This window comes from Microbacterium sp. UBA1097 (assembly GCF_002313585.1).
GTDB lineage: Bacteria > Actinomycetota > Actinomycetes > Actinomycetales > Microbacteriaceae > Microbacterium.
The window spans coordinates 57,672-114,129 of the sequence record NZ_DCBW01000046.1 but is presented as its reverse complement, the minus strand read 5'-3'; the positions used below and the strand labels follow the sequence as shown (position 1 = coordinate 114,129).

Annotated in this window: 53 protein-coding genes and 1 tRNA gene (1 of these 54 running past the window's edge); 15 read left to right on the top strand and 39 right to left on the bottom strand. The window is 67.4% G+C overall.

Annotated features, from left to right (window positions below):
• Positions 1-79: 79 nt before the first annotated feature.
• The 3 genes from B4F19_RS11370 to B4F19_RS11360 all read right to left on the bottom strand — a co-directional run bounded on the left by B4F19_RS11370 (position 80) and on the right by B4F19_RS11360 (position 2,228).
• Complete coding sequence (locus B4F19_RS11370; protein ID WP_228177840.1) at positions 80-373, bottom strand: GNAT family N-acetyltransferase; 294 nt, start codon at positions 371-373, stop codon at positions 80-82.
• 65 nt (positions 374-438) lie between these two features.
• Positions 439-1,866, bottom strand: a complete 1,428-nt coding sequence (locus B4F19_RS11365; protein ID WP_228177839.1) for a GH1 family beta-glucosidase — start codon at positions 1,864-1,866, stop codon at positions 439-441.
• Between the two features lie 17 nt (positions 1,867-1,883).
• Positions 1,884-2,228: a hypothetical protein gene (locus B4F19_RS11360; protein ID WP_349675954.1), complete on the bottom strand. Its 345-nt coding sequence runs from the start codon at positions 2,226-2,228 to the stop codon at positions 1,884-1,886.
• A 364-nt stretch (positions 2,229-2,592) separates the two neighbouring features.
• On the opposite strand from B4F19_RS11360, the gene B4F19_RS11355 reads away from it, so the two are divergent.
• Both B4F19_RS11355 and B4F19_RS11350 read left to right on the top strand, forming a co-directional pair.
• A complete protein-coding gene (locus B4F19_RS11355; protein ID WP_292735022.1) occupies positions 2,593-3,282 on the top strand; it encodes a winged helix-turn-helix domain-containing protein in 690 nt (229 codons plus the stop codon).
• Between the two features lie 272 nt (positions 3,283-3,554).
• Entirely contained in the window at positions 3,555-4,580 is a 1,026-nt protein-coding gene (locus B4F19_RS11350; RefSeq protein ID WP_292735019.1) for a DNA-3-methyladenine glycosylase family protein, read from the top strand.
• Between the two features lie 11 nt (positions 4,581-4,591).
• On the opposite strand, the gene B4F19_RS11345 is transcribed toward B4F19_RS11350, so the two are convergent.
• The 3 genes from B4F19_RS11345 to B4F19_RS11335 all read right to left on the bottom strand — a co-directional run bounded on the left by B4F19_RS11345 (position 4,592) and on the right by B4F19_RS11335 (position 6,763).
• A complete protein-coding gene (locus tag B4F19_RS11345; protein WP_292735017.1) occupies positions 4,592-4,912 on the bottom strand; it encodes a sugar ABC transporter ATPase in 321 nt (106 codons plus the stop codon).
• 121 nt (positions 4,913-5,033) lie between these two features.
• The gene (locus B4F19_RS11340) at positions 5,034-5,867 is read right to left on the bottom strand and encodes an aldo/keto reductase (protein ID WP_228179530.1); all 834 of its coding nucleotides are present in this window, start codon (positions 5,865-5,867) and stop codon (positions 5,034-5,036) included.
• A 38-nt stretch (positions 5,868-5,905) separates the two neighbouring features.
• Positions 5,906-6,763 (bottom strand): Cof-type HAD-IIB family hydrolase, encoded by an 858-nt coding sequence (locus B4F19_RS11335; protein WP_228179529.1) that lies wholly within the window; start codon positions 6,761-6,763, stop codon positions 5,906-5,908.
• Positions 6,764-6,825: 62 nt separating this feature from the next.
• On the opposite strand from B4F19_RS11335, the gene B4F19_RS11330 reads away from it, so the two are divergent.
• Positions 6,826-7,191 (top strand): DUF2834 domain-containing protein, encoded by a 366-nt coding sequence (locus B4F19_RS11330; protein WP_228179528.1) that lies wholly within the window; start codon positions 6,826-6,828, stop codon positions 7,189-7,191.
• Here the strand turns inward: B4F19_RS11330 and B4F19_RS11325 are convergent.
• Positions 7,160-7,984 (bottom strand): formate/nitrite transporter family protein, encoded by an 825-nt coding sequence (locus tag B4F19_RS11325; RefSeq protein ID WP_228179527.1) that lies wholly within the window; start codon positions 7,982-7,984, stop codon positions 7,160-7,162. The two genes, B4F19_RS11330 and B4F19_RS11325, sit on opposite strands and share 32 nt — an antisense overlap.
• 65 nt (positions 7,985-8,049) lie before the next feature.
• Positions 8,050-9,021 carry an NAD(P)-dependent alcohol dehydrogenase gene (locus B4F19_RS11320; protein ID WP_228179526.1) on the bottom strand — a complete coding sequence of 324 codons (972 nt, stop codon included), beginning with the start codon at positions 9,019-9,021 and terminating at the stop codon, positions 8,050-8,052.
• A 101-nt stretch (positions 9,022-9,122) separates the two neighbouring features.
• Here B4F19_RS11320 and B4F19_RS11315 point away from each other — a divergent pair, with 101 nt between their 5' ends.
• Positions 9,123-9,788, top strand: a complete 666-nt coding sequence (locus B4F19_RS11315) for a TetR/AcrR family transcriptional regulator (protein ID WP_228179525.1) — start codon at positions 9,123-9,125, stop codon at positions 9,786-9,788.
• Here the strand turns inward: B4F19_RS11315 and B4F19_RS11310 are convergent.
• The 7 genes from B4F19_RS11310 to B4F19_RS11280 form a co-directional block, all read right to left on the bottom strand.
• Entirely contained in the window at positions 9,782-10,828 is a 1,047-nt protein-coding gene (locus tag B4F19_RS11310) for an isopenicillin N synthase family dioxygenase (protein ID WP_228179524.1), read from the bottom strand. The two genes, B4F19_RS11315 and B4F19_RS11310, sit on opposite strands and share 7 nt — an antisense overlap.
• 142 nt (positions 10,829-10,970) lie before the next feature.
• Complete coding sequence (locus tag B4F19_RS11305) at positions 10,971-11,828, bottom strand: MurR/RpiR family transcriptional regulator (RefSeq protein ID WP_228179523.1); 858 nt, start codon at positions 11,826-11,828, stop codon at positions 10,971-10,973.
• A complete protein-coding gene (phnE, locus tag B4F19_RS11300; RefSeq protein WP_228179522.1) occupies positions 11,809-12,681 on the bottom strand; it encodes a phosphonate ABC transporter, permease protein PhnE in 873 nt (290 codons plus the stop codon). Before phnE (B4F19_RS11300) ends, B4F19_RS11305 begins: the two co-directional genes overlap by 20 nt.
• Positions 12,678-13,487 (bottom strand): phosphonate ABC transporter, permease protein PhnE, encoded by an 810-nt coding sequence (phnE, locus tag B4F19_RS11295; protein WP_228179521.1) that lies wholly within the window; start codon positions 13,485-13,487, stop codon positions 12,678-12,680. The genes phnE (B4F19_RS11300) and phnE (B4F19_RS11295) overlap by 4 nt, the downstream gene beginning before the upstream one ends.
• Entirely contained in the window at positions 13,484-14,332 is an 849-nt protein-coding gene (gene phnC / locus B4F19_RS11290) for a phosphonate ABC transporter ATP-binding protein (RefSeq protein WP_228179520.1), read from the bottom strand. Before phnC ends, phnE (B4F19_RS11295) begins: the two co-directional genes overlap by 4 nt.
• A 33-nt stretch (positions 14,333-14,365) precedes the next feature.
• On the bottom strand, positions 14,366-15,379 hold the full coding sequence (gene phnD, locus B4F19_RS11285) for a phosphate/phosphite/phosphonate ABC transporter substrate-binding protein (protein WP_228179519.1): 1,014 nt from the start codon (positions 15,377-15,379) through the stop codon (positions 14,366-14,368).
• A gap of 1 nt (position 15,380) precedes the next feature.
• Complete coding sequence (locus tag B4F19_RS11280) at positions 15,381-16,082, bottom strand: HAD family hydrolase (protein ID WP_228179518.1); 702 nt, start codon at positions 16,080-16,082, stop codon at positions 15,381-15,383.
• A 139-nt stretch (positions 16,083-16,221) separates the two neighbouring features.
• On the opposite strand from B4F19_RS11280, the gene B4F19_RS11275 reads away from it, so the two are divergent.
• Positions 16,222-16,881: an amino acid deaminase gene (locus tag B4F19_RS11275; RefSeq protein ID WP_228179517.1), complete on the top strand. Its 660-nt coding sequence runs from the start codon at positions 16,222-16,224 to the stop codon at positions 16,879-16,881.
• Here the strand turns inward: B4F19_RS11275 and B4F19_RS11270 are convergent.
• Positions 16,868-18,586, bottom strand: a complete 1,719-nt coding sequence (locus B4F19_RS11270) for a long-chain-fatty-acid--CoA ligase (RefSeq protein WP_228179516.1) — start codon at positions 18,584-18,586, stop codon at positions 16,868-16,870. The genes B4F19_RS11275 and B4F19_RS11270 overlap by 14 nt on opposite strands.
• A gap of 121 nt (positions 18,587-18,707) precedes the next feature.
• On the opposite strand from B4F19_RS11270, the gene B4F19_RS11265 reads away from it, so the two are divergent.
• A complete protein-coding gene (locus B4F19_RS11265) occupies positions 18,708-19,007 on the top strand; it encodes a YrhK family protein (protein WP_228179515.1) in 300 nt (99 codons plus the stop codon).
• Between the two features lie 209 nt (positions 19,008-19,216).
• Here B4F19_RS11265 and B4F19_RS11260 read toward each other — a convergent pair whose 3' ends face one another.
• The 3 genes from B4F19_RS11260 to B4F19_RS11250 form a co-directional block, all read right to left on the bottom strand.
• Positions 19,217-20,089 (bottom strand): hypothetical protein, encoded by an 873-nt coding sequence (locus B4F19_RS11260; protein WP_228178455.1) that lies wholly within the window; start codon positions 20,087-20,089, stop codon positions 19,217-19,219.
• Positions 20,090-20,506: 417 nt separating this feature from the next.
• Positions 20,507-21,718, bottom strand: coding sequence for an MFS transporter (locus B4F19_RS11255; RefSeq protein ID WP_292735005.1), 1,212 nt, complete (start codon positions 21,716-21,718; stop codon positions 20,507-20,509).
• 130 nt (positions 21,719-21,848) lie between these two features.
• On the bottom strand, positions 21,849-23,687 hold the full coding sequence (locus tag B4F19_RS11250) for a DUF2207 domain-containing protein (protein ID WP_292735002.1): 1,839 nt from the start codon (positions 23,685-23,687) through the stop codon (positions 21,849-21,851).
• A 43-nt stretch (positions 23,688-23,730) separates the two neighbouring features.
• Here B4F19_RS11250 and B4F19_RS11245 point away from each other — a divergent pair, with 43 nt between their 5' ends.
• On the top strand, positions 23,731-24,174 hold the full coding sequence (locus B4F19_RS11245) for a MarR family winged helix-turn-helix transcriptional regulator (protein ID WP_228178452.1): 444 nt from the start codon (positions 23,731-23,733) through the stop codon (positions 24,172-24,174).
• Positions 24,175-24,286: 112 nt separating this feature from the next.
• Here the strand turns inward: B4F19_RS11245 and B4F19_RS11240 are convergent, their stop codons facing one another.
• The 9 genes from B4F19_RS11240 to B4F19_RS11195 all read right to left on the bottom strand — a co-directional run bounded on the left by B4F19_RS11240 (position 24,287) and on the right by B4F19_RS11195 (position 36,071).
• Positions 24,287-25,318: a DUF2804 domain-containing protein gene (locus B4F19_RS11240; protein WP_292735000.1), complete on the bottom strand. Its 1,032-nt coding sequence runs from the start codon at positions 25,316-25,318 to the stop codon at positions 24,287-24,289.
• 98 nt (positions 25,319-25,416) lie between these two features.
• On the bottom strand, positions 25,417-25,878 hold the full coding sequence (locus B4F19_RS11235) for an Hsp20/alpha crystallin family protein (protein WP_228178450.1): 462 nt from the start codon (positions 25,876-25,878) through the stop codon (positions 25,417-25,419).
• Positions 25,879-26,082: 204 nt separating this feature from the next.
• Entirely contained in the window at positions 26,083-27,258 is a 1,176-nt protein-coding gene (locus B4F19_RS11230; protein WP_292734996.1) for an acyl-CoA dehydrogenase family protein, read from the bottom strand.
• On the bottom strand, positions 27,242-28,435 hold the full coding sequence (locus B4F19_RS11225) for a CaiB/BaiF CoA transferase family protein (protein ID WP_292734994.1): 1,194 nt from the start codon (positions 28,433-28,435) through the stop codon (positions 27,242-27,244). Before B4F19_RS11225 ends, B4F19_RS11230 begins: the two co-directional genes overlap by 17 nt.
• Before the next feature lie 59 nt (positions 28,436-28,494).
• On the bottom strand, positions 28,495-30,951 hold the full coding sequence (locus B4F19_RS11215; protein WP_349675953.1) for a glycoside hydrolase family 3 N-terminal domain-containing protein: 2,457 nt from the start codon (positions 30,949-30,951) through the stop codon (positions 28,495-28,497).
• A gap of 2 nt (positions 30,952-30,953) precedes the next feature.
• Complete coding sequence (locus tag B4F19_RS11210; protein ID WP_292734991.1) at positions 30,954-31,790, bottom strand: ABC transporter ATP-binding protein; 837 nt, start codon at positions 31,788-31,790, stop codon at positions 30,954-30,956.
• Complete coding sequence (locus tag B4F19_RS11205; protein WP_292734988.1) at positions 31,787-33,544, bottom strand: dipeptide/oligopeptide/nickel ABC transporter permease/ATP-binding protein; 1,758 nt, start codon at positions 33,542-33,544, stop codon at positions 31,787-31,789. The genes B4F19_RS11210 and B4F19_RS11205 overlap by 4 nt, the downstream gene beginning before the upstream one ends.
• Positions 33,541-34,479, bottom strand: a complete 939-nt coding sequence (locus B4F19_RS11200) for an ABC transporter permease (RefSeq protein ID WP_292734985.1) — start codon at positions 34,477-34,479, stop codon at positions 33,541-33,543. The genes B4F19_RS11205 and B4F19_RS11200 overlap by 4 nt, the downstream gene beginning before the upstream one ends.
• Positions 34,480-34,529: 50 nt before the next feature.
• Complete coding sequence (locus B4F19_RS11195; RefSeq protein WP_292734982.1) at positions 34,530-36,071, bottom strand: ABC transporter substrate-binding protein; 1,542 nt, start codon at positions 36,069-36,071, stop codon at positions 34,530-34,532.
• A 211-nt stretch (positions 36,072-36,282) separates the two neighbouring features.
• Here B4F19_RS11195 and B4F19_RS11190 point away from each other — a divergent pair, with 211 nt between their 5' ends.
• Both B4F19_RS11190 and B4F19_RS11185 read left to right on the top strand, forming a co-directional pair.
• Entirely contained in the window at positions 36,283-38,079 is a 1,797-nt protein-coding gene (locus B4F19_RS11190; protein WP_292734979.1) for a sulfatase, read from the top strand.
• Positions 38,080-38,098: 19 nt separating this feature from the next.
• Positions 38,099-39,091 (top strand): formylglycine-generating enzyme family protein, encoded by a 993-nt coding sequence (locus tag B4F19_RS11185; RefSeq protein WP_292734976.1) that lies wholly within the window; start codon positions 38,099-38,101, stop codon positions 39,089-39,091.
• A gap of 45 nt (positions 39,092-39,136) precedes the next feature.
• Here the strand turns inward: B4F19_RS11185 and B4F19_RS11180 are convergent, their stop codons facing one another.
• Positions 39,137-39,979: a PaaX family transcriptional regulator C-terminal domain-containing protein gene (locus B4F19_RS11180; RefSeq protein WP_292734973.1), complete on the bottom strand. Its 843-nt coding sequence runs from the start codon at positions 39,977-39,979 to the stop codon at positions 39,137-39,139.
• Positions 39,980-40,097: 118 nt separating this feature from the next.
• Here B4F19_RS11180 and B4F19_RS11175 point away from each other — a divergent pair, with 118 nt between their 5' ends.
• From B4F19_RS11175 to B4F19_RS11160, 4 genes are read left to right on the top strand one after another with little or no spacing between them, the layout of a single operon-like run.
• A complete protein-coding gene (locus tag B4F19_RS11175; protein ID WP_292734970.1) occupies positions 40,098-41,612 on the top strand; it encodes an FAD-dependent monooxygenase in 1,515 nt (504 codons plus the stop codon).
• Positions 41,609-43,264 carry a (2,3-dihydroxybenzoyl)adenylate synthase gene (locus tag B4F19_RS11170; protein ID WP_292734967.1) on the top strand — a complete coding sequence of 552 codons (1,656 nt, stop codon included), beginning with the start codon at positions 41,609-41,611 and terminating at the stop codon, positions 43,262-43,264. The genes B4F19_RS11175 and B4F19_RS11170 overlap by 4 nt, the downstream gene beginning before the upstream one ends.
• A 39-nt stretch (positions 43,265-43,303) precedes the next feature.
• Positions 43,304-43,900, top strand: coding sequence for a flavin reductase family protein (locus B4F19_RS11165; RefSeq protein ID WP_292734963.1), 597 nt, complete (start codon positions 43,304-43,306; stop codon positions 43,898-43,900).
• Positions 43,901-43,917: 17 nt separating this feature from the next.
• Positions 43,918-46,020, top strand: coding sequence for an acetate--CoA ligase family protein (locus B4F19_RS11160; RefSeq protein WP_292734960.1), 2,103 nt, complete (start codon positions 43,918-43,920; stop codon positions 46,018-46,020).
• Positions 46,021-46,027: 7 nt separating this feature from the next.
• Here the strand turns inward: B4F19_RS11160 and B4F19_RS11155 are convergent, their stop codons facing one another.
• From B4F19_RS11155 to B4F19_RS11145, 3 genes are read right to left on the bottom strand one after another with little or no spacing between them, the layout of a single operon-like run.
• Positions 46,028-46,813, bottom strand: coding sequence for a maleylpyruvate isomerase family mycothiol-dependent enzyme (locus B4F19_RS11155; protein ID WP_292734957.1), 786 nt, complete (start codon positions 46,811-46,813; stop codon positions 46,028-46,030).
• Positions 46,810-47,637, bottom strand: coding sequence for a fumarylacetoacetate hydrolase family protein (locus B4F19_RS11150; protein ID WP_292734954.1), 828 nt, complete (start codon positions 47,635-47,637; stop codon positions 46,810-46,812). Before B4F19_RS11150 ends, B4F19_RS11155 begins: the two co-directional genes overlap by 4 nt.
• A complete protein-coding gene (locus tag B4F19_RS11145; RefSeq protein ID WP_292734951.1) occupies positions 47,634-48,746 on the bottom strand; it encodes a cupin domain-containing protein in 1,113 nt (370 codons plus the stop codon). The genes B4F19_RS11150 and B4F19_RS11145 overlap by 4 nt, the downstream gene beginning before the upstream one ends.
• Before the next feature lie 101 nt (positions 48,747-48,847).
• On the opposite strand from B4F19_RS11145, the gene B4F19_RS11140 reads away from it, so the two are divergent.
• Positions 48,848-49,603 (top strand): IclR family transcriptional regulator, encoded by a 756-nt coding sequence (locus B4F19_RS11140; protein ID WP_292734948.1) that lies wholly within the window; start codon positions 48,848-48,850, stop codon positions 49,601-49,603.
• Positions 49,604-49,673: 70 nt separating this feature from the next.
• Positions 49,674-50,483 (top strand): alpha/beta fold hydrolase, encoded by an 810-nt coding sequence (locus B4F19_RS11135; protein ID WP_292734945.1) that lies wholly within the window; start codon positions 49,674-49,676, stop codon positions 50,481-50,483.
• A 168-nt stretch (positions 50,484-50,651) separates the two neighbouring features.
• On the opposite strand, the gene B4F19_RS11130 is transcribed toward B4F19_RS11135, so the two are convergent.
• From B4F19_RS11130 to B4F19_RS11100, 7 genes are all read right to left on the bottom strand, one after another.
• Positions 50,652-50,724: transfer RNA gene (locus tag B4F19_RS11130), tRNA-Arg, on the bottom strand.
• A gap of 88 nt (positions 50,725-50,812) precedes the next feature.
• Entirely contained in the window at positions 50,813-51,433 is a 621-nt protein-coding gene (locus tag B4F19_RS11125) for an asparagine synthase (protein ID WP_292734941.1), read from the bottom strand.
• A 66-nt stretch (positions 51,434-51,499) separates the two neighbouring features.
• On the bottom strand, positions 51,500-51,877 hold the full coding sequence (locus tag B4F19_RS11120; RefSeq protein ID WP_292734938.1) for a DUF5684 domain-containing protein: 378 nt from the start codon (positions 51,875-51,877) through the stop codon (positions 51,500-51,502).
• 44 nt (positions 51,878-51,921) lie between these two features.
• Positions 51,922-52,884, bottom strand: coding sequence for an aldose 1-epimerase family protein (locus B4F19_RS11115; protein ID WP_292734936.1), 963 nt, complete (start codon positions 52,882-52,884; stop codon positions 51,922-51,924).
• 53 nt (positions 52,885-52,937) lie between these two features.
• On the bottom strand, positions 52,938-54,440 hold the full coding sequence (gene araA / locus B4F19_RS11110; protein WP_292734933.1) for an L-arabinose isomerase: 1,503 nt from the start codon (positions 54,438-54,440) through the stop codon (positions 52,938-52,940).
• A 33-nt stretch (positions 54,441-54,473) separates the two neighbouring features.
• A complete protein-coding gene (locus B4F19_RS11105) occupies positions 54,474-56,084 on the bottom strand; it encodes a xylulokinase (protein WP_292734930.1) in 1,611 nt (536 codons plus the stop codon).
• Positions 56,081-56,458, bottom strand: the 3' portion of a protein-coding gene (locus tag B4F19_RS11100; protein WP_292734927.1) for an L-ribulose-5-phosphate 4-epimerase. Its footprint extends 345 nt past the window's final position; the window shows 378 of its 723 coding nt (coding positions 346-723); the start codon falls outside the window, past its right edge; the stop codon is at positions 56,081-56,083. The genes B4F19_RS11105 and B4F19_RS11100 overlap by 4 nt, the downstream gene beginning before the upstream one ends.

Here is a 56,458-nt window from a genome sequence, read left to right as displayed (position 1 = left end):
GGCGCATATGGTCGCCGCCTCTCGGCGAGACGACCGTATGCGCCAACAATCTGCGCCAGCATCCCGCTGACGCGGGTGCTCAGGCGCGAGCTTTGAGGATGCCGGCGTGCTCGGGATGCCGGTCGAACCATTCAGCGACGTACCAGCAGACCGGGATGATCTCGCGGTCGCCGCGCTCCTCTAGTTCCGCGACGGCGCGCGCGACGATCTCGGCCGCGTAGCCCTTGCCGCGAAACGGCGGCGGCGTGAAGGCCCGGGTCATCGCGACGGATCGACCGTCGTCGTTGTAGTCGAGCGCGCTGACCAGGTCATCCCCCACGTGCAGGGTGTACCGGGAGGCATCCTTCTGGTCGGTGAACCGCGTCTCGCTCATTCCTCCAGGGTACGCTCGCGCGCGAAAGACGGCTCCGGCGTTGCGGCGGATGTCGCGCCTGAGGGTTACGCGGGAATCCGGTGGGTTGCGACCAGCTGCTGGTACCACCTGCCACTGTCTTTGACGGTGCGTTCGAGCGTGTTGAAATCGACGCGAACGATACCGAAGCGTTTGGCGTACCCGTACCCCCATTCGAAATTATCGAGCAGGGACCAGACGAAGTAGCCGCGCAGGTCGACACCGCGAGCCATGGCACGGTGGGCCGCCGTGAAGTGCCGGCGCAGATAGTCCAGCCGCTCCGGGTCCGGGACCGAACCGTCGGCTGCCACGGTGTCGTCGAATGCTGCGCCGTTCTCGGTGACCATCAGCGCCTGGCCCGGGAACTGGTCGTGCAGCGATACGAGGAGTTCCTCGAGTCCTTCGGGCGCGATGTTCCACCCCATCGCCGTGTACGGGCCGGGCTGCTCCACGAACTCCACGACCTGGTCGCTGCCAGGCCACGCGGTGCCGCCCTCGGCGCCCTTGTGACCATCGTTCTGCTGTTTCGGAGAGACCCCGTCCCACATCCGCACCGTCGCGGTCGAGTAGTAGTTCACGCCCAGCACGTCGATCGGCTGATGGATGTCGGCAAGATCCCCGTCACGGATGAACGACCAGTCGGTCACCGATGCCGTGTCCTCCAGCAGGTCGGACGGGTACTCCCCCCGCAGCATCGGCCCCGTGAACGCGCGGTTCGCGAGCGCATCGATGCGGCGCATCGCCTCCGCTGCACCATCACCCTGACCGCGCAGCACGTGGAAGTTCAACGTCACCGAGTACTGCGGGTTCCCGGCCGATGTCGCCCGCAGCGCCTGCACCGCCCGGCCGTGCGCAAGATTCAGGTGGTGGACCGCCGCGAGCGCAGCAGCCGGCTCATGCCTGCCCGGCGCGTGACCGCCCTGGCCGTACCCGAGGTACGCGGAGCACCACGGCTCGTTCAGCGTCGTCCAGGTGTGGACCCGGTCACCGAACGCGGCGCCCACAATCCGCGCGTACTCCTCGAACGCATCCACGGTCGCGCGGTTCGCCCAACCGCCGGCATCCTCCAGCGGCTGCGGCAGATCCCAGTGATAGAGCGTCGCTACCGGCTTGATGCCTCGCGCGAGCAGACCGTCGATGAGTCGCGAGTAGAAGTCGAGCCCCGCCTGGTTCACCGCGCCGCGGCCCGCTGGCACGATGCGGGGCCACGCGATCGAGAACCGATAGGCGTCCAGACCCAACTCCGCCATGAGGTCGAGATCGCTCTCCCAGCGGTGGTAGTGGTCGCACGCCACATCCCCCGTGTCACCGTTCCACACCTTGCCGGGCGTCTTGCTGAACGTGTCCCAGATCGAGGGTCCACGCCCGTCCTCATCAAACGCGCCCTCCACCTGATACGACGCGGTCGCCGAACCGAACGTGAAGTCGTCGGGAAAGACGAGGCCGGAATCACGGTAATCAGGCGAACCGGTCATTGCTCACTCACTCTGGATCATTCCTTTTCGGTTACCGCGGCGCGGTCGACCTCGAAGGTATCGACTCGCCCGTCGGGGGTGGTCACCGTGACGCTAGCAATCCCCGCTCCCCCCGGGAAGACACGCAGCGCGAGTTCGTCGAGATAGTCGTAGTCGGGGCGGTCCTCGCGCGCACCCCAGGGGAGCACGGCTCCGGGCCGGACGTACAGCGGCAGACTGTCGAACCCGTGGACCTCGGTCCGCCATGCGCCGCCCGCGACGCGCTCCCCCGTCAGAAGGTGCGTCCACGTGCCGGGCGGGAGATAGAACGCCACCTCGCCGGTAGCCGTGAAGACCGGAGCGAGTGGCTGAAGAAGTGGCAAGGCGACTCCTCTCCGACTGAGCAGATTGCGCGGCAGGAACCAGGGGTGTCGGGCGCGATGACCGTGATTTGACGCAGTTCGACACGGTCGGTCATAATCAGCCGCATGACTGACAACGCGCATGTCCTGTCCGCCTGGGAGGCGAACGGAACTGCCGGCATGATGATGGCCGGCCGCTCAGTCATGTGTTGTCGAATGTGTCGCTGACGACAGCTCAGCGGGGCGTGTTCTGCGATTCCAGATCGCACTGCCCCTAGCCCTCACGCAGAGCGCGACCATCAGAACCGCGCTCGACACCGACCCTCGGGTCACCGCAACAGCACCGCCCGAACCACCCGGGCCCTCCGCAAGGACCATCATCCCCATGTCGAACACCGCCCTCCTCACCCGCCCCGCTCCGGCCCGCCACCTGCACGCCGTGCCCCCGATCGCCGAAGAGCCGGCCGCGCGCGCTCCCCGCGGCTTCGCCCTCTATGTCGGGCTCGATGAGGCCAAGGCAGCCGCTGCCGGCGTCTCGCTCCCCGTCCTTGTCGATGCCCTGCGCCGGACGCTTGCCGAGCTCGCACCGGATGCCGAGACCTATGCCACAGTGGCGCTCGCGCCCCGAGGCGCGGGTGGTCGGGACGTGGATGTCGTACGTCGCGCGCTGCGTGAGCCCTCCGCCATCGCCGCAGCCACCCCCGCCACCGAGCCCGAAGACACCGACCGCTCCGCGCGTGGCGTCGTCTTCGACATCTCGCGCAAGCGCATCGTGATCGACGGCGAGACGGCTCCGTTCACGTTCACGGAATTCGAGCTTCTCCAGTACCTCGTGCTGCGCGAAGGTCGCACGATCGAGCGGTCGGAGCTGGTCGCCTCGCTCTGGCAGAGTGCCGATGACGGCGAGGTGCCGGGAGAGCGCACGATCGATGTGCACGTACGCCGCCTTCGCTCGAAGCTCGGCCGGTACGAGGACATCGTGCGAACCGTACGCGGCGTCGGCTACCGCTTCGACCGTCACGCCGACGTCGTCATCCGCTACGGCCACGGCACCCCGTCGCCCGACCGGTTCTGAGCTCGTAGGGTCGCCTTTTTCTCGGCATCCTGCGGCGTGCGACCCGACTCTCCCCGATTCAGTCGCGCCTTAATGCGGGTCGCCCCACTCTGCACCGACACAACGGCGCGACCGAACCCCCGGGATGCCGCACGAGGTGTCAGCGGGCGCACCCCGACCCACGATTCAGTCGCGCCTTGATGCGGGTCGCCCCACTCTGCACCGACACAACGGCGCGACCGAACCCCCGGGATGCCGCACGAGGTGTCAGCGGGCGCACGTATCGTGTTCGCATGACCTCACTCGCGCCGACACGGACCTCGGCACCGCCCACGAGTGAGCCACCGCTTCAGGATGACGTCGCGCACTCGACAACCCCACCATCCTCCGGCGCACGGTCGTCGCATCCGATCGAGACTGTCTACCGGCCCCGACACCCCCTGAACCTCGCCGCCACAGTGCTGTTCCAACGACGCGGAGCGCACGACCCGACGATGGCGACGTCCGGCGCGGTGATCTGGCGCGCAAGCCGCACTCCGCTGGGTGTGGCGACACTCGCCCTCCGGGGCTGCGCGGACGGTTCGGTGCGAGCCGCGGCGTGGGGCGAGGGCGCCGAGTGGGCCCTCGATCAGGTGCCTGCGCTGTGCGGAGGGACCGACGACACCGGCGGGTTCGAGCCGGCGCAGCATCCGCTGATCGCCCACCTCGCGCATCGTCATCCCGGCCTGCGCCTGAGCCGCACCGATCTCGTCTTCGATGCGCTCATCAGCTCGGTGTTCGAACAGAAGGTCACGGGCCTCCAGGCGTTCGGCGCCTGGCGAAGGGTCGTGACCGGCCACGGGACGCGGGCTCCCGGACCGACGCCGAGACCGATGTTCGCACCCCCGACCATCGACGGCTGGCGGCGCATCCCGTCGTGGGAGTGGCACCGCGCCGGGCTCGAGCCGCCGCAGTCCCGCACGATCGCGCGGATCGCCGCGCGAGGCACCTCTCTTGTCAGCGCCCTCCTCGCCGCACCTGACACCGAGGGTGTGGACCGCATCCTGCTCAGCCGACCAGGCATCGGGCCCTGGACCTCGGCGGAGACCCGCATCAAGGCCTTCGGAGACCCCGATGCCGTCAGCGTCGGCGACTACCACCTCGCCCACGAGGTCGGCTACGCCCTGACCGGATCACGCACCGACGATGACGGGATGCTCGAGCTTCTTTCGCCCTGGGCGGGCCACCGGCAGCGGGTCATCCGGCTCCTGGGGGCGGGCGGCCCCCGGGAACCGCGACGCGGTGCGCGCCTTCATCCCGAAGACCACCGCTTCCGCTGACTCCGGCCCGCTCACTCGTCTTCGGGGGCGAGGTCTCCTTGCCCGGCTTCGCCGAGTCTTGCACTCAGCGGCTCGTCGCCCTGCGTCTCGGGCTGAGCCTCGGACGAGGGCGCTGCCCCGGGCTGGACGGCTGGGTTGTGCTGGTCGGATGCCGGATCGGCAGGCCGTTCGGCGTCGGGCTGGATGTCGGGATCGATGTCGACCGCGGCGTCCTCGACCGGCCCGTCGTCGGAGGAGCGCTGGGGGTCCTCCGTGGGCTCTGCTCCCTCGATAGGCGCGATCTGCTCGACGGTATCGGCTTCTTCGAGGGGGTCTCGTGCACTGTCGGTCATGTCGAGCTCCTTTCGCCATGGGGCGCGCGATCTGCGCGGCGCGTACGGCATCAGGATCCCGCGGTGGGGCCCGCTCAGCGAGGGACTTGACAGCCGGCCGCTGCCCGAGACCCCGTCGGCGTCACATCTCTTCGTGCGTGGTGGGGTCCCCGTCCCAGAGCCGCCCGCGCTCGAGGGCGGAGATCGCCGCGACCTGCTCGCTGGTGAGCGTGAACCCGAAGACATCGGCGTTCTCGCGCTGGCGGCCGGCGTGAGCGGATTTGGGAATGGGCGTGGACCCGATCTGCACGTGCCAGCGCAACACGACCTGCGTGGGGCTGACGCCGAGCTCTGTCGCCAGGTCGCTGATCACGGATTCGTTCAGCAACTCGCTCCGGCGCGCGAGCGGGCTCCAGCTCTCGGTGCGGATGCCGTGAGCGGCGTGGTACTCCCGGAGCGGCGCCTGCGGGAAGTAGGGGTGGAGTTCGACCTGGTTCACGACGGGCATCACGCCCGTCTCGTCTTGGAGGCGATCGAGCATCGACTCGGTGAAGTTCGACACCCCGATGGATCGGACCAGTCCCTCGGCCCGCAGGTCGATCATCGCGCGCCACGTGTCGACGTACTTGTCGACGCTCGGGTTCGGCCAGTGGATGAGATACAGGTCGATGCGGTCGAGGCCGAGACGTTCGAGCGATTCGCCCGCGCTGCGCCGTGCCTCGTCGTAACCGTGGTCGCGCCCGGGGATCTTGGTCGTCACGATCAGTTCGTCCCGGTCCAGTCCGCTCCGGCGGACTGCCTCGCCGACCTCACGCTCGTTCTCATAGTTCACGGCGGAATCCAGCAGCCGGTACCCGGCATGGATGGCTGAGACGATCGCGTCTGTGCCGTCTGCGCCACGCAGCCCGTAGGTACCTAAGCCCAACTGGGGGAAGGTCGTGCCATCGGCCAGGGTGAGAGTGGGGATCGAGATCATGGTTCCATCCTGCCCCTCGGCACCCGCCGCCGGGGCCGTCAGTCCAGAAGGCGCTCGAGGACGCGGATGACGCCGTGGTCGACGTTGGATGGCGCCCGGTATCGGGCGGCGGCTGCGACATCGGGATGCGCGTTGGCCATCGCGAAGGAGAAGTCGGCGGCATCCATCATGTCGAGATCGTTGAGGTAGTCGCCGAACACCGCGGTCTGCTCCGGCGTCACGTTCAGGAGGTCCTGGATGGCGCGAAGCGCCTTGCCTTTGGAGACACCCTGGTTCATGACGTCGACCCAGTGGTGCCCTGACACGACGACCTGGTGAGTCAGGCGGTGCCGCTCCAGTGCGGGCGCCGTGTGCTTCTCCCCGTCCTCGACATCGAACACCGCGACCTTGAGGATCTCGTCGTCCACGGCGAGAAGATCCTCGACGTCCATGAGCCGGGCGTAGTACTTTTCGGCCTGATCCCGGAAGGCATCGTCGGTTCGCTCGATGTATGCCGAGGCCTTGCCGCACAGCACGACACCGACCTCATGCGTGAAACCACGGATGTCGCCGATGAGGTCGATGACGAAGTCACGGTCCATGACGTCGGAGCTGAGCTCCTCGTCGCCGCGCGTCACGAATGTGCCGTTCTCGGCGATGAAGACGAGATCGTCACCGTGTGCACCGAACTCGCGCCGCAGCGTGGCGTGCTGTCGGCCACTGGCGGGCGCGAACGCGATACCCGCATCGCGGAGGCGACCCAACAGGGGCCACAGCGCCGTGGGCACCGCACCTTCGCCGTCGAGCAGGGTTCCATCCATGTCGACCGCGATCAGGCGGATCTCGCTCCCCCGACCGGCGAGAGCGTCAAGATCGGCAGGAGCGGGCGTGGATCCGTCGGCGAAGTCATCGGTCACTCATCCATCCTGCCCGAGGCACGCACCTGGACCGACGCGTCACCCCGCGACAAGATCGAGGCATGAGCCGTCACTGGAGCCCGCTTGCCCTCACGTATCTCGCACTGGCTGTCGCGGGGCTGGCCGGTACGTGGTATTTCAACGCCCTCGCGATCATCCAGTTGCGGGACTTCATCGGCGACCTCGTCACCAGCGGTCCGGCGGTGTCGTCGATCACGGTCGACCTGCTGGTCGTCGCTGTCGCGGGGTGCGTTCTCATCGTGGCCGAAGCGCGTCGACTCGGCATGCGCTTCGCGTGGCTCTACATCGTCGGTTCGGGCCTCACGGCTTTCGCCTTCACCTTCCCGCTGTTCTTGGCGATGCGTCAACGTCGGATGACGCAACTGGCGGCATCCGTCACACCGACGCCTGCGCCTCCTCGGGGGTGAGCACGCGGGCTGCGGGCCATCTCGGAGATCCGCCGATCACCCAGTAGGCGATGCCCACGACAACGGCGCCGCCGACGAGATTGCCGAGGCCTACCCACAGCATGTTGGTACCGAACGACAGCCAGGTCGCACTCGGAACGCCGGTGGCAAGCCCCAGGGTGAAGGTCGTCATGTTCGCCACGACGTGCTCGAACCCCGAGGTGATGAAGGCCAGCAGCGCCCAGAAGATCACCACGAACTTGGGGCCGTCAGTGGTCGAACGCGCCACCATCCAGATCGCGAGGCACACGAGCACGTTGCAGAGAATGCCGCGAACGAACAGTTCGATCGGCGACTCGTGCGCCTTGGCATCCAGCATCGCCTCGAGCATCGCACCCGCGGCGGGATTCGCGTGCAGAACTCCCGCCAGCGCCACGAGCGTTCCGAACAGTGCTGAGCCGAGAAGATTCGCGACGAAGGTGAACCCGAGCGCACCGAAAGCCGAGCCGGGAGACGTCGCCCGCATGAGCGTGCCCTGGGTGAGGGTCATCATCGATGACGTCACCAGCTCCGCACCGGCGAAGACCACGAGGGTCAGCGCGACGCCGAACACCAGCCCGCTGACGAGTTTCGCCCACCCGGCGCCGGCCTCGGCCAACGGGCCTGCCGCGTTCAGCATCAGGACGACGGCGATGCCGACGTAGGCGCCGGCGAGCATGCCCGACACGGTGAAGCGCAGCGGATGCCGCATCCCCTCGATCTTGTGGATCGCCGCGTCGGCCTGGAGTTCGAGGGTCTGTTCGATCGTGCGCACACGAGCACGATAGCCATGTGGTCAGGCCACAGCGAGGGTCGAAAGTCCCCGGCGGACCGAGGTCGCTACATGCGCACGATCAACTTGCCGGGAACGTGCCCGTCCTCGAGCTCCGCAATCGCCGCGGGCGCGTCGGCGAGACCGACCTCTCGATGGATGACGCTACGCACGCTACCGTTGCCCAGCATCGACGCAAGAAGGGCGAGATCGGCTCCTGACCACGTCGCGTTCACCCCGACGACCCGCTCCCGGCGGAATCGACTCGCGATCAACCCCCCGAAGATCCGTGTCGCAGGGCCCAGGAGCCGGCCCTCGCCCGGACCTCCCACGAGCACCAGCGACCCGCCCGACGCGAGCAGGCTCCGCAGGTACCCGATGCGTGTGCCCCCAGCGATATCGACGATGACGTCGAACCGCTCATCCAGGTCTTCGACCTCTCCCCGCGTGTAGTCCAGGATGCGGTCCGCCCCGAGGTCCGCAACCCACGACGCGTTTCGGCCACTGCAACTCGCCACGACCCGACCGGCGCCGAGGGCGCGGGCTATCTGCACGGCGTAGTGCCCCACGCCGCCCGCCGCACCGAGGATCAGCACGCGGGAACCCGCCGCCATGCGTCCCCGATCGCGGAGCGCCTGCAACGCTGTCAGCCCGGCAAGCGGCACCGCGGCGGCATGCGCGGGCTCCACATCCTCCGGGATCGGCACGAGGTACTCGGCCCGCGCCGTCGCCGATTCCGCCAGCGAGTTGCGCGCGACGCCGAACACCGCATCCCCTACGGTCAGGTCCACGACCTCGCCGCCCACCTCTGTGACGACACCTGCCACATCCACTCCGAGTCCCGGGTTGCGCGGAGAGCGCCAGCCAGACGTGGGACGCATGAGCCACGGCAGGCCGCGCATGTGATGCCATTCGAAGGGGTTCAGCGACGCGGCGGTCACTCGCAGCCTGACTCGCCCCGGTTCCAGCGGTTCAGGGTCGACGTCCACGACCTCGAGCGTCTCCGGCCCGCCATAGCGAGAGCGACGAATGGCGCGCATGGTGATCCTCCTAGGTCGCAACGGACGGCCTTACGTTGTATGGCTATCCGCGAGGCTAGTCTTACACCGTAAGCTCGTCAAGTCGCCGGGGAGGTCGCCAGATGTCGATGCCCGACGATGCGCCTGACACGACCCGTCGACCACTGACTCGCGACAGCATCCTTTCCGCTGCGCTCGAGCTCGTCGACACAGAAGGCCTGGACGCACTGACGATGCGGGCCCTGGGTGCCCGCCTCGGCGTGGAGGCGATGTCGATCTACCATCACCTGCCGTCCAAGCAAGCCGTCATCGACGGGATCGTCGATCTCGTCTGGGCCGAGGTCACCCTGACCGGTGAGACGCGCGACTGGCGCAAAGCGGTGCGCCGAACCGCCCGATCGGCGTTCACGACGCTACTGCGTCACCCGTGGGCGAACCGTATCCGTGCGACCAGCGGCGGGCCGGCACGGATGGCCTACATCGACGCCTCACTCGGGCACCTGCGGCGCGCGGGCTTCACACCCGAGCAGGCCTTCCACGCCCATCACGTCCTCGAGGCATACATCCAGGGGTACGTCATCCAGGCCCTCGACTTCGCTCCGACGGATGCCACCGCCGAACGGGAACAACGCGACGCCGCCATCGCCTACCTCGAGCAGGTCGGGCACACACATCTCATCGAGCACGTCAGCCTGCACGCCGCCGACCAGGGGTCCGGTTTCGACTTCGGTCTGATGCTGCTACTCGACGGTCTCGATGGGCGCCTCGAACGCCCAGAATCTCAGTAGCGCCGGCTGGCAAGCACGCGCGCGGACTCCCGCGTCGCCGACGCGTTGCGCACGCCCGCGCGGGACCCGGCGAGCTTCGCGGCGATGTGCTCACCGACGGTGACCGGCTCGTACAGATCGGGGTGCTCGGCATCGACGCACGCGGCCAGCGTCTCGATCATGGCGTCGACGTTCCCGTCGTGGAAGAAGGCCGCCGACCGGCGCCGTTCGATCGTGCCGTTGATCACGGGAGGCTTCACACGATGCAGAGTCGAGGTCCACCGCTCATTGGTCCAGCGGGCGGTGATGTCGCCGAGATTGATGAGGAGCGCGTCATCGGCCGGCGCCACGTCGTTCCACGACCCGTCAGCGCCGAGCACCTGCAGACCCTTCACCTGATCGGCCCAGAGGATGGTCACGATTCCGTAGTCGGTGTGCTCGCCCATGCCGATCAGGTCGCCGTCGAGGGTCACATCGGTCCCGGGCGGGAGCGCATAGTTGTTCATGCGCATGACGTCGAGCGAGTGATCGGTACGGGAGGCGAAGAACTCCGGGTCAAGCCCCAGCGCGTCGGCGAAGATCCGCGTCATGACGCGGGCGACGCGGGCCGCTTCGGCGAAGTAGGCCTCCACCTGCGTCTGGAAGCCCTCGACCGCGGGCCAGAGATTCTCGGCATAGTCGGGCTGCGGGAGTTGCGCCATGTGTGGGTAGGTTGCAGCGGATGCCCCGATGTTGAACGCCTCGAAGAAATCGTTCATGCGGCTCGCCTGTTCCACGCCGAGGCTGAGACTCAGAGACTCCGACTTCGGCGGGCTATATCCGCGGTTGATCTGCGGCGGCGTGCGGTAGGACTTCTTCGTCTCGAGGTCGAGCGCGAAGAAGGCATCCATCGCCTCGGTGAGCCCGCGGATGACGGCATCCGGGATACCGTGCCCGGTGATCTGGATGAATCCGACAGTGCGGCAGGCGTCGTCGACGCGGCGGGCAACCTCCGCCTTCGCGGCGGGCGTCCCGTCTGCCACGTACGCGGTGATGTCCACAAGGGGGACCTGGAATGTCATAGCAACTCCTTCTCGAGCCGCTTCACGCTTTCCATTCACCCGCCGGACGCGGGCTTTCGCTTTCATGAGCGTTGCGCGTCACGATACGCGGGGCTCGTTTCACTCGCGTTACGCGGCCGCCGGCCTCGCAGCCGCCGGCTCGCTACTCTGACAGCGAACGACTGAGAACGGAGAGGGTCGCGGCCTGCGCGGCACGCGCGCTCTCACCTCGGCGCGCGACCAGCAGCCCCACGACGGACTCGGTCACGAGCATGAGCGCGGCACGGGAGGTGTGGACGAGCTCGTCGTGGAATGAGTCGTTGACCGGGGCGACGATGAGTGAGACATCCGCGGCTTCCGCGACGGGTGAGCGGGGAAACGAGGTGATCGCGAGGACCCTCGCGCCGCTCGCACGTGCTTGGGTGACGACATCGAGCGATGCCCGGTTCGCTCCCGACCCGGACACGACCAGGCACGCCGACCCCGGGCCGAGATGCCCCGCGGCGATCTGCTGCCCCAGGGTGTCGGGCATGTACTCGGCCGGCCTACCCGCAGAGGTCAGGCGCATCGCGAGGTCGATCCCGAGCGGTGAGGACAGCCCGTTCGCCGCAACGAGCAGGCGCTGCGCATCGTCGATATCGCGCACGAACGCGTCGAGGCCTTCCTCCGTGAGCGCAGAGACGGTGTGGCCAAGTCGCGATGCGAACCGGTCGACGGCTCCCCGAAGGGCGCCGAGCATCGTCCCATCCGTCTCGGTGACGTCTGCGCCGGTGAGGGAAACCTCACGCGCGAGGGCGACGCGCAGCTGCGGGTACCCCTCATAGCCGAGCGACTGCGCCGTGCGGATGACGCTCGCTCGCCCGACGCCGACGATGTCGGCGACTTCCTGTGCGGTGCGCTCGATCGCCGACTCGATGTCAGCTGCAATGGACTCGGCGACACGTCGTTCAGTCGGCTGCAGCGACGGAGCGAGCATCGCGATACGCATCGTCGGCGGCGTCTCAGCGGATCCCGACCACATCCTGGCGTCCTTTCGAGGATCGTCTGGTCCCGCGCACCCGGGCGCCCTGCGTGATCCGGCGGCGTATCGCCCCCGAGATCGCATCGATGGTCATCGTCGCGACGACCACCACGATCAGCAGCATTCCGACGGTATCCCATTGCCGGAAGTTGGTGTAGTTGGCGAGCATGCTGCCGATCCCGCCTGCACCTACGAGCCCCAGCACCGCCGAGGTACGGATGTTGATCTCGAAACGGTACAGCGCGAACGACATCAGCGCGGGGGCAGCGGCGGGCCACAGCGCCCATCGGGTGACTTCTGCCGTGCCACCACCTGCGGCCCGCACGGCTTCGGATGCGCCCTCCTCGACCGACTCGATCGTTTCGTAGACCCATTTCCCCTGCGTGCCGATGCCCGCGATTCCAAGCGCGAGTGCACCAGTGAAAGGCGTGAGTCCCGTGATCGTGAGCAGCAGCAGCGCGATGATCACTTCGGGGAGCGCACGGATGACGGCGAACAGGCCCCTCAGCGGCATCCGGATCCAGATCGGGCCGACACCCCGCGCTGCCAGCATCCCGAGCGGGATCGAGATGACAACACAGAGGATCGCGCCGATCCACGCCATCGAGATCGATCGCCACGTCTCGAACAGCGCCCGAGGAAGCTTCTCCCAGTTGGGATCGGCGAACATCAGTGCGCCGTAGTGGAGCAGCTCGCCCGGAATCGCGCCGACGTCGCTCCAGTCGATCGGAAGCCCCACGACAGACAGGAGGACGACCAGCCCCACAGCGACCGCCGTGATGGTCGGACCGAGGCGGGATGGATGCGGCGGCAGCTCCAGACCGAGCGCTCGTGCCGAGGCTGACGCGCTCACACCAACCGCCTTCTCAAGTAGTTGGAGAACACCTCGATGAGAACCACCACGACGAGGATCTCCAAGACGATCAGCGAGACGTCGTCGTAGGCGTAGAAGGCGCGACGCTCATCGAGCAAGCGCCCGATGCCGCCGGCACCGACGATGCCGAGGATCGCTGACACGCGCACATTCAGTTCGAGGGTGTAGAGCCATTGATTGGCGAACAGGGGCCAGGTCTGCGGGAGGGCCGTGACTCGGTTGATCTGGGCCTGGGTGCCGCCGGCGGCGCGCCCAGCCTCCATGTAGGGGTGATCGGCGGAGTCGATCGCCTCAGAGACGAGCTTCACGACGATTCCGATGTCGAAAAGGAACAGGGTGATGACACCCGGCAGAACCCCGACACCGATCATCGCGACCAGCACCGTCGCGTAGACGAGGTCGGGCACGGATCGGACGACGTTGATCACCGCCCGGACGAAGCGCCGGGAGAGGGCGTGCGGGTTGGTCGGCACCGCCGCCCAGAGGGTGAGTGGAACCGAGACCAGCGCAGCGAGGAATGCGCCGACCACCGCCATCTGCAGCGTCTCGAGCATCGGACCGATCGTGCGCGGCAGGAACGAGAAGTCCGGTTGAAGGAACTGGACGAGGATGCCGGAGCCGTTGCTCCAATTGCGGATGATCGCGCCGAAGTCCAACTCGATGCCGCCGATGGCAGGAATACAGGTCAGGGCTGTGAAGCCCGCGACGGCGAGCACGATCAGGGCGACACGCGCGCGATTGCGAGGCCGCGGTGGCAGGGTGTACCGCGGGAGGACCTGACTCATCGGTCGAGCCGATCGACCGGCTGGATCGGGCGCCCGTAGATCTGCTCGAAGTCGGCATCCGTGGCGTCGGCCGCCAGGCCGTCGTAGACGAGCTCACCACCGCGCAGTCCGATCATGCGGGTCGTGTACTGGCGTGCGAGGTCCATGAGGTGGATGTTGACGAGCACAGTCAGCCCGTCCTCGACGTTGATACGACGGAGGTCGTTCATGACGGCATGGGCTGTCGGGGGGTCGAGGCTCGCGACCGGCTCATCTGCGAGCATCACACTCGGTTGCTGTGTGAGTGCGCGAGCGATCGCCACGCGCTGTTTCTGCCCTCCGGAGAGCTGACCGGCCCGCGTCCACACCTTCTCGAGCATCCCGACGGAGTCCAGCGACTGGAGCGCGAGCTCTCGGTCGACAGCCGAGGTCAGCCCGAGCACCGTGCGATAGGTCGACGTGTGTGCGAAGCGACCGACAAGGACGTTGCGGTAGACGCTGGCCCGATCGGCGAGGTTGAAGCCCTGGAAGATCATGCCGATGTGCCCGCGCAACTGCCGCAGCCGACGGCCGCGCAGACCCGTCACGACTGACGGGCCGACAGTGATCGTTCCGCTCGTCGCCGGCACAAGACCGTTGATCGCCCGGATGAGGGTGGACTTCCCCGAGCCGGAAAGACCGACGATCGACACCATCTCACCGGCGGCGATCTCCAGGCTCACGCCACTGAGGGCGCGGGTGCCGTTGGGGTAGACGACCGAGACGTCTTCAAGGCTGATCGCCCACGGTGTGGCGGTCGAGGCGACGGCGGGCGCGGAGGCCGAGGGGTTGCCCCCGGCCTCCGCGCGCTGCGGATCAGTGTGCATGCACCGACTCCTTGCGGGAACCTCGCGGTTCGGTCAGTTCCGGAACTGGGAGAGGATCTCGCCGTAGCGGGTGATCTGCTCGGCGGCGGTCTGGTCAGTCCAGTCCGAGAGCCCGACCAGGTCGAACATGACGGTCTTGGCTTCGTCAGACGAGTCAGCGTAGCCGTCCATGAGGGAGGTGAGCTGGGCCACGAGGTCCGCGGGGAGCGTGGACGAGACTGCGACGCCGCCGTTGGGAATCATGTCGGTGTAAGCGAAGGCCACGACCTTCTCGGCGACATCCGGCGCCTCCTCCGCGACCGTCGTGCGGGCATCCCAGTAGGCGAAGCCGACCTCTGCGTCACCGTTGTAGACCGCGAGTACGGCGTTGTTGTTGCCTTCGACAGGGATCTGCGTGATCCCGTTGTCGGTGTCGATTCCGGCCTCGCGCATTGCCACGACGGGGTACTGATAGCCGGCAGGAGACGTCGCCGCCTGCAGGGCAACTGTCGTGCCATCATCGATCTTCGTCAACGCGTCGAGCGCCTCGGGACCCTGGCCGGACGCATTCTCCCCCGCCGACTCGATTCCGTTGCAGTACGACAGCTCGATGCCGCTGGCGGCATACGTCGACAGCTCGGGAGCTTCGGCACAGTACTTGTCGGGGTTGTTCGTGTATGCGACCGACGCATACGAGGTAGCCCCGAAGCGCACGTCGCGCAGGATGAGCTGGGCGTCGTAGCGCTCCATGGCGTTGTAGAGCGAGCCGGCGTCGGTGATGATCACCTGCGCCTGGTCGGTTCCGAGCGCCTCGACCGTGGCGGAGTAGTCGGTGGCGACGACGCCGTTGACCTCGATGCCGAGGTTCTCGGACAGGTACGTCGTGAGCGGGTCCAGCGCTTCGGCCAGATCTTCGCCCTCGACAGAGGGGACGAGCGAGATCGTGATCTCCTCGGGCCATGCCGTATCGGCCGAACCCGACGCCGACGAGTCGGGTTCGGTGGAGCAGCCGGCGAGGGCAAGGGCGGCAATGGCCGCGATGCCCGTGACCATCAGGGACTTGCGCATGTCAGGGATGCCTTTCGAGTGGGGTGGTGCGGGAGGGACTGGACACCGCGGATGCGGCCCAGGATTCGATATCGGAGTAGAGGTCGGAGAGAGTCGTGCCGCGCATCGTCACCGGCGCGCTCGCGCGAGCGGCGGTCGCGCCCACGAGCGCAGTGTCGGCACCGAGTTCCATCGCGGGCGCCAGGTCGAGTTCGACGATGTCGCCGACCGAAAGCACGGGTCCCGCTTCGAGGGCGTGCGCGAGAATCGGCCGGAGCCCGTCAGGCTTGCCGACAGTGAAGTGCAGCGCATCGAAGGCCTCCGCGACTCCCCACGCGGACAGCAACGGCACGATGCTGTCGCTCGGTGCGTTGGTGGCGAGAATGATCTGCGCATCGCGTCCGACTCGGTCGAGGAAAGGCGCGAGCCTTTCGGGTGCCATCACGGGTGCGTCCGCCGAGCCGAGCGCGGCGCGCGATGCGGCGTATGCCTCATTGAGGACGCCCGCATGGATTCCAGCCTTCGCAGCCAACGACCCGACGACGTCGTAGCCGTCGCGATAGAGATCGGTGTCGCCCGCTTCGAAGGCTGCGAGCGCGGACACCGCCAGGTCGAGGAAGACCGTGTCACCGGAGCGTCGGGCGATCGCACGCGCGTAGGCGACGATCGGACCCGCACCGAGGGCGAGGGTACCGTCGAAATCGAAGACGATGGTCGGTGTCACTGCTCTGCTTCCCCGCCCACATCGATTGGGACGTTGCGTCCATACTTGCATCGGTTTGTGGACGCTGCGGCCACAGCAGGTAAACAGCTCGTGAAATCCAGGGCCCCACCATCGGCAGGTGCCCGTCTACGCTGGAGGCGTGTCGGACGCCTTGGACGCTGCATCCGCCCGCGCCGGCGAGAATCCGCGTGCCACGTTGGATGAGTTCTCCTGGCTCGGCGCCGCGATCGATGATGACGCAGCGGCGGGGCGCTTCGCCGCGTGGGGAACATCGTCAGTGATCGACGAGTTCCTTCGCCAGCCGGTCGTGACCACCGACCTGTTCCAGGCGCTTCACGAACGGGCAGGGATCGACGCCCTCTGGCCGGTCGGGAACGCGGGGCTGCTCCACGTGTACGGATATCTCCTCTCTCGAGTCATGACACCGTTCGGGCGCAAGCGCGACCGGTGGATCGCGGGCGATCTCGCGCGCCTGTGCGGCCTGCCCCCCGACGAGTTCCTGCCGTGGGTGCGTGAGAGCACCCTCCTCGAGCGCGTGACGGCAGCCGCGACAGGTGTCCTCGACCACAACCTCCGCCGCACGGAACGATTCGGCGAACTCAGGTCGCGGATCGCGCTGACCGACCAGCAGGGACCCGCCGCACTGGCCTACGCCGTGGAGACACCCACGGTCGGCCGTCGCATCATCACGATGTTCCCGGTCTCGGATGCGGCGGCACTGCTCACCCAGATCGACGAGGACGAACCGCGTCTTCGCTGGAACGCCGCACTGCCAGAGCAAGACCTCAGCGCACGCTGAGGCTCTCGCGCACCGACCGACGCAACACCTTGCCGATCTGCGAGCGTGGAAGATCGGGGACCTCGACGATGCGCTTGGGGACCTTGTAGGCAGCGAGATGAGGTCGGACGAAGTCGCGCAGGCCCGTGGAGTCGAAGTGCGCGCCCTCGCGCATCACCACGGCCGCCACGACATCCTCACCACCCGAGGATCGCCGGATGCCGACAACCGCCGCAGCCTCGACATCCGGATGCAGCACGAGCACCTGCTCGACCTCGCTCGGGCTCACGTTGTAGCCGCCTGTGATGATGAGCTCCTTCACGCGGTCGATCACCGTGACGAAGCCATCCTCGGCGACCGTGACGATGTCGCCCGTGCGCAGCCAGCCATCCGGGAGAAGGGCCGCGGCGGTCTCCTCGGGGCGCTCCCAATAGCCCTGGAAGACCTGCGGACCCCGGATGAGCAACTCCCCGGCCTCCCCCATTTCGCGGTCGATGGTCGGGTTGTCGGGATCGACCACGCGGATCTCCGTGCTCGGAAACGGCACGCCCACGGTGCCGGGTCGTCGGGTGGGGCCGATGGGGTTTCCCAGGGCGACAGGCGAGGACTCCGTCATGCCGTAGCCCTCGACGAGCAGGCCGTCGCTGGCCTCCTCCCACCGTGTGACTGTCGGAATCGGCAGACCCATCGCCCCCGAGATGGCGAACCGGATGCTGCGCAGGTCGATCCTTCGGTGAGCCGCCGCCCGGGCCAGCGCGTCGTAGACGGGCGGGACGGCGGGAAGGAACGTCGGCGGCGAGTGCTTTACGGCAGCCACCACTGCGTCGACGTCGAACCGAGGGAACAGCACGATGCGCGCCCCGATCGAGATCGCGAAGGTCAGGCACAGCGTGAGGCCGTAGGCGTGAAAGAGCGGGAGCACGGCGTAGAAGGTTTCGGCGCCTTCGCGCAGACCCGGCACCCACGCGCGGCCCTGAGCCGCGTTCGCGCGCAGATTCCGATGGCTGAGGATCGCGGCTTTCGGGGTTCCGGTCGTCCCGCTCGTCAGCTGCAGCAGCGCGATGTCATCGAGCGTCGGCGCTGCGACCTTCTTCGAAAGACGACGGGTGCCCGTCAGCGTCTTCCACGCCACCAGCTTCTTCGCGGTAGGTCTGGCCGTCATCGCAGTACGCGTCTCCCGCGCAGCGGGGACGGGGAGCTTCAACGCAAGGCGCTTGCCGAGTGGGAGCGCATCCGGCATCCGTACCGACACGATCGTGCGCGGCCGAACATCTGAGGGCATCTCGGCGATCGTGTCGGCGACCTTGTCCCACACGATCGCGGCGACAGCGCCGTGCACCTCGAACTGATGGCGCAGTTCTCGAGCCGTGTACAGCGGGTTGTGCTCCACGACGATGGCTCCCAGGCGCAGGACCGCATAGAACGCGACGACGTGCTGCGGACAGTTCGGCAGCACCAGCGCCACCCGGTCCCCCGCGACGACCCCCTGCTTGCGCAGTCCGTTCGCGACCCGCTCAACCCGCTCCCCCAGCTCGGCGTAGGTCGTCTGCCTCCCGAAGAACTCCAGCGCGACCTCTTTCGGATAGCGGGAGACGGATGCCGAGAGTAGATCGACGAGAGTCTGATCGACCGGATCGATCTCCGCGGGCACACCGTCGGCGTAGGCGGAGAGCCAGGGTCGATGTGACAGCGGTGACCAGTGGTCGGACAGGTTCGGGATGCTCATCGTCTCTCTTCCGATCGGCAGCGCGGGCCAGTCTAGGCAAGCTCGTACGTCCCGTCGGGCATACGTCGGGGCACGCGCACGGGGGTCGCGGCCGCGCTGGGCGGTCTGGCACCATGTCGCGATGGCCGATTCCGAGAACAGCCAAGATCCGACCGACCTCGACATTCCCCTCGGACGCGACGAACTCGTCATCCGGAACCGCTACGAGACCCTCAGCACCGCCAATGACTTCCTCATCGGCGTGATGTTCGTCGTCGGGAGCGTCCTGTTCCTGTCCGAGTCGACCTCGACAGTCGGCACGTGGTTCTTCATCGTGGGCAGCGTGCAGTTGCTCATTCGGCCGAGCATCCGCCTCGCTCGGCGCGTACAGCTCCAGCGTTTCGACAGCCCGGACAGGACCGACCATGGCGGGGACTACTGAGCGGCTGCACAGCGCCGGCGCACCCGTGAAAGAAATCACAAAAAGATAACGACGAGGTCTTCCCTTCCGTTACCTCACCGTTATAGAGTGCTTGCACGGTAGTTGTTTTGCTGTGGCAGCTACCGGCATGTGATTGCAGGACACTCTTGGTGCAAGGGACAAGGGCCGGTCGGAAGCCTCTCCGACCGGCCCTTACTTGTGCCCCGTAGTCAGTACCAGCCGACTGACTGCGAGTGACCCCACGCGTTGCACGGCGAGCCGTAGCGTCCGGCGATGTAACCAAGGCCCCAACGCACCTGCGTGACGGCGTTAGTGGCCCAGTCGCCACCGGCTGACGCCATCTTGCTGCCCGGCAGCGCCTGCGGGATACCGGTTGCGCCGCTGGAACCGTTGTAGGCGGCGTAGTTCCAGCCAGACTCCTTGTTCCACAGCGACACGAGGCACGAGAACTCACCGTCACCCCAGCCGTACTGCGACGCCATGATGTCACGGGCAGCGGCCTGCGCCGCACCCGGGGAGTTGTCACCGGTCGAAGCGACCGGACCGGATACGGCCGGAGCAGCAGCGGCAGCGGCTCGGCGCGCCTCCTCGGCTGCGACGCGCGCGGCCTCTTCAGCCGCGGCCTTGGCGGCGGCTTCCTCCGCAGCCCGGCGCGCCTCTTCGGCGGCGACGGCAGCAGCGAGTCGCTCACGCAGTGCGTCGATGTCCGCCTGCGCATCGGCAACAGCATCCGTCACCGCGGAGGTGAGCGAGGGCAGCAGCACGACCGGCAGAAGATCCAGTCCCTCGAGGTCGGCGGTTGCCACGTCCACCGCCGATACCGACACGACTGTCGGAGCTTCGACCGTCAGCCCGGATGCCGCAACCTCCTCGTTCAGAGCATCGGCGTCAGCAACCACCGTCGCGGCGGCGGCAAGAGCCGCCTCGGCATCCGAGGTCAGGGACTGAACAGAGGATGCCTCCGTCTGGATGGATGCGGGAAGCGGGGGCGCTTCACCGCCGAGTGTCGACGCACTCGCGGGGGCGGGTGTGTCCGCGAATGCGGCCGTCGATGAGGCGCCCAGCAGCAGGGTCACACCCATGGCAGCTGCAGTCAGAGCACGGGCACGAGGGCGGGAGAGGAAAGGAGTTGACGATGAGCGTTGACGCACGAATTCAGTGGCTTCCTGATCGGAGAATCAAGCGGGCAGCACCAGTGGGCCCGGAAAGAGAGTGCCTCGGGACGGCACACAAGTTTCCGAGTCTGGGCGCTGATCCTGAACGAAAGCTCCACGAAGCCTGACCGAATCATGCGTCAGCTATGAATCACAAAAAGATAACGGCGAGGTCTTCCCTTCCGTTACCTCACCGTTATAGAGTGCTTGCACGGTAGTTGTTTTGCTGTGGCAGCTACCGTCATGTGATTGCAGGACACTCTTGGTGCAAGGGACAAGGGCCGGTCGGAAGCCTCTCCGACCGGCCCTTACTTGTGCCTGCGCGACGCCCCGGCGCCAGCTCAGTCAGCGACGCACGCGCCGCCCGACAGCGCCGAGCAGGGCAAGCAGTACGGATGCCGCCACGACAAGGCTGAACGCGACCGCGGCGCCCCCGGTCGCGGCTCCGGCGCCACCGGCCGCGGTACCGATGCCGACACCCAACACCACCCCACTGCCGGTGAGTGTCATGAGAACTCCCGCCCGGCCGCGCTCGACGATGGAGCCCGCGACGCCGTAGAGCGTGAGCAGCGCCGGCCCCTGGAAGGCGCCGGCGAACACCGCGAACAGCAGCACGATCGGGACGGTCGGGGCAAGGGTCATGCCGACGCCACCGAGCGCCATGCCGACGGCTGCGCCGATCCATCGCGTCCAGGGCCCGATCGAGGGCGGGAGGGCGACCATCGCCAACGTCGTGACCGCTGAACCGACTGCCATCACGGCATAGAAGAGCGCACCCGCATCAGGCATCCCCTGAGCCTGCGCGAACGCCGTGAGCCCCGCCTGGCTCGCCCCGAAGAACACGCCCATCGCGAGCATGCCTCCGAGCACGAGGGCCGCCATCGCCCAGCGAGCGCGGCCAGGTTCTGCCACCTCTACGGCTTCGGCATCCGGCTTCGTGTCGCGGCGCGGCACCAGTGCGGCGGTGCGGTGGAGAGCGAACTGCGTCACGAACACCGCGATCAGCGCTGCCGCCGCCAGCAGCGAGACCTGCGGGGACAGCGCCACCGCGACGATCCCCACCAGCGCCGGACCGATGATGTAGACGACCTCATCGACGACGCCCTCGAACGCGAACGCCGCCGAGACGTCTTCGCGCGACATCGCGAGCCAGCGCACCCGCGAGAGAGGTCCGACCTGCGGCAGGGAGAGACCAGCCAATCCCGCGAGCGCGACAGCGACACCGTCGGGCACGTTCCCGATGGTGAGGACGAAGGCCACGGCGGATGCGACATTGACGACGACGCCGATCATGAGGACGCGGCGCTGACCCCACCGGTCAGAGAGGGCGCCGCCGACGGGGGCTCCGACCGCTTCCCCGAGCGCCGTCGCGGCGGCGGCGACTCCTCCGACCGCGATTGAACCGGTCGCCGAGGTCGCGAGGGTCAGGATGGCAAGCGGCACCATGGACACCGGGAGGCGTCCGAATGACGTCGCAATGAGATAGCCCCAGCCGGCGAGAGATGGCAGGGCGCGGTAGGCGGCAAGGGCAGAACGCCCCGACGACGGATCGGTCACAGACGGAATCTCTTTCCGACGCATCCCCCGACCCGGATGACGTCGCCCGCCCGCTGATGAACTGTTGTGGGTCGGACTCTATCAGCGGAGGATTTCGTCCATGTTGCCCTGAACCCCGGCGCGGAGCGAATCAGACTCCGCCGCCGCCACCACCGCCGCCACCACCGCCGGCGCTCCCGCCACCGCTGGAACCACCCGAGGTGGACGAGGTGGTCGTCGTCGAGAGCGTGGAGATGCCCGAGGAGAACGCCGCTGCGTTGAATCCCGCCGTGCCGACGTACCAGCCGGGAACACCGGTCTGGTCATACAGCACAGCGAGATGCTCTGCCCACTCCTCCTCCTGGCCGAAGACCACGGCATACGGCAACAAGGTCTCGTAGATCCGCAGCATCTGACGAGGATTCGCGGGATCCACACGGGCCCCGGCGTCGTCGACAGCGAACCGCTCGGCACCCTGCGGCGACTGCAGCATCCGGATCCGGTCAGCCTCGGCCCACTCGATGAACATCCGCAGGCCCTTCAGATGATCGCGGGTCTCGGCGCCGGCAGCGGTCAGAGGCTTCCGGGACACGAGGAGTGCGACCACGAAGATCATGACGAACGCCGGAATCATGAGGAGCACAGGGATGGTGGCGTCCACGAACGCGCCGAGCGCGAAGAACCCGAACACGATCGTCAGGATGCCGAACACGATCGACCCGAACATCGGCCAGAACCGCGAGCCGCTGGGAACCGCACGCCGAAGTCCTCGGGTGTCGAGTTCCCGTTCGGCGGCCTTGATGATGCGGCGCGCAGCGGAAGAGAGCCGCGTGTCGTTCGATCCGAACTCGTACTCCTCGCCGGGTGTCATGTGCGGGAACAGTCCCTGGAGCAGCAGGAAGCCGTCACCGTCCGCGCGCGCGGGGTCCAGCAGCACCGCCTTGAGCTTCAGACCGCCGAACAGTTTGCGACCGGCTTCCTCGATACGGATGCTGCCGACGACCGCCTGTTCGAGCACTTCAGCCGGGATCGCCTTGGTCGTCTTTCCCAGCAGCACCGCGCTTTCCAGCGCGTCGATCCGCGGCGGCGGGTTGAACTCGGCGATGATCGTCGGCCGCCCGGGCTCGTCACGCAGCATCCTGGTCCGGAAGACGATCGCCCATACGAACGAACCGATCACGCCGAGAAACGCGAGAGCCTGCAGCCATCCGAACGGCGACGCGACGTACGAGCTGTCGAAGGACGCAAAGGTGTCGGCGTCGAAGGCCACGGCGATCGTAACGGTCTCGTAGGCCAGCACGTCGGTGGCGGATGCCGTGACTGTCACGCCGCCGTCGGCATCCGTCGTCGAGGCGATCGGGCACTGGTCGGTAGCGCCTGCCGCACCGACGTAACAGGACTCCGCCCCCGTGAGTGCGGATGCGAGTTCTGCCGGCACATGCAGCGTCGCCGAGACCGACCCGAAGGGCTGGGCCCAGTCGACACCATTGACGTTCCAGTAGAGCTCGTCCACCCCGGTGTCGTCGAAGAAGCGGGCGACGTTCTCGAGCGTGTAGGTGAAGACGTAGGTCTGCGCGCCATGCACGTAGTCGTCGGCGCGCGAGGTCATGACGTAGACCCCGTCCTCGCTCTCGACCTCGGCGGGCCGCGGGGCTCCCTCGGCGTCGGTGATCGACACGAGCTGAGGGTGCAGCGGGGCACCAAGGTACGAGTCGGGCAGGATGCGGCGCATCCCGCGGTTCTGGTCGTACTCCGGGAAGACCGCGACGAATGTCTCGACGACGGTCATCGTGCTGGTTCCATCGTCCGCACGGCCCAGGGTGTAGTCGGCAGCCATGCTCTCGAAGACGAAGTCGTTGACGTCTGTCGACACAGCGGCAGCCTCGTCGCCGAACGACACGCTCACCGAACACGCGACCAGGGCGACGAGAGCAAGGGCGGCGGCCGCGGCGGCGCCGACGGCCCGCCGCGTCAGGATCCGAGCTGACATGTGATCAGCCTACGGGCGCCGGCATGGTCGTACTCTGGTGTGCATGACGGACCGGCGACTGGCGATCGACGCCTGGGAGAGTCTGTTCCGCGCGCAACACGAAGTGCTCGCCGAGATCAGTGGCGACTTCATCGTCGGCGAACTGACGCAGGGCGAGTACGACGTCCTGCTCACCGTCACCCGCGCGCCGGGGATGTCGGCGCGCCTGCGCGATGTGACATCCAACATGCTGATCAGCCAGCCGAGTGTCTCGCGCCTGGTCGACAGGATGGTCGCCTCGGGGTTGCTGACCAAGTGCTCGGATCCGGACGACGGCCGCGGCGCGGTGGTCACCGCGACCGATCGGGGTGCCGGTCTCTTTCGCAAGGTCGCCTCAGCTCACGGCAGGTCCATCGCCGAACGGATGTCAACCCTGAGCGACACCGAACTCGAACAGCTCCGCACGCTCACCTCGAAGCTCCGCGGCCCCCGCGCGTCAGACTGCTGAAGCCTGCATCCGGGCCGAACGCAGGACGAGACCCGGAGTCTCGACTCTCTTCTAGACCTCGGCGCCAGTTCATCCTGCAAACGGCGCGGCAGGCGATCCCGGGCGTGATCCGCTACCAACGGTTGTGGACGTGTTCTGCCCACCCCTCGACACCGTCGAACGGGATGACTTCGCCGCCAGCCGTCGTGAAAGCCCCTGACCACACGCCGAAGCACTGATCCGTCGCCGCCGCAATGATGCCGAGGTTCGTTCGCGCGACACGGTCATAGAACGGGACGAATCGGGCGTCAAGACCGCCGCCGCGCACTGACCACGGACGCAGGAAGTCTGCCTGGTCGTACTCCCAGGTCAGGTCCTCGTGAATCTTGTGCATCCGTCCATCAATGAAAAACGCGTTCTCGGTGGCGCCGGTGCCGTCGGTCCACTTTCCGCCGACCTGGATCCCGATCACGCTGCCCTGGTAGCGGCCCGATCCCGCGCCCCAGTTCCAGGTGATGTCGTACGGCCATCGCCCGCGACCGTGGTCCAGCACCGCCCACGACTCGCCAGCCGGCAGGTCGTACACCGTGCCGTCGACCGTCACCGTGCCACGTGCGGGACGCGCGACATCCTTGACCGTGTATTGGAAGCGCCGCTTAGTCCAGGGCACGACGACGGCCAGACTTTCGTGCCCCGCAGGCTTCTCGGCGAGAACATCGACGGATGCGCGTGGGACCTCGACTCGCATCCGAACGCCGTCTGGCTCCTCCGTGACCTCGATCCGAAGATCCTTGGCCCGGGCAGAAGCGTGACCCTGACCCAGCGTTGGCGGCAGGCTGACCCCGCGAGCGGGAAGCACGGTGGCCGCGCGATGGACAGCCTCGCGGGTGTCGCGATTGAAGATCCACACCTCGTGCACCGCGGCGTAGTCGATGGCTGACACGGTGAGACCCACGATGTATCGCGGCGTCATGATGTTCCAGTACTCCCAGCGCTTATTGCGCCCCCAGAACCGGCGCGGCCCAATCCCGCCGGTCCGGATCAGTGGGGAGCGCGCCCAGCCGAGAGCCGCGGGGTTCAGGCGACCGTCGGGAAGGGTGAGCTCGACCGGAGCCGTGATCTCACTGCGAGAGTCTTGTTTGGGGAAACGAGTCGTCGTCGACACGCGCTCCAGCCTAGATGCGGGACTATTCATCCTCGCGCCCGAGCGAGCACGCAGAAGCCCCCGGTCCGTTCTCGGGCCGGGGGCTTCTGGAGAGCAGGTCAGGCGCTGGCGCCGGCCTCCTGGATCTCACTGTGGGACTCGTCGACCGTGATCGTCGAGGGCGCGTCGGTCGCGATGTCAATCTTGCGCGGCTTGGCCTTGGGGCTCACCGGAATCGTGACCGTCAGCACGCCGTGCGCGTAGCTGGCGGCGATGCCTTCGGTGTCGATCCCCTGACCGAGGCTCAGCTGACGCAGGAAGCTGCCGGCCTCACGCTCGCGCGTGATCCACTTGACGCCTTCCTGCGACGTCAGTGTGCGCTCGGCGCGGATCGTCAGCAGCTGACCGTCGACATCCACGTCGACCGAGCCCGGGTCGATGCCCGGAAGGTCGGCCGAGAGGACGTAGTGGTCGCCGTCACGGTAGAGGTCCATCGGCATCTGGCGCGGTCCGCGCCGGTTGCCGTCGAAGAGTGCGTTCGCGAATCGCTCCATCTCGCGGAGCGGGTCATAGTTTGCCATCTCGTCTCCTTCATGAGCGGGGCCGGATGCGGCATCCGACCGAGTTCTAGAAGTTGAGTCACCTCGACTCAACTGATCTCAGATTAGCACTCTAGCCTGTCGAGTGCCAGCTTCGGATGCCGATTTCGCCCCCGTTCGCGCAGGGCGGATCGAGCCCGCGCCACGGGCTCCCGAGCGGCCGCGCTCCCCGCCCGGTATGACGGCTCAGCGGAACGCGGGAATGCCCGTGATCGCCTGCCCGAGCACGAGGGTGTGCATCTCGACGGTGCCCTCATATGTCAGCACTGATTCGAGGTTCGCGGCGTGACGGATGACGGGGTACTCGAGGGAGATTCCGTTTGCGCCGAGGATCGTGCGGGCGGTGCGGCAGATCTCCAGCGCCTCCCGTACATTGTTGAGCTTGCCCAGGCTCACCTGCTGCGGTGTGAGCTCGCCGGCATCCTTGCGGCGACCAAGGTGAAGCGCGAGCAGCAGCCCCTTTTCGTACTCGACCACGCTGTCGACGAGCTTCTGCTGCGTGAGCTGGAACGCCGCGATCGGCTTGCCGAACTGCGTCCGTTCCGCGGCGTAGGTCAGGGCGGCGGTCAGTGCCGATCGCGCTGCACCCAGCGCGCCCCAGGCGATACCGTATCGCGCCTCGTTCAGACAGCTGAGCGGACCCCGAAGTCCCTGGACCTCCGGGAGCACGGCATCCGCGGGCAGGCGCACCGCATCCAGCACCAGTTCGGAAGTCACGGATGCGCGCAGCGACAGCTTGTGCTGGATCTGCGGCGCTGAGAACCCCGCGGAGTCAGTCGGAACCAGAAACCCCCGGATGCCACCCTCGGTCTGCGCCCAAACGACAGCGACATCCGCGACCGACCCATTTGTGATCCACATCTTGCGACCCTCGAGCACCCAATCATCGCCGTCGCGGACGGCTCGGGTTCGCATGCTCGCGGGGTCTGAGCCGGCATCCGGTTCAGTGAGACCGAAGCACCCGATCAGGTCACCGGCCGCCATACCCGGAAGCCACCGCTGCTTCTGTTCCTCACTCCCCCAACGCCAGATCGCGTACATCGCGAGCGACCCCTGCACCGAGACGAGCGAACGGATGCCAGAGTCCGCAGCCTCGAGCTCGAGGCATGCCAGGCCGTACTCGGTGGCCGACATAGCCGCGCACCCGTATCCCTCGAGGTGCATGCCGAGCACCCCGAGCTGACCGAGGTCTTTCGCGAGGCCCCGCAGATCATCGGTCTCGCCCCGCTCGAACCAGTCACCGACGTGCGGAATCACGCGCCGCTCGACGAAGGCGCGGACCGCATCACGCGTGGCGCGCTCGTCGTCGCTGAGCAGCGCGTCGATGTCGGCGATGTCGATGACGTCATCCACGGGTGCCACGGGCGTCTCCTTCGGGAAGGTCACTCGCGCGACCGGTCGGATCGGGGCCGGCAAGCCACCGGCGGATCTCGTCACCGTGCTCATCGAGCCGCGGCGGGCGTTCGTACCCGCAGATCGGTGTCCGCGTGAACCGCAACGGAGATCGAATCTGGTCGGTACCGCCTTCGACCGGCACCCGAGGCTCAAGGCCGAGCCGCTCTGCCAGAGCGAAGCCGTCGGCGACGCTGCCGATCGTGCCGGCCGGCACCCCGGCATCCATCAGCCGCGTCGTCCACGATGCCGCGGCGTCGGCTTGCAGGCGCGCCTCGAGTGCTGCCGCCAGTTCATCCCGGTGGGCAACGCGCTGCGCGTTGGTGACGAAGCGCGGATCGGTCGCCAGGTCGGGGGCTCCCACAACCTCGCACAGCCGCGCGAACTGCCGGTCGTTTCCTACGGCGAGCGCGAGAACGCCGTCGCCGGTGTCGAGAGCTTCGTAGGGCGCGATCGACGGATGCCGATTACCGAGCGAGCGCGGAGAGTGGCCCGTCGCGAGGAACCCCGAGGCCTGGTTCACCAGCGCCGCGAGCAGGCTCGAGAGAAGAGCGACCTCGACGTGTTGTCCGAGCCCGCTCCGGACGCGCTCATGAAGGGCGGCGAGGATGGCGACCGTGGCATCCTTCGCGACGAGGACGTCGACGATCGCGACGCCGACTTTGGACGGCGAGCCAGGCGGCCCGGTGATGTCCATGAGCCCGCCCACAGCTTGAACGAGGAAGTCATAGCCGACCGCGCCGGCGCCGGCATCGCTTCCGAACCCCGTGATCGAGGCATAGACGACGGCGGGGTTGAGCGCACGCACACTCTCGTAATCGAGCCCGAACCGGTCGAGGCTGCCGGGAAGGAAGTTCTCGACGATCACGTCAGCGCGCTCGACGAGCCGGTGTGCAACCTCGAGATCGGCAGGATCACCAAAGTCCAGCGCGATTGACCTCTTCCCCCGATTGGCCGACTCGAAGTACGACGAGGAGTTCTCGGTCCACGGCGGACCCCACTGCCGGGTGTCGTCGCCGGCACCGGCGCGCTCGACCTTGATGACGTCAGCTCCCAGGTCGGCGAGTGTGGATGCCGCGAGCGGCCCCGCGAGCACGCGGCTGAAGTCGGCGACGACGACGCCGTCCAGGGGCATCGGACCAGGCATCCGCTTCCTCGCTCTTCCCGGTGAGAGTGAGACAACCCTACCGAGCGGTGCGAGCCGGGTCAGCCCTCAGCTCGCTGCGCGAACTGGCGCCAGAGCCACTCGATCGTCCCGGAAAGGTCGACCTCGGGATTGACCCCCCACTCCGCCTGGAGGCCGTCCGAGACCGCCAGAAAAACACGCGCGACCATGGCGGAATCGACGTCCGCCGGGAACGTACCCGCCTGCTGCCTTGCCTCGATGTCGCGGCGCATGCTCGCGAGAACCTCGCTCTCGCGACGCAGGAAGAACTCGTGTGCGGGGTGGGCGGGATCGGCCGCAGCGGCCTCGAGATTCACGTAGAGATGGACCAGCGCGGGCACCGTCTCGTTGTGTCGCGCGACACGAAGGGTCATCGGATCGTCACCGTTCTCGGCGGCAAGAATTCGCCAATTGACGACATCGCGCTGCCGGAGGACCTCCACCAGCAGGTTCTCTTTGGTCCCGAAGTGGTGCAGGAGGCCGGCCTGGGTCATCCCGACGGCATCCGCGATGTCCCGGAGGGATGTTGCGCCGTACCCCTTCTTCTCGATGATCTCGAGCGCCGTTTCCAGGATGATCTCCTGGCTCTCCCGCCCTTGGGCGTACGTTCTGCGCGGCGCGCGTCGCTGAATAGGGGCACTGGGCTGGCCCGCCGGAAAGAGCGGACTCGCGTAGTCCCCCGGAACATCCACGCGCGAGGTGCGCACCGCCTGCGTGGTCCGCGGGATAGCGAACGGAAGCTTGCCCTCGGCTCGCGTGCGACCGGTAAGAACGTCAAGCAGCGCCTCTTCAGACGCTCCGAACTCTGCGATGACCGCCGCGCACTGCGGCAGAAGCGGTTCGAGAATCGCCGGGCGATCGAGCCGGACAGCGAGGATGACGGGCGCGTGCTCACTGAGCGCATGCAGTCGCTGACCGACCTCGGGGGCGAACTCGAGCGATCCCGCGTGAAAACTTGCCTCGAGCGCATACTCGTCCCGCGGATCAAACGGCGCCTCGAGTTTCACGACGATCGCGTCAGCGTTCGCCGACTCAGCGACAGCGACAAGGCCTGCACGCTTGAGAGCTTCGGTGGAGATCTCCTGCGAGAAGACCTTGGAGCCGCGCCGCAACGGCAGGGCGGGACTCGCAGATGAACGCCCGTTGGTGAGAACGACCATGGAGCGAGCCTGCGCTGCGTGGCCCGCTGCGCGAAACTCGGGGGCCCCGACCACGGCCACAGCGGCGTCCTCGTCGACATACGGGTTCTCGAACAGCCCGAGGTCGAACTTCACTCGCAGGAGCCGTCGCACTGACTCATCAATGCGCGACTCCTCCACCTGTCCGGACTCGACGAGCTCGATGATGAAGCCCGGATCCTCTTCCCCGCCGAGCTGGTCGCACCCGGCCTCCAGGATCTTCTTCACCCGCTGGGCCTCAGACAGGTGCTCAACCCCCCATGCCCGTGGTGGCAGCGACTTTCCACCGATCCGCGACTCCGTTACCAGGCCCCAGTCCGTACAGACGACCCCGGTGAACCCGAGCTTCTCGCGCAGCAACCCGGTGATGATCTGCTTGTTGAATCCGAAACCCACCTCCTCGACCGGCTCACCGTCAAGGGTCAGCCCGACGGGGATGCCGTACGAGGGCATGATGGCGGGAACTCCCCGCGCGATCAGCCGCCGGAACGGCTCGAGGTGGTACTCGAACATCCCGCCGGTGTAGTCCTGCTCCTTGCCGTAGACGAAGTGCGGGTCTTCACCGTCGCGTTGGGGGCCGCCGCCGGGGAAATGCTTCGCCATGCAGGCGACCCCGGTCGGGGTGAGGTGGTTGCCGTTCTCGAAGCCGTCGACGTAGGCCACTCCAAGGGCCGCGACCTGTTCGGCATCCTGACCGAACGTGCTGTATTGGCGGGCCCAGCGCGGCTCGGTCGCCACATCGAGGGTCGGATGAAGGGCGAGCCGGATGCCGAGAGCGGTGTACTCGCGGCGCGCGATGTCGGCGAATTCGCGCACCGTCGTCGCATCACCGATCGCGCCGAGCCCCAGGGGTTCCGGCCAGGCCGACAGGTAGTCGGCGCTGAACGACGCTCCCATGTTTTCTGTGAAGGAGTGCCGCGGATCTGTCGAGATCGTCACCGGAATCCCGTGAGGTGTCGCTTCGGCGAGGCGCTGGACCTCGTTGTTCCACCGCGCCATCGCGCGGGGGTGGGGGATCTGATGCAGATTGAGATGACTGATGAGTCGACCCTCGACCAACTCCCGCGCGCCGGGTTCGCGTGGCGCGATCTCTTCACCGTCGATCGCCCCATCGACGGTGACGCTGACAACCGACTGCACCATCAGACCAGCCTTTTCTGCCAGCGAGAGCCGGGAGAGCAGGTCTTCGACGCGGTCCTCGACGGGAAGGTCCGGATTCTCATAGGGATCCATGACGCCGTTGCCATTAAGGTCGCGAAAGCGCACGCCGTTCGCGCCGGCCTCGGTTCCGGCCGCAGCCGGACTCGGGGAGGTCTTCACTCTCAGTTCTCCTTCTGCGCGGCCAGCATCCGACGATTCTCACGGCGCTGACGCTGCTGCGCGACATGTGCGACCGGAGCGGACATGAACAAACGTTGGGTATAAGGATGCCGTGGGTGGGCGGTGACCTGATCGACGTCGCCCTCCTCCACAATCTCGCCCCGGTACAGAACCGTCACGCGATGACTGATGTGACGGACGACACCGAGATCGTGCGACACAAACAGATAGGCAACACCTGTCGCTTCTTGGATCTCGATCAGGAGCTCGAGAACCCTCGCCTGTGTTGTCAGATCGAGGGCCGACACCGGCTCGTCACAGATGATCAGGCGCGGGCTGAGAGCGATTGCGCGGGCGATGGCGATGCGTTGACGTTGCCCGCCCGAGAACTCGCTCGGCAGCCGAGATTCGGCATCCGCGGGCAGCTGGACACGATCAAGGAGTCCCCGAATGTGCGCGCGCGCATCGTTGCGTGTCCAGCCTTGGATCAGCAGTGGCTCCGCAAGGATGTCGGCGACAGTCATCGACGGATTGAGCGACGTGTACGGGTCTTGAAAGACCACCTGGATGTCACGGGCGAGCGCACGGCGTGCTGACTGGCTCACGTGCGTGATGTCGCGGTCATCGAAGGTGATCGACCCGGCGCTCACCGGGGCAAGCCCCAGCACTGCCCGCCCGATCGTCGTCTTGCCTGATCCCGATTCGCCGACAAGACCGAGAGTTTCACCGGGGCGGATGTCGAGGGAGACGTCCGTGAGTGCCTGGAATCTGCGGCGCCCGCGGCTCTTGTAGACAACATCGAGGTGATCGACGCGCAGGAGGGGATCAACGGCGGTCACGAGGTGCTTCCCTTCTGCTGAGCCACGGCGGGAACGTACGTTCGCACGGGTCCTTCCTCGAGCATCGAGTCGAGCAACACGCGCGTGTACTCCTGCTGCGGACGCTCGAGGATGTCCTCGACGTCGCCCGTTTCAACGATCCGGCCGTGCTGCATCACGGCTACCCGATCGCAGATGTCGGCGACGACACCGAAGTTGTGGGTGACCAGGAGCACTGCCATGCCTGTCTCTTCCTGCAGGTCTCGCAGCAGATCCAGCACCTCGGCCTGCACTGTCACATCAAGCGCCGTGGTCGGCTCGTCTGCGATGAGGAGCTTGGGCTTACCGGCGACCGCTCCAGCGATGAGCACGCGCTGAGCCATGCCTCCGGAGATCTCGTGGGGATAGGCGCGATAGGTCGCTTCGGGATCGGGGATTCCCACGCGGGCGAGTAGTTCCAGCGCGCGCTCCTTGGCGTCCGACCGGCTCATCCCCAGTCGCGTGCGCAACGGCTGGGTCAACTGGCGTCCGATGCGGAAGCTCGGGTCGAGGTTGCTCAGTGGCTCCTGCGGGACGTAGGCGATTCCGGCGCCGCGGAGCTTGCGCCTCTCCGCTGCACTCAGGGAGGTCAACTCCGTTCCGTCGAACCTGATCGACCCCCGCGAGACCCACCCACCTTCGGGAAGGAGCCCGAGGACGGAGAAGGCAGTCTGGGTCTTGCCTGACCCCGATTCGCCGACCAGGCCGAGAACCTCGCCCGGGGCAACCTCGAGAGAGACATCGTGCACGACCCGCGTCTGCTCGGTATCGACGCCGTAGCTCACCTCGAGATCGCGGACCGACAAGAGCGCCGTGGATGAGGCGGCCGCTGAGGTCGCGGGGACGGTGCGACCAACCTTGGCCACTCCTCCCGAGCCGCGGTCTTCCAGAGCGTCTCTCATGGCGTTCCCCAGCAGGATCAGCGACACGGTGGTCAGGCCGATCGCCAGGCTCGGCCACAGGATGAGCGAGGGAGAGAGGAAGATGCGCCGGAAGCCCTCGTTGAGCATGCCGCCCCACGAGGGGACCGAGCTATCCGTGATGCCGAGAAACTCCAGTCCCGCTTGGACAGAGATCGCGATGCTCGCGAGCCGAGCGGTCTGAATGATCACGGGAGCTCGGACCACGGTGAGAACGTGCCGGCCGATAATGCGCCCGTCGCCGAGACCCGAGACCCGCGCGGCGTCGACATACAGTTCGTTGCGCACCGACTGCACGGCTGCGCGCACGATACGGAAGATGCCGGGGGCTAACAGCACACCGAACACGGCCATCGAGATCCAGACCGACGGCCCGGCAACAGCCCGCACCGCCAGCAGCAGCACGATTCCCGGCAGGGCCATGTTCAGATTGTTGACCCAGTTGGCGACCGCATCGAACCAGCCGCCGTAGTATCCGGCGATCAGGCCCGTCGGAAGTCCGACCACGAGCGCGACGAGGACGGCCAGAGCTGCCCCGGCCAGGCTGACGCGTGCCCCCCACATCAGGCGACTGAGCACGTCTCGACCTGAGCTATCGGTACCCAAGAGATGCTCGGAGCTCGGCGGCAGCATGGCGTCGCGGAGCGAGACGACGTCGGGAGATGGGAGCGGGAGAAGCGGTGCCACCAGAGCGGCCACGATGAGCAGCACCAACACCGCCGCCGCGGCGACACCGAGAGGATTGCGGAAGAACCGGTGGATGGCACCGCGGCGACCCGCACTGGCTGCGGTGACGAGTGAGGTTGTCTGGCTCATGAGAGGCGAACCTTCGGGTTTAGCCACGCGACAACGAGGTCGACGAGCAGATTGACGATGACGACGATGACGACGTAGGCCAGCACAGCGCCGAGCACAAGCGGTACGTCGGTACGCACGGAAGCCTCGATGGCCAGTGAGCCGAGCCCCGGCAACGCGAAGATCTGCTCGATGACGACGGCGCCGCCGAGGATGCCGACGACCTGCACGGCGAGTGCGGTCATTCCGGTCGTCGAGGAGTTGCGCAGTGCATGTTCGAGAACGACACGGGTCTCTGAGATCCCGCGGCTGCGCAGGGTCCGCACGTAGTCCTGCCGGAGGGTCTGGATCATCGAGCTTCGAACCTGCTGTGCGATTCCGGCCACGGCGGGAATGGTCAGCGCGATCACGGGCATGACCAGGCTGCGCGCCCAGGCGAGGGGGTCAGTCGCAAACGGGACGTACCCGGTTGCCGGGAGCCAGCCGAGCTGGATCGCGAAGAGGGTGACCAGAAACAGCGCGATGATGAAGGCGGGAAGGGCGTCGCCCAGGGTGACAATGACCTGGAGCATGCGGTCAACCCAGCCACGCCTGGTTGCGGAGAGAACACCGACGGCGAAGCCGAGAATTCCGCTGAAGACGGTGACCAGCGCAACGAGTGCGACAGTGACCGGCATCCGTGTGGCGATCGCGCCCCACACCGATTGCGTCGTGAACAACGAGTTGCCGAGGTCACCGCCGAGCGCCGCGCGAATCCAATCGAGGTACTGCACGAAGATCGGCTGGTCGAACCCGAGTTCGGCGTTCAGACGCGCGACCTGTTCCGCTGTCGCGTTCTCACCGAGCACGTTCCTGGCGATGTCGCCGAAGGCCGGCGAGAGCAGCAGGAACACGATCAGCGACGTCGCAAGCACGAGCGAGATCGCCGAGACGAGTCGCTTGAGAAGAAATGGCATGAAAGTCTCCGACGGAGGAGGGGGCCCGCGGGCACGGACCCCCTCTCGCTTTACTGACCGCTGGGCGCGTAGTTGTAGATCGAGGGAACCGCCTGCTGTACCTGCGGCACCACGGTGATCGTGTCGTTGTAGAAGTTGAACTGATCCGGACGCAGGACCGGCGCGAACCAGTAGTTGTCAACGACCCACTCGTTGATCTGGCGAGCAAGGTCTGCCTGACCAGCCTCATCGGCGGTCGGATACTGAGCGATCAGGCCGTCGAGCTCGGCGTTGGTGGACCCCAAGGGGTTCCACGTGGCGTCGGGCGTCAGCAGGAAGTTCATGTTCCCCCAGTCCGGGCGCTGGACCAGCTGCATGAAGGCGAGCGGGAACTCTCCCTTGAGCATCGAGGGGATCGCCTCACCTGGGCCCCACTCGTGGCGGTTGACCGTGACCCCGATGTCTTCCCAGTTCTGGATGATGGCGTCGTAAATCGACGGGTCGAACACGTTGCTGATCGGCAGCGTCACGGTCAGGTTGCTCGCGCCAGCCTCTGTCAGAAGCTCTCGTGCCTTGTCGGGGTCGTAGGGATAGGCATCGTCGAGGGAGGGCTCGTAACCGAGGGTGTCCTTGCCGAAGACCTGAGAGGTCTGCTGCCCGAGGCCCTGCCAGCTCACGTCAACAATGGCCTCCCGGTCGATAGCGATTGCCAGCGCTTCACGAACACGCACATCTGCCAGCTCGGGCAGCAGCGCGCCGTCTCGGTCGAAGAACAGGATGCCTGCCCAGCCGGTCGAGAAGGGCTCTGGCGCGTTGAGGCCAGCAGACTGTGCCTGAAGAGCCGAGGAGGCCCGGTTCAGCGCCGCGAAGTCGACCTGACCCGTCGTCAGCGCGTTCAGACGAGCGGTCTCGTCCGTGAAGATCTTGAAGTCGACCTCGTCAAAGGGCAGCGGGTCACCCCAGTAGTCGGGGTTTCGCGTGAACACGATCTGCGATCCCACGATGGAGCGATCAGTGTCGAGGACGTAGGGACCGGAGCCGACCGGAGTCGTCTCGATGTCGGCTGAGCCGAGCGCGTCCGGGCTCCCCATATATCCGGCGGCGTTGGTCAAACTGATCGGCAGGTCCGGGTCTGGTGAGCTCAGGTGCACAGCGACGGTGTCGTCGTCGACGACCTCGACAGACTCAACGCTCGCGAGGCTGTTGCTGAGCGGCCCGTTCGCGCTCTGGAAGTGCTCCATGTTCGCCTTCACGGCATCGGCGTTGAAGACGGCACCGTCGGTGAAGGTGACGTCATCGCGCAGATCGAGTTGGAGAGTGAGCTTGTCATCGCTCAGGGTCCAGTCGGTCGCGAGCATGGGGCTCAGGCTCCCGTCGGGCTCTCGCTTGATGAGCGTGTCGTACACGGACTGGTAGATCGGGGCGAAATGCCCCTCGTTGGCCTGGGCCGGGTCCCAGCTGGTGGGTTCGGTGAGCGAACCGATCGTGAGCAGCGGTGCGGTGGTGGTGTCGCCCGAGCCGGAAGGCTCCGGCGAGGTCGCGCTGCACGCAGTGAGGGCGAGCGCGGCGGCGGCCGTGAGGCCCGCCAATCGGACGAGAGGTGCGGATCGCATGTGTGTCTCCTACGGCGTCATTGATGGGGATACAGCCGACGCATCATCGCGACGGTGGTGCAATACTAAATACTGTTCAGTAGTAAATGCAACGGAGCCTCAGAGTCGAGGAGGACCATGAGCCAACCGAACATGCGCATCCGGCGCCACGACACCCACGGGTCATCGACCGAGGTGCCTGCAACACTCGTGTCAGAAGGGATGGTCTGAGATGCGGGCGATCGTGCTCATGTTCGACAGCCTCAATCGGCATGTCGTTCCGCCCTACGCCGACGCGGACGCGCCCCACGCGCCGCTTCCCAACTTCATGCGCCTGGCCGCGCGATCAGTCGCCTTCACGAACTTCTACGCGGGCTCCATGCCCTGCATGCCGGCCCGGCGGGAGCTTCACACGGGCCGGCCCAACTTTCTGCACCGCAGCTGGGGCCCGCTGGAGCCGTTCGATGACTCGGCGCCCGAAATGCTCGGTCGGAACGGGGTTCACACACACCTGGCCTCTGATCACGTCCACTACTGGGAGGACGGTGGCGCGACCTACCACCCGCGCTATACGACCTGGGAGTTCGAGCGCGGACAGGAAGGGGACCCGTGGAAGGGAGTCGTCGGGTCACCAGATCCCAGCGCGAATGTCATGCTCCGATCGCGAGCGCAGGACCGCGTCAACCGCACCCACATGTCGACCGAAGCCTCGCACGTGCAGACGCGAACCGTGGATGCGGGGCTTGAGTTCCTGCGCACGAACGCTGAGGCGGACCGCTGGATGCTCCAGCTCGAACTCTTCGACCCGCATGAGCCGTTCTTCGCGGCCGAGCGATTCCGTCAGGCCCGCGGTCTTGATGCAGACGCGAGCGCAGACTGGCCGGCCTACCGGCGCGTGCTTGAGAGCGATGACGACGTGGCAAGGACACGCGAGGAATACCTCGCACTCGTGGAAATGTGCGACCACTCTCTCGGGCGAGTCCTCGACGCCATGGACGAGCACCAGCTGTGGGACGACACGATGCTCATCGTTCACACCGACCATGGCTTCCTTCTCGGCGAACACGGATGGTGGGCCAAGAGCGTCATGCCGTGGTTCAACGAACTCGTGCATCTTCCGATGTTCCTCTGGGACCCCCGTTCCGGTCGGCGTGGTGAGATCGACGACCGTCTGGCCCAGACGATCGACATCCCCCTGACCCTTCTCGACTTCTTCGGCGTCGATGCCACTGCAGACATGCTCGGACACCCGCTGGCCGACCAGTCGCCGGCACGAGAGAGTGCAATCTTCGGGATCCACGGTGGACACGTCAATGTCACCGATGGACGATACGTCTACATGCGCAGCGCCGATTCACCGAGCAATCGACCGCTTGAGGAATTCACACTCATGCCCACACACATGCGCGCTCCCTTCGCCGTGGGCGAGCTCAGTGCGTGGACCCCGGCGGAGCCGTTCGGCTTCACCAAGGGGTTGCGCACCATCTGTGTTGAGACCTCGGCGATGTGGTTGAACTCGTGGCACCACGGAACGATGCTCTTCGATCTCGAGACGGACCCAGGTCAGCTCGAACCGATCGCCGACGACGACGTCGAGCTGCGGATGGCGGGGCTTCTGGTCGAGGCCATGAGGGACGCGGATGCCCCGGCAAGCCAGTTCGCCCGCCTCGGGCTTCCTCGGAACGGCGCCGTGACACGGAGCCATCTGCGCGCTCGGGAGCATCGGGACCGCGCGCGAACGGTTGCCGAGCCCATGCCGCGTATCAGCGAGCTCGCGGCCTCCGGGCATCTCACACGTCCTCTCGCCGAGATCCTCTCCGATGAGCGCACAGCGGCGGTGCTGGCCCGGCATGCGCCTGACCTGACGCGCACCGAGATGGTAGGACTCCCGCCCGGCGCGAGCCTGCTGACGCTGGCTTCTCGAGCGGTGGTGACAGCCGAGGAGTTGCGAGCGCTCGATCGGGACCTTGCGGCTCTCGATAGCGCAGCCAGACCGGACCGAGGCATGGGGGCAGAGTCAGAGCGGTAGCGTGGCGGTGGAGGCAGACATGAACGAGAACGCTCCGACCGCTGGTGGATGCGGCCCGCAGTGCGCGTGCGGCGCACCGGGACGATCGCAGTTCCTGACCCTCGGCTCGGCACCGGTTCCTGCAGCCGCCGCATCGTCGGCCGAGGGCGCGCGTCACCGGATCCCCCAGGCCCAGATCCCCGCGGGACGGTTCATCATGGGTGATTCGTCGGGGGACGAGAACCGTGGCGACGGCGAGACTCCCCGCCACGAGGTGTCGATCAGCGCGTTCGAGATCGACACGACAAGCGTCACCAACGACGACTTTGCCCGCTTCGTCGATGACACCGGCTACCTGACCGAGGCGGAGACCTTCGGGTTCTCCGCGGTCTTCCACCTCGCGCTTGAGGCGCCCGAGAGCGACATCATGGGACAACCGGCCACCACCCCCTGGTGGTTCGGGGTCCGCGGAGCCGATTGGCGGCATCCGGGCGGGGCGAACTCGTCCATCGAGGGACTCGGCGACCACCCCGTCGTCCACGTGTCGTGGAACGACGCGATGGCGTACTGCGAGTGGGCGGGAAGGCGCCTGCCCACCGAGGCCGAGTGGGAGTACGCGGCCCGGGGTGGGCTCGAGGGCAAGAAGTATCCGTGGGGAGATGAGGAGCCGGATGCCGACGGCATCTGGCGGGCGAACATCTGGCAGGGCCAGTTCCCCCGCGTCAATACCCTCGAGGACGGCTTTCTGACCACCGCTCCGGTCCACACGTTCGAGCCCAACGGCTACGGGCTGTGGCAGCCGGTCGGCAACGTGTGGGAGTGGTGCGCGGACTGGTTCGACCCCGGCTATTACGCGCGCTCGACGGATGCCGATCCGGTCGGACCCGATCGCGGGGGCTCCCGCATCCTGCGCGGCGGCAGCTACCTCTGCCACATCTCGTACTGCAACCGATATCGCAACTCGGCACGGTCGCAGAACACCCCCGACTCCTCGATGGGCAACGCCGGCTTCCGCACCGTCCGGACGGGCTGAGCGTCAGCTCAGGTTGGGATCTTCGCCGCCTTCGGCCACAGCCCCTCAGCGCTCGAGGACATAGGTCATCAGCGAGCCATCGAATAGCACGCGATGGGGAGCAGTGACCTGCAGATCGGTGTGGGATTCGATTGCGCGGACGGCAGCGTCGCGGAGCGCAGTGTAACGCTCGGCGAAGAGGGCATGCGCTACCGCGCCGACCCACCCGTCCGGGAGAAGTCTCGCAGGGAGGTCAGGGTCGGTGTAGGGAAAGCGGCGGTAGTCATCGGTCAGCCTCGCGCGACACACGAGCGCCTCATCGTCGCTCAGATCACCAAGCGGCCCGTCGTAGCGATCCACGAAGCTCCGGTACTCGTCGCCGAGGGCTCGGAGATCCCACGCCCGCGCAGCAATGTCGCGGTCTTTCTCGACGTCGTCAGTACGGGTAAGAAAGACGTCTCCATCGCCCGCCGGTTGCTCGTCGAGGGCGCGCTGGGCGCTCGCACGGCGGTCTCCGGGCGCGATCCATGTCGCCGGCTGCAGTGACCCGAACCCCAGCCAGGCCAGGCTCTTGCGAAACTCGTCCCGCGCGGCGCGGTCGGCCGTGCGCGTGAGCACAAGGGTCCACTGCCCGCCCCACGACTCGGAGTCGTGGCGGAAGATGCGCTCCCGACCAGCATCCAGCAGCTCCCAGCCGCGAGCGGCGAGCCGGTAACTGGTGCGCCGCCCCTCGCGAACGGCGTCGAACCATCCCTCCGCGCGCAGACGTGACATCACCATGCGGGTCGTGGCTCGTTCGACCCCGAAAAGTTCCATGATGTCGCTGAGACCGGCCAACGGTGCGGCGCCGTCGGCGCAGTAGCGGAAGTAGTCCCCATACAACGTGAACACAAGGGATCGCGGGCGCATGCTCCCAAAGTACCGGGCACGATCAGCCCGACCCAGGAGCGAAACGTGACGAAATAGTGGTGCACATCGCAAATTTGTTGCATAATCGGAGCGTCACTTCAGCAAGGAGGCTGAGATCATGCGGATCGCTGTCATTGGCGCGGGGCCTGCAGGGCTGCTGTTCGCCACACTCATCGCCCGGGAGCTCCCAGCATCAACGGTCGACGTGTACGAGCGCAACGGCGCGGACGAGGCATTCGGCTTCGGGGTCGTCTTCTCCGACGCCACCCAGCGCGGGGTCGACGCCGCCGACAGCGCCCTGCGCAACACCCTCGACGTCCACGGGGTGCGGTGGGACCAGATCCAGGTGCGCCTGAAGGGCGAGGAGCACACGTTCGCCGGCAACGGTATGGGCGCGGTATTGCGCAAGGATCTGCTCGCGGAGCTGCAGCGGGGCGCGCGTGACGCCGGGGCTCACCTCCACTTTCGCCATCCGGTCGAGCTCGCCGATCTCAGCGACTACGACATCGTCGTGGCCGCCGATGGCGCCAACTCCCGCACCCGCCAGGCGGTCGGCGAGGAGACTCTCGGCGCGACCTTCGAGTACGCGTCGGCGAAGTTCATCTGGTTCGCCACCGACCACTCCTTCGACGGCCTCACCTTCCTCCACCAGCACGTGGACGGCCTCGGCGACGTCCCCGGCGTCTTCGCCGCTCACGCATACCCGATCGGCAAGGGCCTGTCGACGTTCATCGTCGAGACCGACACGGAAACGTGGCGCGCGGCGGGACTCGACGGCTTCGACCCCAGCACGCCACCGGGCCCGAGCGATGAGCACAGCCGCCTGCGCCTGCAGGAGATCTTCGCGCCACTGATCGACGGCGCGAACCTCATCGGCAACAGCTCGCGGTGGGCGAACTTCCGCACTATCCGGGCCGAGCGCTGGCATGCGGGCAACGTGGTGTTCCTCGGCGACGCCGTGCACACCGCACACTTCTCCGTCGGGAGTGGCACCAAGATGGCCGTCGAAGACGCCATCGCCCTCGCCGAGGCGATCGCCGCCCACCCCGAAGACCCCGAGGCCGCATTCACCGCGTACGAGGAGGTGCGTCAGCCAGCGGTCGCACGAATCCAGTCCGCCGCCCGCCCCAGCCTGTCGTGGTGGGAGAACTTCGGCACGTACTACCACGCGTTCGAACCCTGGCAGTTCGCCTTCCACTTCTTCTCGCGCTCACTCCCGGCCGCGAAAATCGCCCGCCGCGATCCGGCGGCGGCGGCCGAACCCCAGCAGGAGTGGCAGCGCCGACATGGCGCGCCGGCGCTCGAGTCTCCGCTGGTCATCGAATCCGGCGAGGGCGACCGGGTGGAGCTTGCCCGACGTGTGGTGTCACGTGAGCGTCTCGCCGGCTTCCCGGTGATCGAGGCCCCCGAACGCGAGTCCGATCTCGAGTCGATCGTCCGCGGGGCACTGGATCGACCGCATCCGCCTCGCATGCTCCTCGTGACCGGTGGCACACCGCTCACCCGACAACTGGCCTCGGAGTCCATCCGCCTGCGTCATCACGCCACCGCCGTCATCCACGAGCCGGACTGCGACGATGACCGCGCGCTCACCCTCGTGCTGTCGGGCCGCGCGGACGCGGTGGCTCGATGAGGTCGGTGGAGGGGCTGACCCCCTGGCCCGCCGAGCTGGCCGCGCTTTACCGCGAGAAGGGCCTCTGGGAGGGGCGCACCCTCATGGAACTCATCGAGGAACGCGCCGCTGCCCGCCCCGACCACCCGGCGGTGGCCTGCGACGCCATGACCCTGACCTACGCACAGCTCCTCGACCGGGCGCACGCGTGCGGGGACCGGATGCTGCGCGCGGGCCTGCGGGCGGACGACCGGATCGTGGTGCAGCTGCCGAACGGGTGGCAGTTCGTGGTTCTGCTGCTGGCGTGCCTGCGCACCGGCATCCTTCCCGTGATGGCCCTGCCGGCCCACCGGGAGCACGAGCTTCGCTATCTCGTGGACCACGCGGAGGCTCGGGCGCTGGCCGCACCGCTCCACCTCCGCGACTTCGATCACGCCGCGCTCGCAATGAAGCTGCGCGAGACGACCGAGACGCTCGAGTTCGTGCTTCTCCAGGGAGACCCGAGCGCGGTGCCCGAAGACACGCTCGCGCTCGATAGCCTCTGCGCTGCGCGGGCGCGCGACGAGGAACATGTGGCGGTCCCGCAACCCGATCCCTCGGCCGTGGCTGTATTCCTGCTCTCCGGCGGCACGACCGGGATGCCGAAGCTGATCGCTCGCACGCACGACGACTATGTCTGCAACGTGCGCGAGACAGCCCGGCACACCGCACTCGGGGACGATACCGTCTACCTCGGCACCCTGCCGCTGGGCCATAATTTCCCGCTGGGCTGTCCCGGGATCCTGGGCACGCTCATCGCGGGGGGAACGATCGTGCCTCTGGCCTCCCCCCATCCCGAGCGGACGTTCGCGGCGATCGAGCGGTTTGGGGTGACGCACACTGCTGCCGTCCCCGCCGTCGTCGCCACGTGGCTGGATCACGCCTCGACCGTGGGCGCGGAACAGCTGTCATCGCTGCGGGTACTGCAGGTGGGCGGCGCACGGCTGGCCGACGAACTCGCCGCTCGAGTGGTGTCGCTCCTCCCCGGCCGTCTTCAGCAGGTCTTCGGCATGGCGGAGGGACTCATCAATCTCACTCGCCTGGACGACCCTGTCGAGATCGTCATCGGCACACAGGGCCGGCCTGCATGCGCGGCGGACGAGGTGCGGATCATCAACGAGGAGAGCGGCCAGGAGGTCGCCGTGGGCGAGCCCGGGTTGCTGCTTACCCGGGGTCCGTACACTCCGCGCGGGTATTACAACGCACCCGAAGCTAACGCGCGCTCGTTCACCCCCGATGGCTGGTACATCAGCGGCGACATCGTGGTGCAGACTCCCGAGGGCAACTTCGTGGTTTCCGGCCGCAGCAAGGACATGATCAACCGCGGCGGGGAGAACATCTCGGCCGAAGAGATCGAGAACCTCGCCTACCGGCTCGAGGCCGTGCGCCTGGCCGCCGCCGTAGCGATGCCCGACGCGCAACTCGGCGAGCGGGTGTGCCTGTTTGCCGTGCTGCACGACGAGCACGTTCTCGAACTCGAGCACGTGCGCAACGCTTTCCAGGAGTGGGGCGTCGCCGCCTACAAGCACCCGGACCGTCTGGAGACGGTGGACGAACTGCCGCTGACGAAAGTTGGCAAGATCGATAAGAAGGCGCTGCGCGAACTGCTGCTCGCCTCTCTGCCGGCGAGCTGACGCGCGCGGGCCTCGATACACAGAACGACGGGATCTTTCATGTATGTGGACGCTTCGACTCTCTCCCCCGCGGAGACCTACCGACTGCTCGTGGGATCGGTCGTGCCGCGGCCGATCGCGTGGGTGACCAGCGGACTCGACGTGATCAACCTGGCGCCGTTCAGTTCGTTCGCGTGGGTGAGTCAGCATCCGGCGATGCTCGGATTCACGGTCAACCGGCGGGCCGATCGCCGCAAGGACACCGTCGTCAACATCGAGGAGGTCGGTGAGTATGTCGTTAACATCGCCAGCGCCGACATGCTCGCCGCACTGCACGCCAGCTCGGAGTTCCTCGACCCCGCAGAGAGCGAGGCGGAGCGCGTGGGGATGGCTCTCGCACCCTCGCGCGTCGTTCGTGTGCCGCGCCTGCGCGATGTTCCCGTTGCGATGGAGTGCCGCTTCCACAGCACCACGGCCTTCAGCCCGACCGGCGGCGAGTTCGTCGTCGGCACGGTGGTGGCGTGGCACATCGCCGACGACGTCCTCACCGGCGGCCGCATCGACACCGAGAAGGTCAACCCTCTCGGCCGCCTCGCCGGTCCCCGCTACACCACGCTCGGCGACATCACTGAACTGCCGCCCGTCCCCGGCGGCTGAGCCTTCCGGAGGAAGAAATGACCGACCTCGCAGTGCCCGCCACGACCGCATCCGAGCTGGTTGCTCCCGACCTCAGCCCCCTCGCACCGCTCTTCGCCCCCCGAGGCATTGTGCTGGTCGGCGCCTCCCGCACCCCGGGCAAGCTCGGGACGGCGATGGCAGAGGCCCTCGCCGAGGCTGACGCTGCGGTGGCGCTGGTCAACACGCGTGACGGCGAGGGCATGCACGCGACCATCTCGGATGCCGCCGCAGCCCTGGCAGCGCGCGGTGCGGCCGCCGATCTCGTGGTCTCATGTGTGCCCGCGTCGGCCACCGCCGCCGTCCTCACCGACGCCGGTGCAGCGGGGGTCCGCGCGGCACTGGTGTGTGCGGGAGGGTTCGCCGAGATCGGCGACGACGGCCGCGCCACTCAGCGCGACACCGAGGCCGCCGCGCGCACGAGCGGCATACGGGTCCTCGGACCGAACACGTCGGGGTTCTTTGTACCCCGCCGCCGCCTGCGCGCGAGCTTCGTTCCCGGGGCGGCGGCGCTGCAGCCGGGATGCATCGCGGTGATCGCCTCCAGCGGAGGGGTGAACCACATGCTGTCGTTCCGACTGGCCGCCGCGGGCGCCGGAGTGTCGCTCGGGGTGGGCATCGGCGGGGGCATGGGAGTGTCCCACGCCGATGTGGTGCGGCACGCTGCGACCGACCCCTCGACCACCGCGATAGCGTTGCACCTGGAAAGCGTGGACGATGGCGTCGATCTACTCGGTGCGGTACGGCACGCGGCATCCCTCAAGCCCGTGATCGCGCTGGTCGTTGGGCGGCGCACCGAGTCCGCCTTCGCCCAGTCGCACACAGGCGCCCTGGCGACCGGCTGGCGGACGACGAGATCGGTGCTCGCGCAGGCCGGGGCGGTTGTCGTCGACGACGAGGACGCCCTGGTGGCAGCGAGCATCGCGCTCTCGCGTCTCCGACTGCCCGCGGCAGTCTCTCCGGGAGTCGCGCTCGTGACGGCGCAGGCCGGTCCGGGTCTGATTGTCGATGACCATGCGACTGCTCAGGGGTGGAACCTCCCCCGCCTGCACGGGCACACGCGCGAACGGCTCGGGACGCTTCTGCCCCCGCTGACCTTCCAAGAGAACCCTGTCGACACCGGCCGCCCCGGGCCGACGTTTCCCGACGTCCTCCGCACGGTCGGCGCGGACGACCAGGTCGACATCATCGCCGTGTACGCCCTCAGCGAGCCGGTCGTCGACCTGCCGGCCGCGATCGCGCAGGCGGCGCCGGCGGTTCCCGTGATCGTCGCCATCGACGGGCCGCGCGCCGACATCGACGCGGCCGTACACAGGGCCGCCCCCGTCGGCATCCCCATCGTCACCGGACCCCGCGCTCTTGCGGGAGCCGTCACGGCGGTGGTCGCCGATTCCCGCGCGCGAGCGCTTGCCTCAGACATGCCCGTCGACGGGCCCGCGGTGGTCATCGAGACCGGTGGCGCGTGGGATGAGGTGCGCGCCAAGGAGTTGGTCGACGCCGTCGGCATCACCACGCCGCCGCGGCGACGGGTGAACGACCTCGCGGACGCGCAGCGGGCGCTCCTCGAGCTCGACGGATCGGTGGCGGTCAAGATGATCGACGCGTCTGTCCTCCACAAGACGGAGGCAGGTGGTGTGCGGCTGGGCGTGCGCACCCCCGACGAACTCAGCGAGGCATGGGCAGACGTCGCTCGCACGGGAGCGCGCGAGTTCCTGGTCGAGCGGATGGCCCCGGACGGCGTGGACCTCGTCGTCTCGGTGCGGCGCGACCCGGTCTTCGGCCCTATCGCGCTGCTCGGCCTGGGAGGCACCGCCGCCGAGGCCTATGCCGACGTCGCTATCCGCACCGTGGGATTCGGGGCCGCCACCGTGACCTCGATGGTCGACGAGCTGCGCGCGGGTGCGCTCCTGCGCGGCTGGCGCGGTGGACCCTCGCTCGATGACGCCGAGCTGGCGCAGGTGTTCGCCGGGCTGACCGCGGTGCTGGCATCTGCTCCGACCCTGCAGGAGGTCGAACTCAATCCGCTGCGCCTGACAGCCGATGGCTTGGTGGCACTCGACGCGGTGGTGGTGGACACGCTGGCCGGGACGACACGCCCCTGACCGCCCCTCAGAACCAGCGCGGGATGACGGGAAGCTCCCCCGCTCCGAGCGGGGTGAGGCGGCGCGCGCCACGGCCGGCGAGCCAGCGGGCGAGGTCGGCGGCGGATCCGGTCACGACCGGGCCGCCCTGACCGAAGCTCGCCTCAGTCTCGCGGTCGTCGGGTCGAACGATGAGCGCAACGTCCTCGCTGCGGCGGGCCCATACGCGGAACACATCGGCGATGATGCCGTCGATCATCTCGGCGGGGAAGTCCAGGAACGATCCGCCGTTGTCTAGGTCGACCGCATGGACCCAGACCTCTTTCGCGCGCATCCACGCCGTCTCCCTGGCAGGCACCGTGCGACCCTGGGCGGTCACGACACGGGCTTTCCATCCGCTCTCGTCGAGGTCGCGCCATTCGACGTTCAGGTGCACCGTCGCGTGCTCGACGAGGTGCCGGAGCGCACGCGCGGGAAGAGTCGAACCGAACGCGATCTCCTCGCCGCGCTGAGTATCGGATGCGTACATCGGCGTCTCGACTCCGGTGCGCGCCCACTCCACCAGACGCGCCACCGCGCGCGCGTTGTAGCCGACGTGAGCGATCAGGTGGCGCCGCGTCCATCCGGGCAGCAGACTCGGAGCATCGAGCTCGTCGTCGCGTAGCTCCATGAGTCGCCGCGCGAAGTATGCCGTGCCCCGACGGGCAAGGGCCAGCTCTGCGTGCGGGGCCCCGTCGGCGTCGTAGCGTGCACCTACGCCCTGCCTCTCGCGCAGCGCGCGCTCCTCCGGGCTGAGTTCCCGGAGGGACGTCATCCCCGCTCCTCCGCGGCGAAGTCATTGGTGAGCGATCCGATCCCGTCGACGGTGATGGTCACCGAGTTACCGGGGGCGAGGTAGCGCTGGGGCGTCCGCGCGTGGCCCACGCCGCCAGGGGTCCCGGTGAGGACAATGTCGCCTGGCCGGAGCGTCGTGATCGTCGAGATGTACTGCACCAGCGAGACCGGGTCATGCACGAGGTCGTGGATATCGCCCCGCTGCATCACCTCGCCGTCAAGCTCGGTCGTCAACTGCGCGTCGGCGGGGATCTCTTCGGGGGTTGCGAGCACGGGGCCGAGCGGCGTCGAGCGGTCCCACAACTTCCCCTGCAGCCATTCGCGGGTGCGGAACTGCCAGTCGCGCATCGAGACGTCGTTGGCGATCGTGTATCCCGCGATCGCGGAGCGCGCGGTGGTCTCGTCGGCGCGGCGTACCGTGGCGCCGATCACGACAGCAAGCTCGCCCTCCCAATCGATCTCGCCACTTTCCGGAGGCAGCACGAGGGTCTCGCCGGCGGCGGCGAGCGTGTCGGCGAACTTCGCGAAGAGCACGGGATACTCGGGCAAGTCGCGTTTCATCTCGAGGATGTGAGCACGATAGTTCAGGCCCACGCACACGATCTTGCTCGGCGCGAGCACGAGGGGCGCGTACACGAGTGAATCGGTGGCGACCTCAGAACCGGATGCCGCAGCCACTGACTCCAGCGCGCCCGCAGCCAAAACCTCCCCGACATCGGCGAAATCTCTCAGAACGACCGCGCGGTCGCCGTCGACGCGGGCGACCGCGGTACCGCCTTCGGTGACGATGGTGGCCAGCTTCATCGGTCATCCTCCTCGATGAGAGTGCGGTGCAAGCCCAGCGCCTCGAATACCGGCGCGTCGCTGAAATGGAAGAGGTCGAGCGGACCGTCAGCCCGCACCTGGAAGCGACACCAGCTCGGCACCACGAAGATGTCCCCGTGCTCGACCGAGTGCTCCTGATCGCCGAGCCACACCGTGCCCGTGCCCTGGAAGACCTGATAGACGTTGGATCCGACCTCACGCCGCGCTGCCGTGGAGACACCGGCGCGCAGACGGTGGAACTGCGCACGGATGGTGGTCATGACGTCTCCCCCGGTCGTGGGGTTGATGAAGCGCACGGCGGCATGGCCCGGCTCGATGGTGGCCGGCATCCCTTCGTCTTCGAGCAGCAGCTGATCGGTGAGAGCGGCGTCGGTGTGCTCCCACCGGTAGGCGCCGATGGGACTCGACACGGTGTTCTGCAGCCCCGAGAGAGGACGCAGGCCCGGATGCGCCCACAACCGCTCGGAACGCGAAAAACGCGGCGTGGCGTAGTCGGTCACCCGCTCGGACCCAAACTCGAAGAAGCCCGAGTCCATCTGGTAAGCGAAGGGAATGTCGAGCCCGTCGATCCACGTCATCGACTCGTCGGTCTCGTTGTGATGACCGTGGAAGTGCCAGCCGGGCGTGAGGAGAAAGTCACCGCGGCTCATCCGCACCGGGTCGCCGTTGACGACCGTCCAGACGCCTTCCCCCGAGGTGACGAAGCGAAACGCATTCTGCGAGTGACGGTGCTCGGGCGCCGTCTCACGCGGCCCGAGCTGCTGGATGGCGGCCCAGAGCGTCGGAGAGATGTACGCACGTCCCCCCATGCCTGGGTTGGCCAGGCCAATGGCGCGACGCTCACCGCCGCGGCCCACGGGAACGAGATCGCCCGCCCGCTCGGCGAGAGGACGCAGTGCGTTCCACCGCCACAGCCACGGCAGAGCCTTGGGTTGGGGGACCATGGGCATGAGATCGTCGAGCTGGGTCCACAGGGGGATGAGGTGTTCTCGCTCGAAGCCGCGATACAGCTCGCGAAGCTCCTCCGAATCCTCCGGCAGCATCGCGTTCGTCACACCCGCGTGATCGGTGATCGGCACGTCGGTCATGTTCGCCCTCCTCGGCGTCGATGATTCCTCCACGGTGCGCGACATATTCCGTTGAGCGCAACATGGTGACGTATGTATTGCGCTGTGCGCAAGATAGAGCCATGACCTCACCCAACCAGTCCGTGGGTTACGCGATGCACATCCTGCAGGCGCTCATTGAGCGCGGGGGCGTGAGCGTGACGGAAATGGCCGGAGAACTCGGGGTGGCCCCCTCCACCGCGCACCGCATCCTGGTCACGATGGCCGATCACGGCGCCGCCTCGCGCACTCCGAGCCGCCGCTACACTCCCGGACCGCTCCTGACGCGCCCGCCCCGCTCGCCGAATGCTCTCGCAACGATTGCCGCGCGCTTCAAACCGGTCGTGCGCGCCACCCACGAGCTCGTCCACGAAACCGTGCACCTGATGGCACTGGTGGGCAACGACATCCAGTTCATCGACGGCATCGAAGGACGCCAGGCGTTGCGCATCGGACTGCGTATCGGTGCGCGGATCCCCGCGTACTGCACGTCGGGTGGCAAAGCGATGCTCGCAGAGATGCCTGAAGACGCCGTACGGGCACTGCACCCGAGCGGCCTGCCTCGTTGGCCCGGTCAGCGTGCGCACACCATGGACGCGCTGTTCGCCGAGCTCGACGAGGTGCGGCGCACCGGCGTCGCGGTCAACGTCGGAGAGAGCGAACCGGGCGTCGTGGCAATCGGCGTGGCACTCTCAGCCGGCCCGCTTCCGACCGCGCTGGCCATCGCGCTGCCCACCGACCGCTTCGAGCGCACCGGAGTCGCCGAACTCGAACGCGCGCTGCGCGAAGGGATCCGCCAGCTCCCCCCAGATGGCGGCGAGGCCGCGCCAGATTTGTGAAACGAACGTCTTGCGCGCAACGTAAATTTGTTACACCATGTCGAAAAACCGTCACTGCAAGGAGGCAGAGATGTCAGAGATCGAGAACCTCACCGTCACCGCGAGCGACGGCATCCCGCTCGGCTACTTCCGGCGAGGGCAGGGCCCCGCCCTCGTCATCACGCACGGCAGCATCGCCACGAAAGAGCAGTGGTTGCCCGCATCGGAGTTCCTCGCCGAGAACTTCACCGTCTACGTCTACGATCGCCGCGGACGCGGCGCCACGGGTGACAGCGCCGAGTACACACTCGAGACCGAAGTCGCCGACATCGCCACCATGATGGAGGTCGCCGGCCCCGGAACACACCTCCTCGGCCACTCGTTCGGCGCTCTCTGCACGCTGGCCTACTCTCGTCAGCACGGGCTCGGCGGCGGCACCCACATCGCTTACGAGCCGCCCCTCGCCGTCCAGGGTCCGGTCGCCGGCGAGCGCCTGCCCGGCTACGTCGAACTGATCGACAAAGGTGATCTTGACAGCGCCCTCGAGTACGCGCTCATCAACTTCGTGCGCGTTCCCGCCGAGGCGATCCCGTTCATCCGCGAGACACCGATCTGGGGCAGCGCCGTGCCGCTGACCCCCACCTGGGTGCGCGAGCTCCGCGAGATCGACGCTCTCGGCACCGACCTGTCGGGCTACGCCGGGATCACCGACCCGACGCACCTCATCGCAGGCACGGCCACCACGTCGTTCCTGGCCCAGTCGGCGCACGATCTCGCACAGACGATCCCGGGCGCCACATCGACCGACATCGAGGGAGCCGACCACTTCGCGCACCTGTCTGATCCCGCTGGGTTCGCGCAGGTGGTCACCGACGCCGTCAGCGCGCACGCGAGAGCCTGAATGCTGCGGCTGGCCGCCCCCGCGAAGAGCGCGGGGTGCATCGCGGTCGAATCGCGCGGCGGCTCGTGAAACACGAAAGCCCCTCGGCGAGCTCGCCGAGGGGCTTTCGAAAGAAGAAGGTCCCCGAGCCGCAGGGCTCAGGGACCTCATCACTGTCTCAACACAGTGTGCGCCCGAAGGGACTCGAACCCCTAACCTTCTGATCCGTAGTCAGATGCTCTATCCATTGAGCTACGGGCGCATGGTCCGCGCGTTTCCGCGAGCAAACCAGCGTTCAGCCTACCCCACGAAGACCCCTGACAGCGAATCGCGGGCCGCCCCGTCCTGGCTCAGGAACCGGAGGAGTCTCCCTCGTCGACCGGAGGACTCGCCTCGTCGACATCCACCATCTTCGCTCTCGCCGCCGGGGTGCTCAGCCGACGCTGGTGGGAGGCCAGGCGCGGCAGGTCGATGAGCCTGATGGACTGCATCCGCGCCGCGCGCATGGACGCATAGTCGGGATCAAGATCCGGCCGCATCGCCTCGACGATCAGGCGCCGCTCAAGATTCGACTCGACATCGCCCCACGCGGCATCGCGCGCCTGCTCGATCAGGTGCTCGAGTGCTGCATCGTCGGTCGCCTGCCCGCGAAGTTCTTTGGCAACGCCGGTGTACTGCCGGGCACGCCGCCGCAGATTGCGCGAGTCGCGCCCGCGGTAGTCGTGCGTGCCGCTCGGGTCGGACTGCTTGCCCCAGGCACGGCGCCAGTCAGCTCGCGCACGGTCGGCCGCCGCCGACTGTTCGTCCGCGAGCGCTTCGAGCGTCTGCCTGGCAAATGGCTTCACCGCCTCGACCGAGAAGGCACTGTCGTTGCGGATGGCGTCGACAAGGATCCGATTGCGGATGCTCAGACGCGCCGCAGCGGTAGCGATGATGACGCCCTCGGCGATCGCATCGGCCGTCCTGCCCATCCGCTACCTCCTCGATAGAGGGTATCGGGCGGCAGTGCCGGGCGTCCGCGTCTGGGACGCTGCGGGTCAGGCGCGCTTGGCGTATTGCGCGTCGCCGAACCCGAGGATGAGGTATCCGATGAACGGGAAGAGGAACAGCAGGAAGAACGAGAACGCGCCACCCTTGCCGAAGTTCTCACCGACCTTGATCGCCACGATGATCGCCAGCACAAGGTTGGCGATCGGAATGAAGTACAACAGCCCCAGCCACGCCGAGTACCCGGCGATCTTCACGAGGATGAACATGTTCACGATCGGGATGATGGCCAGGATGCCGGGCCATCCCGCCTTCGAAAAGACACGCCACAGGGCGACGACGACGATGATGTAGATAACGAGGCCGATGAGGGACGTGGTCCACAGCGAGCCAACGCTGGCCTGGTCGGTGATCGAGGTTGCGAGCATGGCCACAGCCTAGGGCGAAAGAGGCCTAATCTTCCAGCTAACTCTCAGGAAAGCGCGGAGATCCGCCACGAGGCCTTGTGAGAGTCGCTCGGCGCGATCACCGCGAGCCCCGTGTCGAACGCGTAGCGGTCATCGTTGAAGGCATCGGGAGCGCACGTCATCGGCTCGACGGCCAGGCCCGCACGGTGTCCGGGAGCCCCGGGTCCGGACGGCTGGTCGGCGGTGTGGATCTGCACCCACGGGCATCGCGAATCCCACGTGATGGCCGCACCGGCTCCGTGCGCGTCGGTCACCCGCGCTGTTACGAGCCCGTCTCGATCGCGAACGAGATCGGTGTAGGCGTGGTCGATCTTCACGGCACCGATGGTGCGAGGTTCACGGAAGTCGAAGCGTTCAGCATCTGCGGTCACCGGCTGGAGTCCGACGGGCGAGAGCCGGTCGGGTGTGACAGTGAGAACCTGTGCGGCAGGAAGAGTGAACGTCCAGTCATCCAGGGCGCCCGGGGCCACGAGATACGGATGCGGGCCCGTGCCCCACGGCGCGAAGTCGTGGCTCAGGTTGGTCGCCTTCACGCGCTGGGTGAGTCCATCTGCGCCGAGGGCGAAGGTCGTCTCCACCCGGATGCGCCACGGGTATCCCTGCTGCGGCTCGATCGTGGCGCCGAGGGTGACCCAACTCTCGGCTGTCTCGACCGGCGCGAAATCGAGCCACGACGCCAAGCCGTGCAGCGCCTGGCCGCGCCCCGGTTCGGTCAGCGCCACCTCGTAGGAGCGCCCGCGGAACACGTAGCGGCCGTCGACGATCCGATTCGGCCACGGCGCAAGAGTCGCACCGCGAAAGAACGGACGCACGATGTCGGGCTCGAACGGAACAACCAGGTCACGCCCGCGATAGATCAGGGTGCGAAGCGTTGCGCCGACGCTCGCGATCGTCGCTTCGTAGTCGCCCGCGGTGATCGTGTACTGGTTACCGGATGCCGGGATCACGGCCGAAGACTCATCGCTCATACCGCCAGTCTGCCCGACGGCGGCGGCTACCGCGTCGGGCGCTTCGACCGTGCTCACAGACCCTGGGCGAGGCGGTAGTACGCCTGGTTCCAGCGGACTTCCTTCTGGAACCCACGGACGGTGGTGTCTTCGTCGATGACGAGCAGTTCGGTCTCGGCAAGTTCGGCGAAGTCGCGGAAGACCTCGATACCCACGGCAGTCGACATCACGGTGTGGTGCGCGGCACCGGCGGTGAGCCAGCACGCCGCGGAGGTTGCAAAGTCGGGCGCCGGCTTCCAGACCGCGCGGCCGACCGGCAGGTTCGGCAGGTCGGGCGCGGCGACGTTCTCGACGACGTTGGCGACGAGGCGGAACCGGTCGCGCATGTCGCTCATCGCCACCACGACGGCGGGGCCGGGGTCGGCGGTGAAGACCAGGCGCACCGGGTCATCCTTGCCGCCGATCCCGAGCGGGTGGATCTCGAGAGTCGCCTTGGCACTGGAGAGGGTCGGGGCGACCTCGAGCATGTGGGCACCGAGGATCTTCTCATCGCCGGGGACGAGGTCGTACGTGTAGTCCTCCATGAGGCTCGCCCCGCCGGGCAGGCCTTCACCCATGACGTTCGCGACGTGCACGAGGATCGCGGTCTTCCAGTCGCCCTCGGCACCGAAGCCGTACCCCTCGGCCATAAGCCGCTGGACGGCAAGGCCCGGCAGCTGCTTCAGGGCCCCGAGGTCTTCGAAGCTCGTCGTGAACGCCCCGAAGCCGCCGGCTTCCAGGAACGAGCGAAGCCCGACCTCGATCGCGGCGCCATCGCGCAGCGACTGGTGGCGCTCGCCGCCGCGACGGAGCTCCGGAACGATGTCGTAGGCCTGTTCGTACTCGTCGATGAGCGCATCGATCTGGGCATCGGATGCCGCGGCCACGGCATCCGCGAGCTCGTTGACGCCCCACGTGTTGACCTGCACGCCGAAGCGGATCTCGGCCTCGGTCTTGTCGCCTTCGGTGACAGCGACGTAGCGCATGTTGTCGCCGAAGCGGGCGAGCTTGAGCGAGCGCACCGCGGCAAGGCCCGCGGCAGCGCGCTGCCACGTCTCGATCTGGTCACGTACGGCGGGGTTCGAGACGTGCCCGACCACGGTCTTTCGCGGCACGCCCAGGCGCGTCTGGATGTATCCGAACTCCCGGTCGCCGTGCGCGGCCTGGTTCAGGTTCATGAAGTCGAAGTCGATCTCGCTCCAGGGCAGCTCGACGTTGGCCTGCGTGTGCAGGTGCAGCAGCGGCTTCTGCAGGGCGTCGAGGCCACCGATCCACATCTTGGCGGGGCTGAAGGTGTGCATCCACGCGATGATGCCGATGACCTCGTCGCGCGCGTTGACGTCGAGGGCGAGCCGACGGATGCTGTCGGCATCCTTCAGCACGGGCTTCCAGACGACGCGAATGGGGAGGTCTGCGAGCCCGGCAGCGACGGCCTGCGACTGCTCGGCGACCTGACGGAGGGTTTCTTCGCCGTAGAGGTTCTGGCTGCCGGTGACGAACCAGACCTCGCGGGTGGCGAAGGTGTTGAGAGAAACCATGGGAATCCTTCTTCGATGAGGGGAGATGAGGACTTAGAGAGCGGTGACGGCAGCGCGCTCGGCGGCAAGGCCCGCGCGGTAGCGGTCGAGGTAGGAGGCGTAGCCGGCAACCTCGACCGGGTCAGGGACGACGGTGGCGAACTCTGCGTCGGCGAAGACGACGGCGTCGAGGTACGCGGCAAGGGATGCGTCGGTCTGACCCGTGCGGCGTGCGGCGGCGTAGGCGGCGAGGACGGCGATCCCCCACGCACCGCCCTCGGAGGCGTGGCGTTCGACCGACACCGCAGTGTCGAGGGCTGCCGATAGCACCCGCTGGGCGACCCCGGCGGTGCGGAAGATGCCGCCGTGCGCGAGCATCCGGTCGACCTTCACGCCCTCGTCATCGAGCACGCGCATCCCGAGGCTCAGCGTCGCGAACACTCCCGCCAGCTGCGAGCGCAGGAAGTTCGCCAGCGTGAGCTGGCTGTCGGGGGTGCGGATGACCAAGGGTCGGCCCTCGTCGAGGCCCGCAATGGGCTCGCCGGAGAGGTGGTTGTACGAGAGGATGCCCCCGGCATCCGGTGCGGCGGTGAGCGCCTCGGTGAACAGGGCCTCGTACACCGAGTCGGGCGGCAGCGGGGAGCCGATGAGGTCCGCGAAGCGCTGGAAGACACCCACCCACGCGGCAAGCTCCGAGGCGCCGTTGTTGCAGTGCACCATCGCGACGGGGTCACCGGCGGGAGTCGTGACGATATCGAGCTCGTCGTGCGCGGCCGACAGCGGACGCTCGAGGACGATCATCGCGAAGATGCTCGTGCCCGCGCTGACGTTTCCGGTGCGGGGGGCGACGGCGTTGGTCGCGACCATGCCGGTACCCGCATCACCCTCGGGTGGGCAGAACACCGCGCCGGGCCGCAGCGCCCCGGTCGGGTCCAGCAGTGCGGCACCCTCGGCGGTGAGCTCCCCCGCCTCGGCGCCGGCCGGCAGGACGGTCGGGAGCACCTCGAGGAGGCGACGCGGCGCGGCGTCGCCGGCTAGGGCATCGAAGCACGACACGAGGTCAGCGTCATAGCTGCCGGTGGCCGGATCAATGGGGAACATGCCCGACGCGTCGCCGACACCGAGCACACGGCGGCCGGTCAGAGCGGTGTGGACGTAGCCGGCGAGCGTCGTGAGATGGTCGATGGCGCCGACGTGTGGCTCGGCATCCAGCATCGCCTGCCGATAGTGGGCGATCGACCAGCGAAGCGGGATGTTCACACCGAACAGGGCGCTGAGCTCGCTCGCTGCAGCACCCGTGTTGGTGTTGCGCCAGGTGCGGAACGGCACGAGCACCTGGTCGTGGGCGTCGAAGGCCAGGTATCCGTGCATCATGGCCGAGATGCCGATGCTCGCGAGGGACTCGATCACAATCCCGTAGGCGTGCTTAACCCGGATGCCGAGCGCCGCGTACGCAGCCTGGATGCCCGCCCACACCTCATCGAGGGGGTAGGTCCACACCCGATCGACGTAACTGTTCTCCCACTCGTGGCTGCCGATCGCGAGCACCCGTCCACGCTCGTCGACGAGGCAGGCTTTGATGCGGGTCGAGCCGAGCTCGATCCCCAGGCTCGCTCGCCCGGCGGCGATCGCTTCCCGGCCTTCTTCCGTATTCAGGGCGCTCATCGACGGTCGTCCGTCGACTGGCCGTACACGTTCTGGTAGCGGTTGTAGAGGCTGTCGATCGCCTCCTGCGGAATCGGAATCACCGGCCCCGCCTGCTTCGCGATGTGCACGGTGCGGGCGACATCTTCGAGCATGACGGCGGCCTTCACGGCATCCTTCGCGCTCGACCCGATCGTGAAGGGTCCGTGGTTTTGCATGAGGACCCCGCGTGAGCGGTGACCACGCAGTGTCTCGACGATGCCGCGGCCGATCGAGTCGTCGCCGATGATCGCGAACGGGCCGATCGGGATCGGCCCGCCGAATTCATCGGCCATCGCCGTGATGACGCACGGGATCTCTTCTCCGCGCGCTGCCCACGCGACGGCGTACGTCGA

What these genes read in the sequence shown, in the direction of transcription:
- B4F19_RS11370 (WP_228177840.1), bottom strand. Translation starts at nt 373, where the DNA reads ATGAGCGAGACGCGGTTCACCGACCAGAAGGATGCCTCCCGGTACACC.
- B4F19_RS11365 (WP_228177839.1), bottom strand. Translation starts at nt 1,866, where the DNA reads ATGACCGGTTCGCCTGATTACCGTGATTCCGGCCTCGTCTTTCCCGAC.
- B4F19_RS11355 (WP_292735022.1), top strand. Translation starts at nt 2,593, where the DNA reads ATGTCGAACACCGCCCTCCTCACCCGCCCCGCTCCGGCCCGCCACCTG.
- B4F19_RS11350 (WP_292735019.1), top strand. Translation starts at nt 3,555, where the DNA reads ATGACCTCACTCGCGCCGACACGGACCTCGGCACCGCCCACGAGTGAG.
- B4F19_RS11345 (WP_292735017.1), bottom strand. Translation starts at nt 4,912, where the DNA reads ATGACCGACAGTGCACGAGACCCCCTCGAAGAAGCCGATACCGTCGAG.
- B4F19_RS11340 (WP_228179530.1), bottom strand. Translation starts at nt 5,867, where the DNA reads ATGATCTCGATCCCCACTCTCACCCTGGCCGATGGCACGACCTTCCCC.
- B4F19_RS11330 (WP_228179528.1), top strand. Translation starts at nt 6,826, where the DNA reads ATGAGCCGTCACTGGAGCCCGCTTGCCCTCACGTATCTCGCACTGGCT.
- B4F19_RS11320 (WP_228179526.1), bottom strand. Translation starts at nt 9,021, where the DNA reads ATGCGCGCCATTCGTCGCTCTCGCTATGGCGGGCCGGAGACGCTCGAG.
- B4F19_RS11315 (WP_228179525.1), top strand. Translation starts at nt 9,123, where the DNA reads ATGTCGATGCCCGACGATGCGCCTGACACGACCCGTCGACCACTGACT.
- B4F19_RS11310 (WP_228179524.1), bottom strand. Translation starts at nt 10,828, where the DNA reads ATGACATTCCAGGTCCCCCTTGTGGACATCACCGCGTACGTGGCAGAC.
- B4F19_RS11305 (WP_228179523.1), bottom strand. Translation starts at nt 11,828, where the DNA reads ATGTGGTCGGGATCCGCTGAGACGCCGCCGACGATGCGTATCGCGATG.
- phnE (WP_228179521.1), bottom strand. Translation starts at nt 13,487, where the DNA reads ATGAGTCAGGTCCTCCCGCGGTACACCCTGCCACCGCGGCCTCGCAAT.
- phnC (WP_228179520.1), bottom strand. Translation starts at nt 14,332, where the DNA reads ATGCACACTGATCCGCAGCGCGCGGAGGCCGGGGGCAACCCCTCGGCC.
- phnD (WP_228179519.1), bottom strand. Translation starts at nt 15,379, where the DNA reads ATGCGCAAGTCCCTGATGGTCACGGGCATCGCGGCCATTGCCGCCCTT.
- B4F19_RS11270 (WP_228179516.1), bottom strand. Translation starts at nt 18,586, where the DNA reads ATGAGCATCCCGAACCTGTCCGACCACTGGTCACCGCTGTCACATCGA.
- B4F19_RS11265 (WP_228179515.1), top strand. Translation starts at nt 18,708, where the DNA reads ATGGCCGATTCCGAGAACAGCCAAGATCCGACCGACCTCGACATTCCC.
- B4F19_RS11260 (WP_228178455.1), bottom strand. Translation starts at nt 20,089, where the DNA reads ATGGGTGTGACCCTGCTGCTGGGCGCCTCATCGACGGCCGCATTCGCG.
- B4F19_RS11250 (WP_292735002.1), bottom strand. Translation starts at nt 23,687, where the DNA reads ATGTCAGCTCGGATCCTGACGCGGCGGGCCGTCGGCGCCGCCGCGGCC.
- B4F19_RS11245 (WP_228178452.1), top strand. Translation starts at nt 23,731, where the DNA reads ATGACGGACCGGCGACTGGCGATCGACGCCTGGGAGAGTCTGTTCCGC.
- B4F19_RS11235 (WP_228178450.1), bottom strand. Translation starts at nt 25,878, where the DNA reads ATGGCAAACTATGACCCGCTCCGCGAGATGGAGCGATTCGCGAACGCA.
- B4F19_RS11225 (WP_292734994.1), bottom strand. Translation starts at nt 28,435, where the DNA reads ATGCCTGGTCCGATGCCCCTGGACGGCGTCGTCGTCGCCGACTTCAGC.
- B4F19_RS11205 (WP_292734988.1), bottom strand. Translation starts at nt 33,544, where the DNA reads ATGAGCCAGACAACCTCACTCGTCACCGCAGCCAGTGCGGGTCGCCGC.
- B4F19_RS11200 (WP_292734985.1), bottom strand. Translation starts at nt 34,479, where the DNA reads ATGCCATTTCTTCTCAAGCGACTCGTCTCGGCGATCTCGCTCGTGCTT.
- B4F19_RS11195 (WP_292734982.1), bottom strand. Translation starts at nt 36,071, where the DNA reads ATGCGATCCGCACCTCTCGTCCGATTGGCGGGCCTCACGGCCGCCGCC.
- B4F19_RS11190 (WP_292734979.1), top strand. Translation starts at nt 36,283, where the DNA reads ATGCGGGCGATCGTGCTCATGTTCGACAGCCTCAATCGGCATGTCGTT.
- B4F19_RS11185 (WP_292734976.1), top strand. Translation starts at nt 38,099, where the DNA reads ATGAACGAGAACGCTCCGACCGCTGGTGGATGCGGCCCGCAGTGCGCG.
- B4F19_RS11180 (WP_292734973.1), bottom strand. Translation starts at nt 39,979, where the DNA reads ATGCGCCCGCGATCCCTTGTGTTCACGTTGTATGGGGACTACTTCCGC.
- B4F19_RS11175 (WP_292734970.1), top strand. Translation starts at nt 40,098, where the DNA reads ATGCGGATCGCTGTCATTGGCGCGGGGCCTGCAGGGCTGCTGTTCGCC.
- B4F19_RS11170 (WP_292734967.1), top strand. Translation starts at nt 41,609, where the DNA reads ATGAGGTCGGTGGAGGGGCTGACCCCCTGGCCCGCCGAGCTGGCCGCG.
- B4F19_RS11165 (WP_292734963.1), top strand. Translation starts at nt 43,304, where the DNA reads ATGTATGTGGACGCTTCGACTCTCTCCCCCGCGGAGACCTACCGACTG.
- B4F19_RS11160 (WP_292734960.1), top strand. Translation starts at nt 43,918, where the DNA reads ATGACCGACCTCGCAGTGCCCGCCACGACCGCATCCGAGCTGGTTGCT.
- B4F19_RS11155 (WP_292734957.1), bottom strand. Translation starts at nt 46,813, where the DNA reads ATGACGTCCCTCCGGGAACTCAGCCCGGAGGAGCGCGCGCTGCGCGAG.
- B4F19_RS11150 (WP_292734954.1), bottom strand. Translation starts at nt 47,637, where the DNA reads ATGAAGCTGGCCACCATCGTCACCGAAGGCGGTACCGCGGTCGCCCGC.
- B4F19_RS11145 (WP_292734951.1), bottom strand. Translation starts at nt 48,746, where the DNA reads ATGACCGACGTGCCGATCACCGATCACGCGGGTGTGACGAACGCGATG.
- B4F19_RS11140 (WP_292734948.1), top strand. Translation starts at nt 48,848, where the DNA reads ATGACCTCACCCAACCAGTCCGTGGGTTACGCGATGCACATCCTGCAG.
- B4F19_RS11135 (WP_292734945.1), top strand. Translation starts at nt 49,674, where the DNA reads ATGTCAGAGATCGAGAACCTCACCGTCACCGCGAGCGACGGCATCCCG.
- B4F19_RS11125 (WP_292734941.1), bottom strand. Translation starts at nt 51,433, where the DNA reads ATGGGCAGGACGGCCGATGCGATCGCCGAGGGCGTCATCATCGCTACC.
- B4F19_RS11120 (WP_292734938.1), bottom strand. Translation starts at nt 51,877, where the DNA reads ATGCTCGCAACCTCGATCACCGACCAGGCCAGCGTTGGCTCGCTGTGG.
- B4F19_RS11115 (WP_292734936.1), bottom strand. Translation starts at nt 52,884, where the DNA reads ATGAGCGATGAGTCTTCGGCCGTGATCCCGGCATCCGGTAACCAGTAC.
- araA (WP_292734933.1), bottom strand. Translation starts at nt 54,440, where the DNA reads ATGGTTTCTCTCAACACCTTCGCCACCCGCGAGGTCTGGTTCGTCACC.
- B4F19_RS11105 (WP_292734930.1), bottom strand. Translation starts at nt 56,084, where the DNA reads ATGAGCGCCCTGAATACGGAAGAAGGCCGGGAAGCGATCGCCGCCGGG.